Origin of the sequence: Piscinibacter gummiphilus, assembly GCF_032681285.1 — a bacterium.
Lineage (GTDB): Bacteria > Pseudomonadota > Gammaproteobacteria > Burkholderiales > Burkholderiaceae_C > Rhizobacter > Rhizobacter gummiphilus_A.
The window spans coordinates 4081456-4136654 of record NZ_CP136336.1; the positions used below are offsets into that span (position 1 = coordinate 4081456).

Consider the following 55199-nt stretch of genomic DNA (forward strand, 5'->3'; position numbering starts at 1 on the left):
ATCTCATCGCCAACATCATTGCGATCGTCGCTGCGCCAACGAACGGCATGGCGTGGTTCAACCTGGTTCTCACGCTGATTGGCTTCGTTCCCGAACTCGGATCGGTAGTCAAGGGTGTAGTCAAGATCGTGTTCGTCAAGCTGCGCCCATTACTCAAGAGCGCGGACGACCTGACCCATGCAAGCAAGATGGTCAAACACATGGATGAGGCAATCGACGCAGCGATGCCCTCCATCGTTCAATATCTAAACCACCCCAAGGTCCAGAAATTTCTGACTACCACTGGGGTTCCCGATGTCATCAAGTGGACAGCAAAGAGTATTCGGGAACTGGTGAGCAAGATCGATCCCGCGACGCTCAAAGCCGCCTTCAATGAAAAGGCGGAGAGTCTGAAGAGCATCCTTCAGTACCTGCGGCCTCTACTGCCAGCGTCTGCCGGTCCGAAGATCAAGAACGTATTCGACGGAATCGTCACCGTCCAAAAGAACTTTGAAGGCGCCGTGAACAAGTTCATGGGACCGCTTCACGCCATGATGCTGCACTTGGCAAAGCGTTTAGACGAAATGCATTGGGTCGCTCAATCCCAGCAATTGAACAAGGGGTGGATCGCCCCCCTGTCGGAACAAGGTGCTCGTCGCCTGATGGCCAAACATCGACCGGCATGGGTCAAAACGGCACCGCCCGCTGAATTCAAGCAGTTGGACCCAGAAAAGTTCAGAAGGAAGTTGGACTACGTTACGGGAGTGAAAGCCGGTGCACCTCAATTGGATGACACGGCAATCAGAAGCTTCACAGCAGGCGCAAAGGCTCGCCCGCTGAAGGACGGTGAGACGCTGTATCGGGTCCTCGATCCCACCAGCGGCTCGCTCAGCACGTGCTGGATACCCGAATCGGTGTGGAAACAGATCAATGCCGATCCAGCAAAGGCACGGGAGATGTGGCGGGGCCAACTCGCGGTAAAGCCCGAGTGGAATCAGAACGGCACTTTTGTCAAATACACCTACAACAAGGCGCGGGACGGCGACATCACTGTGTGGGAAGGCCGAACTTCCATGCAATGGCTTGGTCCGACAGGAGATCACTCGGCGGGATTCCTTGAAGGTGGACTGCCTCAGATCGTCTTCGATCCCAAAAAGCAGATCCGGAACGCACAACCAGACAACTTCGTGAGCGCTCAATTTCCAGACATGGTGGAAGGCACCGTCATTCGCAAAGCCGACGGGGCAGCACAACCCTCAGGTGTCCGCACGAAGATCAACGATCCTCGTGTTGAAGGTCCCTTCGAGACCGGTTGGGGCTTCAAGGACTTTGCAGACCAGCACGACCTCATTGGCCTACCAAACCCCTTGAAAGTCTAAGCGTCATGCCCGCACGCAATCTGAGTCAAGAAGCGCATCTCTGGTACACGATTACGTCGCCGGACTATCTGAGCCGAGCGAATGAGTGTCTGCATGAGGCATTCACGCTTTTTCAAGACCGAGTGCTTCAACATCCATTCATTGCCGACTACGCACCTGTACCGCAGTGGGGTGGTGCGATGGAGCATTTGCTCAGCAGCTTTGATAACGCACGTGCCGTCCTGATCCACGGCGAATTCGGACCTATGCAATCGTGGGCTAGCCGCGTGTCAGACATTCCCCGCGGGCTTCGCGAAAGCAACATGGAATGGCTGAGCCAGCCGGATCAAGATCAGATCATGATTGTGGTGAACGAAGCATCGCGAATCGGTAATCACTATCTGCGAGGCATGGCGATGAGCCAAGCTTTCAGCTCGCCTGCTTACCGTGATCGATCAACAGCTTGGCGGTATGAAGTGCCCGAAGACCTTGGCATCAGCGGCAGCGAGATTGCACGGTATTACGAGGACGCCGTCTTTCCAGTTCGTCCCGAACATATCCCGGAGTACGCAGCCGACATTTCAGTCACTTGCAAAACCGGGGATGTAGTGCCGTGGACAGGTGTTTGGGTCCCTGCAACCGGCATCGGAACTGCCGCCCTCGCGTTCGCTCGGCAAGGGGTCCAAGTCATGCAGCCTGCGTATGAAGCAGCAAGCATGGATGCCGACGGTGATATTGAGGAGTTCGCCCTCATCGAATGCACGTGGCACGCAGTCCGTCCAACAGGGCGCATGATCGTGCACCCGAATTCGACGACAGCTACCCAGGAATACGATGAAGGCCATCGCCTCAGTTGCGAAGCTGGGCTCACGTGCGTTCGCAGCGGATACTGGTTTACGCCGGCAAAGGCAGGAAGCAGGCGCTACTTCAAACATGGGGAGCTCCTGCCTGAAATCGGCGGCGACTATGGCGCCACCATCTGGCAGTGGGACCACAACCAGGATCCGCCGAAGCTCTAGATTCCCGTTAGCGACTCACCGCCGACGGACACGCCGCGTCCACCCCTTCGCGCCCGTTGCAGAACTTCACCCGGCAATCCACCGCCGCATCACCATCAAGGTGACCGCAGCGCTTCTCGTAGCCCGGGCTTGTGGGCGCAGTGCCCCTGCGCTTTAGGTGCGGCAGCATGGCGGCGATCAGCTCGGCATCGTCGTTGGCAGATTTGGTGGTCGGCTTCGGCAGCGGTGCGGCACCGCGCGTCGCCACGGTCGTGTCTTTGGCGGATGGGGCCGTGACGGCCGCCTCCTTGGGCGCCACTGGCTTGGCGGTCTTGCGGGGCTCGAGTGCATCTGCGCTGGCAAGCGCATGTTGGATGTTGTTCAGGCTGGCTGCGACATTCGAAGCCACACTTGCAGCGTCAGCAGACGCAGCCGCCACCGCCACGGGCGTCGCCACCGTTTCGATCGATGCAGCGCCGTCGGCCGCCGATGCGGCAGACGCCACTTGCGCCACCGGCACGGCGACGGCCAGCGGCTCGACCGCCTTGACCACTGGAGCCGGCGCTTGCGCCACCGGAGCAGCCTGCGTGGGCGAGTGCGACGAAGCACTCGGCAGCATCCCGAGCTTCACCGCGAAATACACCGCGACCACACCCAGCGCCAGCAACGACATCCATAGCACCCGCTTCAAGGGGGTCGCATCACGCGCACGCGAATCACGCCGCGGCGTACCGTCGATGGTGGCTAAGATGCTCGGCCCGAAGTCGGGCTGTCGTGACTTGCCGGGCGGGCTTGCGCTAGGTTCGCCAAACAACTGAGGGCGTGCACCTCGGGCTGGAACGGGCTTGTCTGGCTGGGTCATGGCAAAAGCCGAAGGCCTTGATGTCGACGGGCGCGCCTGCGCCCGCATGGGTGCGCGAATTCTAGAGAGGCCATTCCACGCAGCAACGCCCCGTTGGGGGGACCGCGAAGCGTGCTTGCAACAAGATGATGTGGATCGCGATCGTCGTCGTGTACTTCGTCGGTGCGTGCGCACTGGCAGCATTGCTCTTGCTGCCAGCGTTCCGCGAGGGCGTGATGCAGCACATCTCGACATGGCGGCAGCGGCTCGCTGGCGTGCAGCAGAGGGCGCAAGGTGCCGCCACGCGCAACGCACGCGAGGGTTATGCCCAGGCCGCGAGCAGCACCCGCTGGGTGCAGCGCCATGCGATTCCCTTGTCGATCGCGGTCGCACTGCTCAGCTTGCCGCCCGTGATCGTCTTCTCGCTGCGGGCGCTGCACACGCTTGATGCCTACGACGACACCACCACGGCACAAGCCGACAGCGTCATCGCCACCCTGCTGCAAGGTGAGCAGCTCGTGCCTCCGCCGCCCCTGCCGCCCGAGGTCTTCACCACCGCCGAAGTGGAGCTGGTGCGGCCGAAGCTGAGCACCGCCGACCGCCGCTGGGACTTGCTCGATGCCGACTTCCGCCAGCGCCTGCTGCTCGCCTATCGCCTCATGCGCGAAGAGCACGGCTACGAGATGGCGCTGATCGAGGGTTACCGCAGCCCTGAGCGCCAGACCTTGCTTGCCAGTATGGGCGCGCACGTCACCAACGCCGCTGCGTGGCAGAGCTACCACCAGCACGGCCTCGCTGCCGACTCCGCCTTCATGCGCAACGGCAAGCTCGTCATCAGCGAGCGCGACCCGTGGGCCGCAAAGGGTTACGAGTTGTATGGAGAGGTTGCGCAACGTGTCGGCCTGACCTGGGGTGGACGCTGGCAGAACGCCGACCTGGGCCATGTGGAGCTGCGCAAGCCCAATGTGCACCGCCCGAAAGTGGGGGCCTGAAAACACGCGCCCGCCGTTAGACTTCAGCGCTCGCATCGAGCCTGCATGCGAGTTGCAAATCACACACACAAGGGAGAGGTGGAATGGGGCGTCCCTTCATCGTGTTGGGCGACAAGACCGACCACGGCGGTGAGGTCATCGAGGCCTCAGGGGTCACCGACACGCACGGCAAGCGCATCGCACGCGTCGGCGACAAGGTCACTTGCCCCAAGAAGGGCCACGGCACCTGCGCCATCGTGACAGGCGACCCGACGATGGTCATCGACGGCAAGGCCGCCGCGCGGCACGACGATCAGACCGCCTGCGGCGCCAAGCTGATCTCGTCGCAGTCGGTCACCAGCGACGAATGCTGACGACCGCGCGCCCGCTCCAACCCCGCTTCGCCCCACGCTGACACCACCTCGCAAGCGCCTTTGCGGCGCCATGCGTTCGCTGTACTCCCCTCATGGCCAAAGTCTGGAAGGTTCTCGCACTGCTGCTGGTGATCACCGCACTGGTGTGGCTGAGCACGCTCTGGCGATGGCAGTCGGCGAACGTGAACCCCGATGCCACGCAGCTGCTGCTGCAACTGGTGGCGGTGCCATTGATCCTCACGGCTGCCCTGCTGGCAGTGGTGTGGGCAGTGAAGCGGCTGCGCAACTACGCTGCCGCCCCGGCCGTGGCCGCCTCGACGAAGGCGCCCGCGACGCCTGCCGCCGCCGCAGCGCCTGCCGCCGATGCACGCCAAGTGCCCCATCGTGTGCTCGCCGCTGCAGTGCAAGTGCGCGCGGGTGCAGCATGGCGAGACGCGCAATCGAGCATCGCCGAAGGCAGCTGCAAGGCCGAACTCGACGCCACGATGAAAGACGACAACGGCATCGCGATCTTCACCGCGCCGGTCGCCGACCTCAGCACTGACAACGTGGCAGGCGCACTCGACGACATCGGCAGCTCACGCAAGGGCCTGCCCGCCGACTGGCCCGGCCACCTGCCGCAACCCGAGATGCTGCGAGCACTGGCATCGCTCGAAGCCGTCGTCGAGCAGATGGGGGCACAGGTCGAATCGCAGTGGCCGGCACTGTCGGTCCCGCTGCCCTCGGCGCGTGCGTCGTCGAACGGCAACGTGCCACTGCTGCCGCCAGTGGTCAGCGTGCGGGTTGGCATTCCGGCGCGTTGGCCAGTGCCGGCGCAACAACTCGCAAGCGCGTGGCTGCATCAGGTCTTCGAGCCCCTCATCGAGGACGGCCTCAAGGCCGCGGGCCAGTCGCGCGCCATGGCCAGCACGGCGCGCCCTGCCGTGCAGCTGCATGTGCACCCGGTCGAGAACGCCGAGGCCCATTGGCTGCTGATGGAGCAGCAGCTCCAGCAATGGCATCGTGAACGCCAACCTGGCCTGCTGTGGGCAATGGCAGCCGACAGCCTCGTCGGTGAAGACACCGTCGAGCAGCTCTCGCGTCATAACGAGCTCTTCTCCGGCCAGCGCCAGCAAGGCCGCGTGCCGGGCGAAGGCGGTGCCGGCGTGCTGCTCGCGTCAGCCACATGGCCCGCCCCGACCGGCACCCCCGCGCCGCTCGCGCTCATGCACAAAGCGAGTGTGATCAAGCGCGACAAGTCGGCCGACGCGAGTGGCCGTGTCACCTCGCAAGCCTTGGTCCAAGCCGTCGACGACATGCTGCTCGGCACCGGCCAGGACGCCAAGCTGATCCAGCACCTCACCACCGATGCCGACCATCGTGTCTCGCGCACCGTCGAGGTCTATGAAACGCTGCAGGAGCGGCTGTCGCACCTCGACGCGTCCGAACACGCGCTGCGCCTGGGCCTCGGCTGTGGCGACATCGGCATCGCCCGCCTCGTCGCCTGCGCGGCCCTCACTGCCACGCAGGTGAAGGAATCAGAAGCCCCGGCGCTCTTGCTGGGCGCGCAATCCCCCTTCGACCGCCTGGCCGTGCTCATGGCACCCGCCACACCACCAGCCACCGCGCCCGCCACGCCGCCCGCACCGGCACCTGCCGCCGCGGCACAGGCCGCCTGAACACCCGAACGGATATTTCTCATGCAACGAATCTGGTCGTTCCTCCTGGACACACGCACGCTCGCCGTGATCGGCGTTCTGGCGCTGGCTGCCCTGCTCTTCCTCAGTGCCGATGCGCTGAAGGTCGGCGCGCTGTGGGCCGTCGTCATCCTGGTGACGCTGCTCCTCGTGTGGCTCATCGTGTGGGCCGTGCGCCGCTGGCGCGCTGCGCGTGCGTCGAAGAACCTCGAAGCCGCGATGGAGGCCGAAGCCGAGCGTGCCGTGAAGTCCGCGACCACGAAGGAAAGCCGAGCCGAGATGGAGGCCGTGCGCCAGCGCATGCAGGAGGCCGTCAAGACCATCAAGACCTCCAAGCTCGGCCTCACCTCGGGTTCGGCCGCGCTGTACGAGCTGCCCTGGTACGCGGTGATCGGCAACCCGGCCGCCGGCAAGAGCACGGCCATCGTGCGCTCGGGCCTGAACTTCCCGTTTTCGGACAAGACCTCGTCGGTGATCCAGGGCATCGGCGGCACGCGCAACTGCGACTGGTTCTTCACCACCGAAGGCATCCTGCTCGACACCGCCGGCCGCTACTCGGTGCACCAGGAAGACCGCGACGAGTGGCTCGGCTTCCTCTCGCTGCTCAAGCGCAACCGCCCCAAGGCGCCGCTCAACGGCGTGATCATCGCGGCGAGCCTCGCCGAGCTGTCGAACAACAAGCCCGAGTTCGCCATCACGCTCGCCAAGCAGCTGCGCCAGCGCGTGCAGGAGCTGACCGAGAAGCTCGAAGTCTTCGCACCGGTCTACGTGGTCTTCACCAAGGCCGACCTCATCTCCGGTTTTGCCGAGTTCTTTGAAGACCGTGATCGCGACGAGCGCGAACGCGTCTGGGGCGCCACACTGCCCTACGACACGGCCACCAAGGCCGATGTGGTGGCGAGCTTCGACAAGCATTTCGACGAGCTGAACGATGGCCTGAAGGAAGCCTCGACCGTGCGCATGTCGATGCACCGTGGCGAGAAGCTGCCGCCCGGCGTGCTGACCTTCCCGCTCGAGTTCTCATCGTTGAAGGCGCCGCTGCGCACCTTCATCACCACGCTCTTCGAAGACAACCCGTACCAGTTCCGCCCGATCTTCCGCGGCTTCTACTTCACGAGCGCGGTGCAAGAAGGCCAGTCCACCGGCCGCGCGAGCCAGCGGGTGGCCGAGCGCTTCGGCCTCCAGCCCGCCGTAGGCTCCGCCCCTACCGCCGCGGTGGTCGCGCAAAACGGCTTCTTCCTGCGCGACCTCTTCTCCAAGGTCGTCTTCGCCGACGCCAACCTCGTCAAGCAGTACACGAGCCGCAACAAGCTGCGCTGGCGCTATGCCGCCTTCTTCGGCGGCGCGCTGCTGCTGGGTGCGATGCTGGCCGGCTGGACCTGGTCTTACGTCGGCAACCGCCAGCTCGTCGCCAACGTGCAGGCCGACCTCAACAAGGCGATCAAGCTGCAGGAAGGCCGCATCGACCTGCAGTCGCGCCTGGAAGCGCTCGAGATCGTTCAGGACCGCGTCGACCAGCTGCAGCGATACCGCGAAGAGCGGCCGTGGACCCTCGCCCTCGGCCTCTACCAGGGCGAGGCGCTCGAAGCCAAGATGCGGGCCATCTACCTGGCCGGCCTGCAGGAAGTGCTGCTCAAGCCGACGGCCGGCGCCATCGCCGCCTACCTCGGCGAGGTGAACGCCAACGCGGCACAGCTGCAACCGCTCGGCCGTTCGGCCGACAGCAGCGCTGCCGCGCGCCCCGCCACAGCACCGGAGCCGATGGGGTTCTACTCCGCGGCCTCGAGCACCAACGTCTCCGACGCGTACAACGCGCTCAAGACCTACATCATGCTGGGCGACCGCTCCCGCATGGAGACCGGCCACCTCGGCGACCAGCTCACGCGTTTCTGGCGCGGCTGGCTCGAAGCGAATCGCGGCTCGATGCCACGCGAGCAGCTGATCCGCTCGGCCGAACGCATCCTCTCGTTCGCGCTCACGCAGGTGTCGTCACCCGACTTCCCCGCCACGCAGACCAACCTCGCACTGCTCGACACCACCCGCGAGAACCTGCGTCGCGTCGTCAAGGGCATGCCGGCGCGCGAACGTGTCTACGCCGAAGTGAAGGCGCGTGCCGCCACGCGCTTCCCGCCGATGACGGTCGCCCGCCTCATCGACGAGGCCGATCGCGAGATCGTGGCCGGCAGCTATGCCATCTCGGGTGCCTTCACCCGTGAAGCGTGGGACGGCTTCATCGAAGACGCATTCAAGGAAGCCTCGCTCAAGGAGACCCGCGCCGACGACTGGGTGCTCAAGACCGCGACGCAAGACGACCTCACGCTCGAAGGCAGCCCCGAGCAGATCCGCAAGGCGCTGGTGCAGCTCTACAAGACCGAATACGTGCAGGAGTGGCAGAAGTTCCTGCAGGGTGTGACGGTGAAAGAGTTCGGCAGCTTCGAGCAGGCCGTGATCCGCATGAACCGCCTGGGCGACCCGGCCGCGTCACCCGTGGGCAAGCTCATCACCGCACTCTACGAGCAGACGTCTTGGGACAACCCGGGCATCCTCAACGAGCGGCTCGCCAAGGGGCAGAAAGGCTTCGTCGACTGGTTCAAGCGCTCCATCCTGCGCATGTCGCCCAGCGCGGTGGAAGTGAAGCTCGACGTCACCACCGGCGAAGCCGCCATCCCGATGGGGCCGATCGGCAAGGAATTCGCCGGCCTCACCCGCCTGATGGTGGCGCGCGACAGCAACCCGGCGCTGATCCGCAACTACCTGGAGTCGCTGTCGAAGGTCCGCACACGCTTCAACCAGATCAAGAACCAGGGGGATGCCGGCCCGGCCAGCCGCCAGCTGATGCAGCAGACCTTGGAAGGCAGCTCCGAGTTGAGCGAGGCGCTCAAGCTCGTCGACGAACAGATGCTCGCTGGCCAGACCGATGCCGCCAAGGCCACGCTGCGCCCGCTGCTCGTGCGCCCGTTGATCCAGTCTTACGCAGTCATCGTGCCGGCGGCCGAGAACGAGATCAACCGCATCTGGGCCGCACAGGTGCACGAGCCCTTCATGCGCACGCTGGCGGGCAAGTACCCGTTCGACAAGGCCTCGCGCCTGGAAGCCACGGCCGGCGAGATGACCAAGCTCTTCGGTCCCGACGGCGGCGTGGCCAAGTTCAGTGAACAGGCGCTGGGTGCGCTCGTCGTTCGCCGTGGCGACATCATCACGCCGCGCACCTGGGCCGACATCGGCCTGCGCCTGCGGCCCGAGTTCGCCACCGGATTCCCGGCGTGGGTGGCGCCGGTCGCCGGTGGAGGCGCCGGCAGCGGCGGTGCGGCCGGCGGTGGCTCGGGCGGTGGCAACGAAGCCCAGACCAATTTCCAGATGCTGCCCACACCCGTGCCTGGCCTGGCCGAGTACACCGTCGAGGTGGACGGCCAGCAGCTCCGCTACCGCAACGCCATCGCCAGCTGGACCAACTTCGTCTGGCCCGGCCAGGGCACGCCTGGCGTGAAGATCACCGGCGTCACGACCGATGGCCGCACGGTCGAGTTCCTCAACGAACCCGGCGGCTATGGCCTCGAGAAGATGATCAACAAGGCGCGCCGTCGCAAGCTCGACAGCAACGTCTTCGAGCTCTCGTGGCCCAACGGCAACCTGGCCGTCACGGTGCAGCTGCGCCTGATTGCGAGCGCCGCCGTCGGCTCGCCCAATGCGGCCGGCGCGGCCGACACCCCGAGCGCCTCGGGCGGCCTGAAGGGCGTGCAACTGCCGCCGCTGGTGGCTGGCCTCGTGCCCGCCGCGACCACGTCTGCGCCCGCGGGAGGCCGGCCATGAGCGGAGCCGCCCAGGCGCTCTACTTCGGCAAGCTGCCCTCGCGCGGCGATTTCGTGCGCTCCAGCGCGGGCTCGGCCCTCATCCACAGCATCGACCACTGGATGTCGCAGACGCTCGAGCTGCTGGCCGAAGACACCCGCTGGAAGATCGTCTACGACGCCGCCTCGCCGGTGCACTTCGCCATCCTCGGCACGCAGAGCAATGCGGGCCTCGTGGGCCACATGGTGGCGAGCCAGGATGCCTCGGGGCGCCGCTTCCCGTTCGTGCTGGCCGCGTCGTTCGAAGTCGACGAACCGTTGCAGTTCCTGCCCTACAGCCCGCAGGCGCTGAGCCCGCTGTGGGGCCGGCTCGACACGCAGGTGCGCGTGGCCCAGCAGGCCACCGATTTCGCCGAGGTGCAGGAGCAGCTGCTCAGCCCGCTCGAGCTCGAACGCGAAACCAACGCGCTGCGCCAGTCGTACAAGGCCTTCGCGCAGCAGATGACGATCGACCGCCTCGAAGCCGCCCTCACGCCGGCCGGCGCCGCGCCGATCTCCTTCCGCCAGACGGCGCTGGCCCTTGGTCTGCTGCTGCAGCCGGTGCTGTCGCAAGGCCATACCGACCTCAACAAGGGCCTGCTGCTGCCGCTGCCGCGCGACCCGATGCAGCTGCCGCACGTGCTCACGATGTGGGTCGACCTCATCAGCCGCTTCTTCGCGCGCACCTCGGCCGAGACCGCCATCTTCGTCACCATGCACGGCGCGCAGCCGGTGCTGGTGATGGGCTTCCACGGCGCGTCGCCGCTCACGCTGCGTTCGGTGATCGACAGCGAAGCGAGCCGCAACGACAACGTCAGCGTGACCGAAGCCGAGTGGGTCGAAGACTGGATCGGCGCCGACTACGGCCTGCGCAAGCTCTCCAACCACCTGCGCGACCCGTCGCTGTCCCTCGCGGCCGCGGTGGACATGTTCCGCGAAACCTTCCTCGGGGAATGAGCATGAGCCTCCCATCCTTCATGAAACGTGTGCTGCCCTGCGTGGCCTTGATGGTTGCCGCCCTGCCGGCTGCGGCCGAGACCGCCGCGGCGCCGAACCAGGTCGTTGTGGCCGGCACGGTGCCCGACGAAGCCACCCGCAACGCCATCCTTGCGCGTGTCCGCGAGATCTATGGCGCCGAGCGTGTGGTCGACCAGCTCGGCGTGGGCCAGGTCGTCGCGCCGCCCAACTGGAGCGGCTATGTGCAGAAGATCGTCTCGCCCAACCTCAAGCAGGTGTCGCGCGGGCAGCTGGTGATCAACGGCAACAACATCGAACTCAAGGGCGAGGTGGGCAACGAAGCGCAGCGCCAGCAGCTCGCGGCCGACATGGCCACCGCGCTCAACCCGACTTACGCGGTGCGCAACGCACTGCGGGTGGCGGCGCAGGAGCAGTCGGTGCTCGACGCCACGCTCGCCAACCGCATCATCGAATTCGAGGCCGGCAGCAGCGTGCTGCGCCCGGCCGGCCGCACCATCCTCGACGAGATGGCCGCCGCGCTCCTGAAGATGGGTGGCAAGAAGGTCGAGGTCATCGGCCACACCGATTCGCAAGGTGCCCGCGACACCAACATCGTGCTGTCGCTCGCGCGGGCCGATGCAGTGCGCAGCTACCTCGCGGGCAAGGGTGTTCCGCCCTCGCTCATCACCACCTCGGGCTCGGGGCCCGACCGGCCGGTGGCTGCGAATGACACGCCGGACGGGCGTGCGCGCAACCGGCGCATCGAGTTCCGTGTGAGCCAGTAAGGCTTGAGGCGCGGCTCAGCCGTTCTCGTCGCGGGGCGGCTGCACGCCCAGCAGTTCTTCGACGTGGGCCAAGGCGCCCGCGTCCTTGAGCACGGCGCGCAACCACAGGTGCAGCGGCATGTCGCCCCACTGCACGGCCTTCTCGGCGAGGTAGGCCACGGGGCTGTGCGGTTCGGTGGCACGGAAGAAGCTCGCGACCTCGCGCAGTTGTGCCAGCGCCTGCTCGCGCGTGCGCAGCGGGCCGCCGGCTGAGGCACCCGCTCCAGCGGCGTCGCCCGTGGCCTTGGTGGCACCGGCGCCCGCGGCTGCATCGGACACCGCCGGACCCGAGATGGCCCCCGCTTCACGCGACAGGCGCTGCAACTCGTGCAGCGCCGACGCCAAGGCCTCGCGCGCCGACACGAAACTCGGGCCATCGGCCCCCAGCTTCGCGTCAACCAGGCCCTGCAAGCCGTTGAGCAGCTGCTGGCTGGCTTCGAGGGCCGCGAGCGACGCGCGCAGGTCGTCCTTCGGGGTTTCGCGCAAGGCGCGGTTGAACTTGTCGAGCGTCAGCGCTTCGGGGGGCAGCGGTTTCTCGGGCGTGGGCTGTAGCGAGCGCGCGGCGAACATCTGCTGCAGCGAATACGCGCCGGCGCGGCCGCGCGTGATCGGCGCCACCGTCGACAGCGCCCCGATCCGCCCGAGGAACCAGCCGAGGTTGCCGATGCGCTGGTCCTGGTCGCCGTCTTCGGGCTGGGGGTAGAACTCGTCCCAGTAGCGCTCGCACAGACCGCCGCAGAGTTCGAGCCCGTGCCGCAGCCCCACATAGCCCTGGGTCAAGGTGGCGGCCTCGGCCCACCACATCGCCAGCCGCAGATCCTTCGACTTGTTGCGCAGCAGATCGCTGCAGCGGTCGAGCACGCCCGGCCAGTCGGCCACTTTCAGCGTGGTGACCCATTCGCCCTGGTCGAGCGTCGGGTCGTCTTCGCGGCGCATCTCGGCGATCTGGTCGAACTCGGCCGAGAACGACAGGTCTTCGCCACACGGGGCCGAGTCGGAGATCGGCTGCAGGAGCTCGTCGGTGTTCATGGGCAGGCAGTGTAGCGGCGGGCTTTTGGGCGCTGCCTAGAATGAATCATGACCGCCACACCCTCGTTGGGGGGCTCGGTGCACCACGGCATCCACACCGTGGACACCGGCTTCCACCGCCCGAATTTCGACGCCGCCTACCTGATGGTCGAAGGCGGCCGCGCCGCCTTCATCGACACCGGCACCACGCACAGCGTGCCGCGCCTGCTGGCGGCGCTCGCGTCTGCCGGGCTCAAGCCGGAAGACGCCGACTGGGTGATCGTCACCCACGTGCACCTCGACCACGCTGGCGGCGCCGGGGCCCTGATGCAGGCGCTGCCCAACGCACGCCTGCTCGTGCACCCGCGGGGCGAGCGGCACATGGTCGACCCGAGCGCGCTGATCGCCGGGGCCAGCGAGGTCTACGGCGCCGACGAAGTCGCGCGAGCCTACGGCACGATCGCGCCGATCCCGAAGGAGCGCGTCGTCGTGAGCCATGACGGCATGGCGGTGCAGCTTGCGGGGCGCACGCTCACGCTGCTCGACACTCCCGGCCACGCGAAGCACCACCACTGCATCTGGGACGAGCGCAGCAAGAGCTTCTTCACCGGCGACACCTTTGGGCTCTCGTACCGCGAGTTCGACACCGCGCAAGGCCCCTGGCTGCTGCCGACCACGACGCCGGTGCATTTCGACCCGCCCGCGCTCAAGGCCTCGGTGCAGCGGCTGCTGTCGTACCGGCCGGAGTCCATGTACCTCACCCACTATGGCCGCGTGCAAGGCGTTGCCGCACTCGGCGCCACGCTGCTGGAACAGATCGACGAACTCGTGCAACTGGCCCTGCCGATGCGCGACGCAGCCGATCGTCATGCCGGCCTCAAGCAGGCCCTGAGCGGCACGTACCTCAAACGCGTGCGGGCCCACGGCTGCACGCTGCCCGACACCGAGGTGCTGCACCTGCTCGAAAACGACATCGAGCTCAACGCCCAAGGCATCGGCGTCTGGCTTGCGGGAGACAAACGATGAACCAACGCGTCCACTTCGCCTTGCAAGACCAGGTCATCATCGTCACCGGCGCCTCGCAAGGCATCGGCGCCGCGTGTGCCGAGCGCCTCTCGCACGACGGCGCTGCCATCGCGCTGTGGGACGTCGACGACGCACGCGGTCAGGCGCTCGCCGCCTCGCTCACCGCACAGGGCCGCCGTGCCCAATACCTGCACTGCAACGTCGCCCGCAAGGCCGAGGTCGACGCCGCGATCGCCGACACGCTCAATGCGTTCGGCCGCATCACCGGCCTCGTCAACAACGCCGGCATCTTCAAGGCCGCCGACTTCCTCGACATCACAGAAGCCGACTGGGACGCCGTGCTCGACGTCAACCTCAAGGGCGCCTTCCTCGTCGGCCAGGCTGCGGCCCGCGAGATGGTGAAAACGGGCGGCGGCGCCATCGTCAACATGAGTTCGGTCAACGGCGTGATGGCCATCCCGACCATCGCCAGCTACAACGTGAGCAAGGGCGGCATCAACCAGCTCACGCGCGTGATGGCGCTCTCGCTCGCCGACCGCGGCGTGCGCGTCAACGCCGTCGCCCCCGGCACGATCGCCACCGAACTCGCGCGCAACGCCGTGCTCGGCAGTGAGGAGGCCAAGCAGCGCATCATGAGTCGCACGCCGATGAAGCGCCTGGGCGATCCGGTCGAGATCGCCGACGTCACCGCCTTCCTGCTCAGCAGCGCGTCGAGCTACATGACCGGCGAGATCGTCTTCGTCGACGGTGGCCGCATGACGCTCAACTACACCGTTCCCGCAACCTGACTCTCCCAATGACCTTCGAAGCCTTCTGGGTGTCGACCGGCGTCGTCGCCCTCGGCGAGATCGGCGACAAGACCCAGCTCCTCGCCCTGCTGCTCGCGGCCCGCTACCGCAAACCCGTGCCCATCGTGCTGGGCATCCTCGTCGCGACGCTCGCCAACCATGCGGCCGCCGCGGCGCTCGGCGCGTGGCTGCAAACGCTCGTCAATCCGCAGTGGATGCGCTGGATCCTCGGCGCATCGTTCCTCGCCGTGGCGGTGTGGATGCTGATCCCCGACAAGGCCGACGAAGGCGAGACCGCCAGCGCGGGCCGCTGGGGCGTGTTCGGCGTCACGGTGGTGGCCTTCTTCCTCGCCGAGATGGGCGACAAGACGCAGATCGCCACCGTGATGCTCGCCGCGCGCTTCGACTCGCTGGTGTGGGTCACGGCGGGCACCACGCTCGGCATGATGCTGGCCAACGTGCCGGCCGTGCTCTTCGGCGAACGGGCGGTGAGGTTCGTGCCGATGGCGTGGGTGCACGCCATCGCCGCGCTGGTGTTCGCGGTGATCGGCGTGCTGGTCCTGCTCGGCGTGGGCAGTTGAGCGTCAGGCCTTCGCCGGCACCGCGGTGGCCGCCGGCGCTTCGCGGATCGGCAGGTGGATGAGCGCCGCGCCCACGGCGAGCACGATGTCGGCGTACCACATCCAGTTGTAGCTACCGGTCCACTCGAAGGACTTGCCGCCGAAGTAGGCCCCGAGGAAGCCGCCGATCTGGTGCGCGAGCATCACCAGGCCGAAGAGCGTGGCCATGTGCGCCGGGCCGAAGAACTTGGCGACGAGCCCGGCCGTGGGCGGCACGGTCGAGAGATAGGTGACACCGATCACCGCCGCGAACACCAGCAGCGTGAACTCCGTCTTCGGCGCCAGCAGGAACACGAGCACCGCCACTGCCCGTGTGGCGTACACGAGCGACAGCAGCGACTTCATGCGCCAGCGCCCGCCTTGGAACGACACCGCCCAGCCCATCGCCACGCTGCCCACGATGTTGAAGAGGCCGATGATGCCCAGCGCCCAGGCGCCGAGCGCAGCCGGCAGCTGGCATGACGCCACCACGCCCGGCAGGTGCGTCGCGATGAAAGCGACGTGAAAGCCGCAGACGAAGAAGCCGGCGCACAACATCCGATAGCTCGGGTCGCGCACCGCGCGGCCGATGGCTTCGCGCGTGGTCTCCTTCTTCACCGGCGCGGCACCCGCGGCGGCCACCGCCTGCTGGGCCGTACCACGCAGCACCCAGGCCGCCGGCAGCGCCAGCAGCGTCAGGAAGGCGAGGCTCTGCAAGGCCACCACCCAGCTCGCCGCAGCCGTGATGGCCTGCGCGAGCGGCGCAAAGAGAAACTGGCCGAACGAGCCCCCGGCGTTCACGATGCCCGAGGCCATGCCGCGCTTCTCGGGTGGCACCAGCCGCGTGGTCGCGGCCATCAGCACCGCCGGGCCGGCCATGCCGGCGCCGCCGGCCGAGAGCACGCCGATGGCCAGGATCAGCCGGGCCGTTGTGGTCATGAAGGGCACGAGCGACGTGCCGATGGCGATCAGCACCACGCCCACCACCAGCACACGCCCGGCGCCCACGCGGTCGGCCACCATGCCGGCGAATGGCTGCGTGAGCCCCCACCACAGCTGCCCGAAGGCGAATGCGAGGCTGATGCTCGCGAGGCCCAGGCCGGTGTGCGTGTTCAGCGTGTTGAGGAAGAGGCCCATCGACTGGCGCGCCCCCATCGTCAACGAGAACGTGCCGGCCGCGGCCAGCAACACGATCCACAACGCCAGGCGGCGCTGGTTCGATTCATTCGCCATCGGATTCCCCTTCTTCGTCTGCGCCGAGCACGGCGAGGCATTCATCGATCAACTGGTGCAGTTGCGCCACGCGCTCCACCCCGAGCGTGTCGTTGAGCTGGAGCTGGGCCTGCTTCCACAGACGTTGCACCTCGGCCCGCTTGGCACGGCCAGGCTCGGTGAGCGCCACGAGGCGGCTGCGCGCATCGGGGCCGGGGCCGAGGTCGACCCAGCCTTGCGCGATGAGCGGCTGCAGGTTGCGCGACAGCGTGGAGACTTCCAGGTTCATCTTGGCCGCGAGGTCCGACGGCCGCACCGGCTCCATCGCCGCAATGTGCGAGAGCAGCGAGTACTGCGTCATCTTGAGCCCGGTGCTCGCAATGGCCGCGTCATACCGCCGGCTCACGGTGCGGGTGATCTGGCGCAACTTGAAGTTGGTGCAGCCCCGGGGCGCGGCAGTTGGTGTCTTGGCTGTCATGCAAACAATTGTAGCTACAATCTTTGTATATGCAACTGTATGGAGATTGTCATGGCCGATGCCGCCACTTCTGCACCAAGCCCTGAACAGACCCTTGCCGCCTGGGAGGCCGACGAAGCTTCGGTGCGCGCACGCCGCAGCACGCTCGGCGTGATCCGCTCCGAGCAGGTGGCAGGCAAGGCCGGCATCGAGGTGTTCAACGCCATGTTCTCGGGTGAGCTGCCCCAGCCGCACATCGGCGAGACGCTCGATTTCCTGCCGGTCTTGGTGGAGCCGGGCCGCGCCATCTTCCAGGGCCGACCGCGCCGCGCGCACTACAACCCGCTGGGCACGGTGCACGGCGGCTGGTTCGCCACCCTGCTCGACTCGTGCGTGGCCTGCGCCATCCACGCCTCACTGCCCGTGGGCAAGAGCTACACGACGGTGGAGCTGAAGATCAACATCGTGCGGGCGCTGACCGAACATGTGCCGCTCGTGCGCGCCGAAGGCAAGGTGATTCACCTCGGCCGCAGCATGGGCACCGCCGAAGGCCGCCTCTACGGCCACGACGGCAAGCTGTACGCTCACGCCTCGACCACCTGCTTCATCATGGACGCCAAAGGCTGAAATGCGAATCCTCCACACCATGCTGCGCGTCGGCGACCTGCAGCGCTCGATCGACTTCTATACGAAGGTGATGGGCATGCAACTGCTGCGCACCACCGACCGGCCCGAGCAGAAATACTCGCTGGCCTTCCTCGGCTACGGCCACAACCCCGAGCACGCCGAGATCGAGCTCACCTACAACTACGGTGTCGAGAAATACGATCTCGGCACGGCCTATGGTCACATCGCCATCGAAGTGCCCGACGCGTATGCGGCCTGCGAGAAGATCCGCGCGAACGGCGGCGCCGTCACGCGAGAAGCCGGCCCGGTGAAAGGTGGCAACACCGTCATCGCCTTCATCACCGACCCCGATGGCTACAAGGTCGAGCTCATCGAGCGCAAGCCCGGTTAAGCGGCTACGCGCAAAGCCTGCGCCTCACGCGCGAGCTGGGTGATGCCCGCCCAGTCGCGCGCCGCCACGGCAGCGGCCGGCGTGAGCCACGAGCCGCCGCACACGGGCACGTTGGGCAACGCGAGGAACTGCGGCGCCGTCTCGGGCGTGATGCCGCCCGTCGGGCAGAACTTCACGTCGGCGAACGGCCCCGCGAGCGCCTTCAGCATCGGGATGCCGCCCGCCGCGGTGGCGGGGAAGAACTTCAGGAAGTCGTAGCCGTCGAGGTTGGCCTGCATCACCTCGCTGCCGGTGGCCACGCCGGGCAGGAGCGGCAGGCCGATCTCGCGGCAAGCCTGGCCGACGAGGCTCAGGTAACCCGGGCTCACGGCGAACTTGCATCCGGCGCTCAGCGCCGCCTTAGCATCGCCCACGTTGCGCACCGTGCCAGCGCCAACGATGGCCTCGGGCACCATCTTCGCAATCGCCTCCATCGCCGCCAGCGCGACCGGCGTGCGCAGCGTCACCTCCAGCACCTTCACGCCACCGGCCACCAGGGCTTCGGCGAGGGGCACGGCGTCTTCGAGACGGTCGATCACGATGACCGGGATCACCGGGCCGTGGGTGGCGAGTTCGAGTGTGTTCATGGTGAGGTGCTTGTGATCAAAGCCAGTTCAAAGCCACGTGATGGCGCCTTCTTCGGCGCTGCGCACGTTGCGGCGCATGCCGCCGAAGAGTTCACGGCCGAGGCCGTGGGCGTTGTCGGCGCGACGCTGCTCGCTCATCGTGGCCAGCTCGCGCTGGGCCCAGGTCTGCGCGTCGACCAATGCTTCGAGCGTGCCGGCCACCGCGTCGAGGCGGATCAGGTCGCCATCGCGCACTTTCGCGAGCGGCCCGCCCGCCATCGCTTCCGGGCTCACGTGGATGGCCGCGGGCACCTTGCCCGAAGCGCCGCTCATGCGGCCATCGGTCACGAGCGCCACCTTGAAGCCCTGCCCTTGCAGCACCCCCAGCGGCGGCGTGAGCTTGTGCAACTCGGGCATGCCGTTGGCCTGCGGACCCTGGAAGCGCACCACGGCCACGAAATCGCGCTGCAGCGTGCCGGCCTTGAAGGCGGCGAGCAGCGACTCCTGGTCGTCGAACACGATGGCTGGCGCTTCGATCACATGGTTGGCCTCGGGCACGGCCGAGACCTTGATCACCGCGCGGCCCAGGTTGCCATCGAGCAGCTTGAGGCCACCCGTGGCGCTGAACGGGTCACTGGCGCGGCGCACGATGAGGTCATCGCCGCTCGCCTCGGGCAGGTCGCGCCACACCAGCCGCTCGCCGTCCATGGCGGGCACTCGGGTGTAGTCGCGCAGCCCCCCGGCGGTGGTGGTCATCACGTCGCCGTGCAGCAGGCCGGCGTCGAGCAGTTCGCGCAGCACGAAGCCGGGGCCGCCGGCCGCCTGGAACTGGTTCACGTCGGCACTGCCGTTCGGGTACACGCGCGACAGCAGCGGCACCACGTGCGAAAGCTCCGAGAAGTCGGTCCAGTCGATGAGGATGCCCGCTGCGCGGGCCACGGCCACCCAATGGATCAGGTGGTTGGTGGAGCCGCCAGTGGCGAGCAAGGCGACGAGTGCGTTGACGATCACCCGCTCGTCGACCACGCGGCCGATGGGCGTGCGGCGTTCGCCTCGCGAGATGTCGAGCACCTGCCGCACTGCGTGGCGCGTGAGCTGCTCGCGCAGGCCTTCGTGCGGGTGGATGAAGGCCGTGCCGGGCACGTGCAGGCCCATCGCCTCCATCAGCATCTGGTTGCTGTTGGCCGTGCCGTAGAAGGTGCAGGTGCCGGGGCCGTGGTACGCGGCCGATTCGGCCTTGAGCAGCTCTTCGCGGCCCACCAGGCCTTGCGCGAACTGCTCGCGCACCTTGGCCTTGTCGCTGTTGGACAGGCCACTCGTCATCGGCCCCGCGGGCACGAAGACGCACGGCAGGTGACCGAAGTGCAAGGCGCCGATGAGCAGGCCGGGCACGATCTTGTCGCACACGCCGAGCAGCAGGGCCGCGTCGAACACATCATGCGTGAGGGCCACCGCCGTGCTCATCGCGATCGTGTCGCGCGAGAAGAGGCTCAGCTCCATGCCGGGCAGGCCTTGTGTCACGCCGTCGCACATGGCCGGCACGCCACCGGCCACCTGCGCCGTGGCGCCGAGGCGATGTGCTTCGTCGCGGATCAGGTCGGGATAAGTGGCCAGCGGCTGGTGGGCCGACAGCATGTCGTTGTAGGCGTTGACGATGCCGATGTTGGGCGCACGCTCGGCCACGATGCGCAGCTTGTCGGACGCGGGCATGGCGGCGAACGCGTGGGCGACGTTCGCGCAGCCCATGCGGTCGGCGCCGCGGGGGCGCGAACCCCAGGCTTCCACACGCTGCAGGTAGGCAGTGCGCAGCGGGGCGCTGCGCTCGCGGATTCGCTGGGTGACGGCAAGGACGACTGGTTTCATGGGAGCGGACGACTTGTAACCTGGTGCGCGATTATCAGGTAACCAAATTACAAGTCAACGCGGCCGATGCGCGCACCGTGGTTACTTGCCGCCCTTCTTGTCAGCCGGCGACCGGCCCTCGCGCGCCGCGTCACGCGCCCGGGCGACGAGTTCATTGCAGCTGTCGCCCTCGTCGCTCTCGCCCTTGTCGAAGAGCGGGAGCACCGCTGCGATCGGGTTCACCAGCGCCAGCAGCGCGGCGCCTGCCACACGCCGGGCGAGGGGCGCTTTCTCGACCGACACCTTGGGCGCATTGAAGGCGCCCTTCAGGTGCACCGGCGTGCGCAGTGCGAGCGGGCTGAAATCCTTGGGCGCGACCGTGGCCTTGAGGTCGAGCGCCTCGTCTTTCATGGACACGCTGCCTTCGGCCCACACCGTCGAGTCGGGCGTGTCGACCACGAGCGTGCGCGTGGTCAGCACACCCTTCTCGGCCTTCAGGTCGGCGAGCGCGCAGCTGACGGGCAGCGGCTCGTCGCCCTTCACGAACACGCCCAGCGCTTGGGCCAGATCGAGGCCCGCGGCTTCGACGATGAGGTGCGAGACCTGCCCCTGGCGCACGGTGGTGGCAACCGTCCCGTCGAGGCTGCCGAGGATCTGCGCCGTCGAGCGGCCCTGCCCTTCGAGCTTGGCGTGGCCGACGAGCTTGCCGCTCACAAAGGGCGGCTTGCCATCGGCTCGCTTCTGCTTGAGCCACTGTTCGAGCTTCACGCCCGACCATCGCAGGTCGGCGTTCCACAGCGCCACGTCGCGCGTGCCGTCGAGCGCCACGTTGCCACGCAGGCTGCCGTCGGCGGTGGTGGCCACGAGGTCGTCCAGGCGCAGCTTGCCGTCTTTCAAGGTGAGGCGCGTCTTCAGCGGCTGCAGCGGCAGGGCGAAGAGCGCACCCAGCTCGACACGGTCGAAGGCCATCTGCACATCGGCGTTCATCGCGCGCAGCGAGGGCAGGTCGAACTCCCTGTCGGGCAGCACACGCGCCGCGGGCGGCGCCTTGGTCTTCGGTGGCGGGGCCGGGTCGGCCCCGGGCTCGCCGCCGATCGTGGGCGCGAGATCGGCCAGCAGCAGGCGCGGGCTCGTCACCTTGCCGGCGAGAAGCGGCACCGGCTGGCCCATGTCGTAGGTGAAGTCGCCCTTGAGCTTGGTGGAGCCCACGGTCGCATCATCGGCGGCGACCTTCCAGACCTTGCCGTCCTTGTTGATGCGGCCGGCGAGCACGAAGGCGCCCGTGGTCGGCAGGGTGACGCCAAGCGGGTCGCCAGCCGCGGCGAGCGAGGGGCCGCTGACGCGGAACTGCCCGGCCAGGTCCGAGAGCTTGAAGATGTCGGTCACCGTGCCGTTGAAGCTGAGGCTCGCCTTGTTGGCCTTGAGTTCGAGCACCACCGGCACCGAGGGCGCGGCGGTGTCGCTGCGCAGCAGCGGCGTGACCCCCGCGGTGCGCAGGTTGGCCGAGAGCTTGGCCGGGCCATACGTGCCTTCGGCGCTGGCGATGAGGCCGCGCAGTGCCACGGGGAGCGGCTGCGAGCCCTGCGAAGGCGGCGCCTGCACGCCGGCCGCGCCTTCCGCCAGCGCGAGCCTGGCGACGATGTCGGCCTTCAGCGGCACATCGACATAGGTGAGCTGGCCTTCGTTGACGCGCAGCTCGCGCACGGTCGGGAAGACGTTCGGCTTGCCCTCCTTCGCTTCCTGGGGCTTCTGCAGCGTGCCGAACACCCACGAGGCACGCCCGTCGGCCATACGCTCGGCGTGCACCACCAGGTGGTCGGCGCGCAGCAGGTCGATGTCGAGCGGCGCGCCCTTCTTTGCGCGCCACAGATCGCCATACGAGAGGTGCATCTGCGCGTTGCGGGCCTGCAGGAAGAAGGGCCGCTTGCTCCACTCGGGCGCGCCGATCTGCAGGTGCGGCACGTCGACCTTGAGCCCGCCGAAGAATCGCACCGTGGCATGCGAGCTTTCGTTGCCGAGCTGCACATCGCGCTCGAGCGTGCGGCTGAGCACCCGCTCCACCGGCTTGGCGAGGAAGGGCCAGCCAGCCCATTCGCAGGCGAGGACCGTGACGACGAGCGCCCCCATCACGGCCGCTGCCACGGCCCAGCCTTTGCTGATGCGCCGTGGGGATGAGGTCATCGCGTCGCTCCGGGTGGTGGGGTGGACTGACCTTAGGCCCGCGGCCCGGCGGGTCGTATCGGCACCGGCCGGCAGTCGCTGTGAGGCATGTCCTACGGCACAGGGCGCGACGCGTGGAATTGCACACGCCTGGGCCGCAGCAGCGCTAGTAGACTGGCCCGGTCCCCGCTGCGAGCACTGTCGAGCCTCGATGCCCGAACGTTCCGATTCCCCTGCCGCCGGCCCTTCTGCCACGAGCAGCACCGCAGCCCCTGCGGTGCGATCGCTCGACATTGCCGCCATCGGCCTGGACGCACGCGACCGCGCCGTGCTGGTGTCGATGACCCGCATGCTAGATGGGCAGACCGGCTTGCGGCTGCGCTGGGTCGAAGACCCCAACGACTGCACCACGCTCTTCGTGCCGCACGACTGGTCGCAGTACGTCGCCCCGCCGCGCGTGCTGGTGCGCCTGACGCCACGCGGCGCCAGGCCGGCCGACTCGCCGCGCGGCCTGGCGGTGACCTCGCCGGTGCGTGTGGACGGCATGACCGAAGTGCTGGAAGCCGCCGCGGCGCTGTACGAGCTTGCGCGCGGCGCGGTGCAGCGCGAGCACGCCCGCATGGCCCTGCATGCGCTGCGCGATCTGATCGTGGGCGCCCTGCTTGCCGGGGAACGCCGGCGCACGCTGCTCGGTGTGGGCGGCGGGCACGGCATGGTGGTCGACTTCCGCACCGGGGAGATCGCGAGTTCGCTGCCGCTGGCCGAGCTGCTGGCACGACCGCTGCAGCTCGCGGAGCCGCAGCGCGCACCCGACACGCCCCCATGGCCCGGCGAGCGCCACACGTTGCGGGTGTCGACCCTGCTGTGGGGGCTGACGCACACGCTCGTCGACCAGGGCGTCTCGCCGCGCACGATCAATGGCCGGTACCGGCTGACTTCCACGCCGGAGCCCGCCGCCCTCTCCCGCCCGAGCGCGCCAAGGCTCGTGGCGGCGTGGACGCAGCGCGCGATGGGCGTGGGCGAAGCAGCGGCGGCGGCCGGCCTGTCGGCATTCGAGATCCTCTGGTTCCTGAGCACTGCGCTTGCGCTGGGGATTGCCGTGCCGGCAAGTGAACCCGAGGCAGGCGCCACCCGTTGAGTCCGGCATGAGCCTCGCTCCGCCCCTGCGCCCCCTCTCCCCCGAACGCGAACCGGCCCACCTGCTCGCCCAGGTGCATGCGGCCTGGGGCGGGCAGAGCGATCTCTGGGTGTTCGGCTACGCCTCGCTGATCTGGCGGCCCGAGTTCGAATCGATCGAGCAGCGCCAGGCGCGTGTGCACGGCTGGCACCGGGCGCTCGAGATGCAGTCGCGCATCAACCGCGGCACGCCCGAGCGGCCCGGCCTCGTGTTCGCCCTCGTGGGCGGCGGCTCATGCCGCGGCATGGTCTACCGCATCGCCCGCGAGCGGGTGGAAGACGAGCTGCCGCGTCTGTGGGCGCGCGAGATGCCCAACAGCGTCTACGACCCGCGCTGGCTGCCCTGCCAGACCGCCAGCGGCCCGGTCACGGCATTGGGCTTCACGCTCAGCCGCGAGAGCCCCAACTACACCGGCCCGATGGACGACGCGCACCTGGTGAAAGTGCTGCGGCATGCCAGCGGGCGCTACGGCACCACGCTCGCCTATGTGCTGGAGACGGCCCAGGCGCTGCGTGCACATGGCATCCGCGACCGGGCCATCGAGCGCATCGTGGCGCTGGCACACCAGCACTCGTTGGCTTGACTTCCCCGGCCGCGCTTCTCTTGCGCGCGCTGCGCCGTGCCCCTCAAGCTACGCCCAAGGGACGGGTTTCCCGACCCGACTGAGGGGCTTTCTTTATCGAGCTTCGCGGAACTGCATCTCGCGCTGCGCGACGCGCACGCGGTCGAGGTCGTCTTCGGTGTCGACGTCGAGCAGCACGCCGGGGTCGTCGACCTCCACACCCATCGCCGGGTAGCGGGCCAGCAGGCGGCGGGCGCCTTCATCGCCGGTGAGCATCACCAGCTCCGAATACAGCTCGGCGGAAAAGCCCACCGGGTGCCCGCGCAGGCCGCGGTGCTGCGCGTAGGCAATCGCGTTGCCGTCGAGTTCGTCGGCCACCTGGCGCAGCGTCGAGGTCTGGATCATCGGCATGTCGGCCGGCAGGATGAGCCAGCCCGACGCATCGGAGCGCGCTGCCACGCCGGCCGCGATGGAGTAGCCCATGCCCAGCGCCTGCGCCGCGGGCGAGCCAGCCGGCGGCAGCACCACCATGTCGCGCGTGGCCACGTGGCGGCTCACCATTTCGGCGAGCGGCTCGGTGGTCACCACCAGCACCGGCATCTGCGTGGCCAGCGCGTTGGAGATGGTCGTGGCCAGCACGGTGGACGCGCCCAGCGTCTGCACCAGCTTGTGGTGCAGGCCGCGAAAGCGCGAACCACGGCCCGCCGCCAACACCACCACTGCCGGCCGTGACTTCATTCGGCCTACTCCCCGATGTGGCGGCTCCACTGCGGGCCGCCTGTCATCAAGAATCGGATTTCGGGCCTCTAAACGATAGTGGGGGCTTCACTTAAGGCCTTCCCCGTAAGGCATTTTGAGTAAGACCACCACCCTTCAGCAGCCCCGTACAAGCCTCATACAAATTCAAACGGCAGTGCACGCATGGGTTTGCCGGTGAGGCGGGCCAGGGCGTTGGCGAACGCCGGTGCCAAGGGCGGCAAACCGGGCTCGCCCATGCCCGTCGGCGCCTCGGTGCTCGGCACGATGTGCACCGAGATGGCCGGCATCTGCGGCATGCGAGCCACCGTGTAGTCGCCAAAGTTGCTCTGCTGCACGACGCCGTCTTTCAGCGTGATGGCCGCCCCCGGCAAGGTGGTGCCGAGCCCCATCAGCGCAGCGCCCTGCACCTGCGCCTCGATGGCCATCGGGTTGACCGCCGTGCCGCAGGCCACGCCGGCGGTGACCCGGTGCAGGGTGGGCTGGCCCTCGCGCATCGACGCCTCCACCACGTAGGCGACCACCGAGCCGAACGACTCGTGCACCGCCACACCGAAGGCATGGCCTTTGGGCAGCGTCTTATGGCCGTAGCCCGACTTCTCGACCGCGAGCTCCAGCGCCGCGAGGTGGTGCTTGTGCTTCTCGCCCAACAGCTGGCGTCGGTAGGCCACCGGGTCTTGCGCGGTGATGCGGGCGATCTCGTCGATGAGCGTCTCCATCACGAAGGCGGTGTGCGTATGCCCCACCGAGCGCCACCACAGCACCGGCACGTTGACCTTGGGGTGATGGATCTGCAGCGCGAGCGGCACGTTGTAGGGCGTGTCGGCCACGCCTTCGACCATGACGCCGTCGACACCGTTCTTCACCAGGAAGGCCTCGAAGGGCGTGCCCATCAGGATCGACTGGCCGACGATGGTGTGGTTCCAGCCCAGCACCTGGCCTTTTTCGTCGAAGCCGATCTCGGCGCGGTGCACATGTGCGGGCCGGTAGTAGCCGCCCTTGATGTCGTCTTCGCGGCTCCACACGATCTTGAGCGGGCCCGAGTTGCCCGACAGGCGCCACGCATCGGCCACGCGTGCGGCCTCCACCAGGTAGTCGGAACTCGGCACCGCACGCCGGCCGAAGCCGCCACCGGCCATGGCGGTGGTGAGCTGAACGTCCTGCGGCTTGAGCTTGAGCACCGCGGCCACGGCCCCCTGGTCGATGGTCTGGAACTGCGAGCCCGCGGTGATCTTGCAGGTGCGCCCGTCGAAATCGATCAGGCAGTTGAGCGGCTCCATCGGCGCATGCGCGAGATACGGGAAGCTGAAGACCGCGTTGATCTTGCGCGGCGCCGAGGCGATCTTCGAGGTGTCGGCCTCGCGCACCTTCACACCGGGCTTGCCGGCCAGCTCGCGGTATGTCGCCAGCTGCGCCTGCGAGTCGACCTTCTCGACCGCCGCGCTGTTCCACACCACCTTCAGCGCATCGCGGCCCATCTTGGCGGGCCAGTAGCCGTCGGCGATCACCGCGAGGCCAGTCGCACCGCGGTCGAGCGGCACTTCCATCACCTCGACCACGCCTTTCACCGCACGCGCCTTGCTGGCATCGAAGCTCACGAGCTTCGCGCCGAAGACGGGCGGGTGCAGCAGCAGCACGGTCTTCATGCCGGCCAGTTGCGAGTCGATGCCGAACGCCTGCTGGCCGGTCGCCTTGGCCCGCGCATCGAGCCGCGGGGTGGGCTTGCCGATGAGCTTGAAGTCCTTCGCGTTCTTGAGCGTGACGGTCTCGGGCACCGGCTGCTTCATCGCGTCGGCGGCCAGCTCGCCGAAGGTGGCGCGCTTGCCACCGGCCGACACCACGCCGTTCGACACGCGGCAGGCCGACGGTGCCACGTTCAAGCGTTGCGCGGCGGCGCTCACCAGCATCGCGCGGGTTCGGGCGCCGAGCTGGCGGTACTGCTGCCACGAGCTGCGAACCGAATTGGAGCCACCTGTCATCTGGATGCCGAACCCTGGGTCCTTGTAGGCATCACCTGCGGGCGCGAGTTCACCGCGCACCTTGGACCAGTCGGCGTCCATCTCCTCGGCCACGAGCATGGGCAGGCTGGTGATGACCCCCTGGCCGAATTCGAGCCGGTTGACGAGCACGGTGACGGTGCCGTCGGTGTCAATGCGCACGAAGGCAGCGGGTTGTTCGCCCGGCTTGAGCGGCGCGGCCTTGGCGGGGGCCGACGCGGCCTGTGCGTCGGCCTCCTCGTGCGAGACGAAGAGCCCGAGCGCGAAGCCGGTGCCCGCGCCGAGCTTCAGAAAGTTGCGACGGCCGAGGTTGCTCGCCTGCTGCGCGCCCACGCGGGCCATGAGGTGGTCGTAGTTCATGCGTCGTGCCTCCTCACGCCAGCGCCTGCGCGGCGTCTTTGATGGCGGCGCGGATGCGCGCGTAGGTGCCGCAGCGGCAGATGTTGCCGGCCATGGCGGTGTCGATGTCGGCATCGCTCGGGCGGCGTTTGCTCTTGAGCAGGCCAATGGCGCTCATGATCTGGCCGCTCTGGCAGTAGCCGCATTGCGCCACGTCATGCTTGATCCATGCGGCCTGCACCGCACGGCCGACCTTGTCGTCGGCCATCGCCTCGATGGTGGTGATCTTCTGCGTGCCCACCGCGGAGATCGGCGTCACGCAGCTGCGCGTGGGCTGGCCGTCGACGTGCACCGTGCAGGCGCCGCACAGCGCCGCACCGCAGCCGAACTTGGTGCCGGTGAGCTGCAGGTTGTCGCGCAGCGCCCACAGCACGGGGGTGGAAGGGTCGGCATCGACGTTCACCGTCTTGCCATTGACGTTCATCGTGGTCATTGCAAGGCTTTCAAAAAAAGCGAAGGCGGAGGGTATACCGCTTCGCAGGACTTGTGTTTTTATACTCGGCCGCATGAGCACCCAGAACATCGCCGACCTGCGCAAGAGCTACGAGCGCGCCGAGCTGGACGAAGAGGCCTCGCGCGAGGACCCGCTCGAGCAATTCGGCCTGTGGCTGCAGCAGGCACTCGATGCGCAGGTGCCCGAGCCGAACGCGATGACGCTTGCCACCGTGGGCGAAGGCGGCCGGCCATCGACGCGCATCGTGCTCATCAAGGGCTTCGATGCGCGCGGCATCGTCTGGTACACCAACTACGAGAGCCGCAAGGGGCGTGAGCTGGCCTTGCACGCACAGGCGGCGCTGCAGTTCCACTGGGTCGAGTTGGAGCGCGTGGTGCGCATCGAAGGACGCGTGGAGAAGACGAGCGCCGACGAGTCGGATGCGTACTTCAACTCGCGCCCGCTCGACAACCGCCTCGGCGCCTGGGCCTCGCCGCAGAGCCAGGTGATCTCGTCGCGCGCCGTGCTGGTGGCCAATGCCGCGAAGGCGGCGGCGCGTTATGCGCTCTCGCCACCGCGCCCGCCACACTGGGGTGGCTACCGCCTGGTGCCCGACACCTGGGAGTTCTGGCAGGGCCGCAAGTCGCGGCTGCACGATCGGCTGCGCTATCGGCTCGAGGGCACGAGCTGGGTGCGCGAACGCCTCGCACCCTGAGCGCCACGGTCAGTGTGTGAGATGCGCCTGCGCCAAGCGCGTGAGGTTGCGCAGGAACGCATGGAAGTCGATCGGCTTCGTCCAGTAGTCGTCGAAGCCCGCCTGCTTCGCCCGGTTCACGTCTTCGGGCATCGCATTGGCCGACAGCGCCACGATGGTCATGTCCGACGGCATCGAGGCGGCCTTCAGGCGGCGCAGCACCTCGAAGCCATCGATGTCGGGCAGCTGCATGTCGACCAGCACCACATGCGGCGCATCGGCCACCGCACGGCTCACGCCTGAGACGCCGTCGACCGCCACGCTCAGGTTGACGTCGGGCCGCAGCGCCACCAGTTCCTGCACCAGCACCACGTTGACCGGGTTGTCTTCGATGTAGAGCACGTTCAGGCGAGTGCTGCCGGCCGCGTCGCCTTTGCCGAGGTCGGCATGGAAGCCGGTGTGCGGCTCGAGTTCGAGGGTCTCGGGCGCTCGTTCGGCGGGCAGCGTGACCTGGAACTCGCTGCCGTGGCCGGGCTCGCTCGTCACCGTCAGGTCGCCACCCATCAGGCGCACGAGGTGGTGGACGATCGCGAGGCCGATGCCGGTGCCGGGGATGGTGCCGCGCTCGGCGCCGAGGCGGTTGAAGGGCTGGAAGAGCTGCGTGCACTGCTCGGCCGAGAGGCCGCGGCCGGTATCACGCACCGAGAGCGTCCACGCCGGCTGGTCGCGATGGGTGGTGGAACTGGCGGCGATCCACACCTGGCCTTGCGGCTTGTTGTACTTGATCGCGTTGCTGATGAGGTTGGACAGGATCTGCCGCACACGCCGCGGGTCGGCGCGCACCCAGCCGCGCATCGGCTGCGGATGGATCTGCACCGCGGCCTGCGAAGCCTGCAGCTGCGTCCACTGCAGCACGTCGTCGAGCGAGGACTGCAGCGACACCGCCTCGTACGTGAGCGGCAAGGCGTCGGACTCGATGGTGGCGAGGTCGAGCACATCGTCGATCAGCGCCAGCAGGTGCAGGCCGGCGGAGTGGATGCGGTCGACACGCTGGCGCTGCTGCGTGCTCAGGCGCTCGGTCAGGTCGTTGCCGAGCAGCTGCGCGAAGCCGAGCACCGCATTGAGCGGCGTGCGCAGCTCATGGCTCATGCGCGCGAGGAACTGGCTCTTGGCCGCGCTCGCCTGCACCGCCGCGGCCTTCTCGCGCAAGGCCTGCTCGGCGCGGCGGCGCTCGGTGATGTCCCAGGTGACGCCGAGCATCTTCTCGGGGTCGCCATGCACGTCGCGTTTCACCAGCCCGCGCGTGGCCAGCCAGCGGATCGACCCATCGGGGAAGACCACGCGGAATTCGTTCTCGTAGCTGTCGCCTTCTTTGCCCGCACGCGCCTTGTTGCGGTTGATGTTTTCCAGGTCGTCGGGGTGGTAAGCGGCGTAGCGCATGTCGTCGGGTGGCGTCTCGGGCCCGACGGGCAGGCCGCGCAGGCGGTACATCTGCGCGTCCCACTTGGCGCGGCCGGTGCGCAGGTCGCGCTCCCAGGTGCCGATTCCGGCCGACTCGGTGGCCAGGCGGGCGCGCTCCTGCATCTGCCGCAGCTCGGCCTGGGTGCGCTGCAGGTTCGTGATGTCGAGGTTGACGCCGAAGGCCAGGTCGCGGTTGCCGAGCACCTCGCGGCGCGACCACGAGGCCACCCAGCGCACCGCACCGTTGGGCCGCACGATGCGGAACTCGGCGTGCAGGCCTTGCGGGCTGGTGCCGGTGACGGGGCGGTGATTGCGGGCAATCTCGCGGTCCTGCGGGTGCACGAGCTCGTTGAGCCAGACGTCGTTGTTCGGCGGCGGCTGGTCGCGCGGCACGCCGTAGAGCCGGTACATCTGCTCGTTCCATTCGATCTCGCGCGTCTCGATGTCGACGCTCCAGATGCCCACGCCGGCCGCGTTGGTGACGCGGTCGATGCGCTGGGCGTAGGCCTTGGCACGCTCGCGCTCGGCGATCTGCTCGGTCATGTCGATGGTCACGCCCGAGAGGCCGATCACGTTGCCCCTCGCATCAAACTCCGCGACACGACGGGTGTAGAGGTTGCGATAGTGGCCGCTGCGATGGCGGTAGCGCGCTTCGACATCGACCACGCCGCGCGTTCCGATGGCCTCCTCGGCCGCAGCGACCACCGCGGGCCGGTCGTCGGGGTGGATGAGTTCGCGCAGCTGCTCGACGGTGAGCTTGTCTGTCGCAGGGTCGAGGCCCAGCATGGCGTAGCCCCAGTCGCTGAAGTAGACGCGCTGGTTGATGAGGTCGAGCCGCCACAGCGCCACCGCGGCGAGGTCGACCGCGCGCACCCACAGCGCTGCCGTGGCCTCGCTCGTGCGCAGGCGGTCGGCGATCTCGGTTTCGTCGATCAGGAGGCCGGTCATGCGCGCGGGCACGCCGCGGGGGTCGTTTTCCACTTCGCACAGGGCACGGATGTCTTTCACCGCACCACCCGGCGAGACGATGCGGTAGTGCGTCTCGTAGCGGCCCGCTGCCTGCGCGAAACGGCGGTACTCGGCGTCCAGGCGTGCGCGGTCATCGGGGTGCACCAGCTCGAGATTGGCGTTGCGGGGCGGCATGCCGCGGGCGGGGTCGAGGCCGAGCAGGCCGAACATGTGGGCGTCCCAGCGGGTTTCGCCGGTGGCGAGGTCGTGTTCCCACGACGCCATGCGACCCAGGGTCTGCACCATGTCGAGCCGGTGGGTCAGGCGTTCGACGTCACCGGCAACTGGCTCCAGCCAGACGAGCCAGCCCGGCTCGAGCGCCACCGCCGTCCAGTTGAATTCGACGCCCGCGGGCTCCATCGCCACACGGCCCTGGTTCTGCCCCGCATCGAGGCGCGCACGCACGGCTGAGGCAAGCACCGGCCAGTGGTGCTCGGCCAGCCCGCGTTGGGACGCCCACGCGGTGGCCGCGGGGTTGGGCTGCCATCCGCCCGCATCGCCGCGCTCGTGCGGCGGCTGCACCGCCGCAAGCCTCAGGGCGAGGCCGGGCGCGCGCCACCACAGTTGTTCAATGCCATCCATGCAAGACACCGCGACCGCGCGGGCGAGCGGCCAGTTACAAACGGTGCTGGGCAGTCTATCGAGGCTGCGGCGCAATCTTCACAGGAGAAGCACCGGGGACAGCAGGGCCGCTGCCAAATCGCGCACGCTGCCGCACGCGGTGAAGGCTCAGGCCGCCTTGACCAGGCTGGCGAAGGTCTTGCGGAATTTCTCCACCTTGGGCGCGACGACGAACGCGCAGTAGCCCTGGTTGGGGTGCTGGGCGAAGTAGTGCTGGTGGTATTCCTCGGCGCGCGAGTAGTTCGCAAGCGGCAACACCTCGGTGACGATGGGCGAGCGGTAGGTGCCGCTCGCAGCCATCTCGGCGATCACCTCGCGCGCCACTTTCTCCTGCTCGGGAGAGCTGAAGTAGATGCCCGAGCGGTACTGCGTGCCCACGTCGTTGCCCTGCCGGTTGAGGGAGGTCGGGTCGTGCACGACGAAGAAGATCTCGAGCACCTCGCGCAGGCTGATCTGGTCGGTGTCGAAGCTCACGCGCACGACTTCGTTGTGCCCGGTGTTGCCGGTGCAGACCTGCTCGTAGCTTGGGTTGACCGCGTGGCCGTTGGAATAGCCGGATTCGACGGCAGTCACGCCGTTCACACGCTCATAGACCGCTTCGGTGCACCAGAAGCAGCCGCCGCCCAGGGTGATGGTGTCAATGCTCATACCGCCTCCGTCGCCAACAGACGCCGATTCTGACAAGGCGGCAATGACTTGTCAGAAGGCGTGGCTTGCGGTCAGGGCCAGCAGCCAGGTGCGAGGGAGTCCTGGCTCGAAGAAGCGGCCATTGCCCTCGTTGACGATCACCGAGCCGGCATAACGGCGGTCGGTCGCGTTGTCGAGGCGCACGAGCTGCGTGAAGCGCCAGCCGTCGAGCGATTGGGCAAAGCCCGCGCGCAGGTTGAGCAGCGTGACGGCAGGGGCAGCATCGGTGTTGCTGTCGTTGACCACGAGCGAGCCGGTGTGCACCACCTCGACGGCACTTTGAAAGCCACCCCAGGCCGCCTTGGGTGCCCAGGCAAGTTCCGCGAAAGCGCTGCGCTCGGGCGTGCCGGGCAGGCGGCGGCCATCGGCAAAGCGAGCGCGCAGCAGGTTGAGGCTCAGCGTGCTGCGCAGGCCGTCGGTGAGCTGCGCCACGTGCGCGACTTCCAGGCCGCGGCGCTCGGTGGGGCCGGCGTTGCGGAAGGTGGAGCGGCCGCCGCTGTTGGTGTCGACCACGATCTCGTCTTTCGTGTCGATGTCGTAGAGCGCCGCGTCGAGGCGCTGCACGCCGTCGACCTTCCACTTCGCACCCAGCTCGAGGTGGCGGCTGCTGGAGGCGCGCAGGTCGGTGTTGAGCCCGGAGCCGACGTTGCGGTAGGCCAGCTCGGTGAAGGTCGGCGTCTCGTAGCCGCGGCCGGCGTTGAGGTAGACGTTGACTGTCTTCGCGGCGTGCCAGGTGAGGCCCAGCACCGGGTTCACGCCGCTGAAGCCGACGCTGCCGCTGTCGTCGGGGTTGTCGGGTGCCGGCGGCACGCCGGGCTGGATGAAGTAGTCGCGGGTCCGAAAGCGCACATCGATGCTGCGGGCGCCGGCGGTGAGCGTCCAGTCGCGGTGGACGTCGAGGCTCGCCTGCAGGTACGCGTCACGGTTCTCCACGACGTTGCGCTCGTCACGCTTGAGTGCACCTTGCGCGCCAAGGTTGTTGATGTAGCCCTGACGGTTCTCGCGCATGCGGTCGTACTCGATACCGCCCGTCAGGCGCAGCGCACGGCCCTCGTCCAGCGAGATGCGGTGCGAGAGCTGCGCGCCCAGACCGCCGTACCCGCGATCGAACTGAACCACTCCACCACTGCCCGTGTTGCTGGCCTGGGGAGGCGCGGTCAGCGGGATGCCGAGTGCGTTGAACAGATTGCGTTCACCGAGGTAGAGCCGGCCGGTAAAGAGCGTGGCCTCGCTGAAGCGGTGCTCGACCACCGTGCCGATCTGGTTCTGCCGCACCGTCTTGCGGGTGTCGTAGTCCATGGCAGCGGTCGCGACGGAGCGGGGATCGCTTTCCCACTGCGCCCGCGTCAGGCCGAGCGGGTCTTGTGTGTCGGGCTGATCGAGCGCGTTGACGACCACGCTCACGTGGGTGTCGCGGCTCAGGTCGCGCTGCCAGCGCGCATTGAACTGGCCACGGCGGGCGGCGCTGTGCTCGCGGTAGCCGTCGGTGTCGAAGCGTGAGGCGTCGAGCGTGATGCCGTCGCCGCTGGCGGTGGTGGTGCTGTACTTGAGGCCGAACTTGCGTTGCTCGTAGGGGCCGGCCGCCCCGCTCACGCTGAGCGTGGGGGTGGTGGCGTCGTCTTCGGTGAAGACCTGCACCACGCCGCCGGCCGAGTTGCCGTAGAGCTGGGCCATCGGACCGCGCAGCACCTCGATGCGACCCGCCGAGGCCAGCGACACGTTGGACGCCTGGCCCTGGCCGTCGGGCATGGTGGCGGGAATGCCGTCGACGATGAGGCGCACGCCGCGCACGCCGAAGGTCGAGCGGGTGCCAAAGCCGCGGATGGAGATCTGCAGGTCCTGCGCGTAGTTCTGGCGGTTGAGCGCCACGATGCCCGGTACGCGGTTGAGCACCTCGGAGAGGTTGACCTGCGGGCCGCCGTTGTCGATCGCCTCGCGTGTCACGGCAGTGATGGCAGCAGGCGAGTCAAAGGCGCTTTCACGAATGCGTTGTGCCGTGATGACCACCGGATCGAGCACGTTGGGAGCGCTTTGCGCGCTGGCGGCGGTGATCGCCCCGAGCGCGGGCAGGGCGGCGCAGATCACGCTGAATCTCATGGAGGTGCTGTCCTGGTTGCAGAGCGGGCGACTGTTTCATGCCACCCCTCGACCGTGAACCCCGGGCAAGCGAGGAATTTGTCACCGATCGTGCGCCATGTCGGCGCAAACACGGGGTGGGCGCGTGGGCGCGACCGGCAAAATCCGCGCCGGGCCGAGGGAGCCCGCCCACTTCCATCAAGAAAGAGAACGGCATGAACGGCCTGCTGACGCTGCTCGGCATCGAATCCTGGAAACCCTTGTTGACGGCGCTGGTGCTGCCGCCGCTGCCCTTCTTCCTGCTGCTCCTGATCGGCGCACGGCTGATCCTGCCGCGCCGCGGGCTGGGTTGGTTGGTGATCCTGCTGAGCCTGGCGGGCCTCTGGCTGAGCGCCTGCGTCGGCATGGGCCAGGTGCTGGTGCAATTTGCACTCAAGCCGCCCGCGGCATTGAGCGCCGCAGCGGTGGCCGATCTGAAAGCGGCCGTGAAGGGCAAGGAGCCCGTGGCCATCGTCGTGCTGGGCGGTGGCGCCGAGCCGCTGGCGCCCGAGTACGGCATCTCGAATCTCGCGCCAGCGTCGCTCGCGCGCCTGCGCTACGGGCTCTGGCTCAGCCGCGAAACCGGTGCGCCAGTGGCCTTCAGCGGCGGGGTGGGCTGGGCGCAGTCGACGGACGGGAAGCCTGAGGCCGAGGTCGCCGCACGCATCGCGTCCCGCGAATTCGGCCAGCCACTCAAGTGGCAGGAAGACCGCTCGCGCGACACCCGCGAGAACGCCGGCCACACCGTGCAGCTGCTCAAGCGGGATGGCATTACCCGCATCGTGCTCGTCACCGACGGCTGGCACATGCCGCGGGCGCAAAAGATGTTCGAGCAGGCGGCGGGAGGCTCCGTCAAGGTCGACCCTGCGCCGATGGGCCTGGCGCAACACACCACGCGCCCGGCGCTCGACTGGATCCCCTCCCCCGCCGGCTACCAGAAGGTTCACAACGCCGTGCGCGAGTTGCTGGCCTTGCTGGTGCGCGCCTGAAGAAACGTCGCCCCAAAAAGCGAAGCCCCCTTCCAACCTCGCGGCGGAAGGGGGACGGACGGCTGACGCCATCGGTCGGGGCTCTGGAGGAAGTAGGTCCAGGGCTCCTATAGCGCAGTGACTGCGCCAGTGAGGATGCCTGCAGGCAGGCTCCCTAAAGCTAGATGACGGCCCCGATCAGTGCCAAGTGAGATCGTCTATGACGCGGCGCCGCATCATTGAGACGGCTTCATCAGGCGGTCGAAGAGACCGGCCACGCGCTGCTCCACCTCGGCATCCATCTTGATGTTGCGGCCCCACTCGCGGCTGGTCTCGCCCGGCCACTTGTTGGTGGCGTCGAGGCCCATCTTGCCGCCCAGGCCGCTCACGGGGGAGGCGAAATCGAGGTAGTCGATGGGCGTGTGCTCGACGAGCGTCGTGTCGCGCACCGGGTCGACGCGGGTGGTGATGGCCCAGATCACATCCTGCCAGCTGCGGATGTCGACGTCGTCGTCGGTCACCACGATGAACTTGGTGTACATGAACTGACGCAGGAAGCTCCAGATGCCGAACATCAGCCGCTTCGCATGGCCCGGGTAGCTCTTCTTGATGCTGACGATGGCCATCCGGTAGCTGCACCCTTCGGGCGGCAGGTAGAAGTCGACGATCTCCGGGAATTGCTTCTGGAGGATCGGCACGAAGACTTCATTCAGCGCCACGCCCAGGACGGCCGGCTCGTCGGGCGGTTTGCCGGTGTAGGTGGAGTGGTAGATCGCGTCGCGCCGGCGCAGCAGGCGGCTCAACTCGAACACGGGAAACCAGTCCTGCTCGTTGTAGTAGCCGGTGTGGTCGCCGAACGGGCCTTCGAGCGCGTGCAAGTAGCCGCCCACCTCCTTCAGCCGCACGCCGTGCGGGCTGGTGCCAACGTAGCCGGGTGCGGCGGGCGGGATGTGGCCTTCAAGCACGATCTCGGCACCGGCCGGTGCCTGCAGCATCACCCCCTGGTCGCCGACGGCAGTGTCGAACACCTCGGTGCGACTGCCGCGCAGCAGTCCGGCGAACTGGTACTCCGACAGGGTGTCGGGCACCGGCGTCACGGCGCCGAGGATGGTCGCCGGGTCGGCACCCAGCGCCACGGCGATGGGGAACCGTTGACCGGGCCGCGCCAGCGCGAAGTCGCGGAAATCGAGCGCGCCGCCGCGATGGGTCAGCCATCGCATGATGACCTGGCGCGGGCCGATGACCTGCTGGCGGTAGATGCCGAGGTTCTGGCGCTTGCGTGCACCGGGCGTCCCCTGCGGACCGCGGGTGATGACGAGGCCCCAGGTGATCAAGGGCGCGACGTCTCCGGGCCAACAGGTCTGGATTGGCAACTGGCCGAGATCGATCTCGGAGCCGGTCAAGGCTTCCTCCTGGCAGGCGGCTTTGCCGGTAACGGCGGGCTTCATGTCCCACAGGGCTTTCGCCATCTGTAACAAGCGGCCGGTGTCTTTCAGGCCTTTTGGCGGCTCCGGCTCCTTCAGGCTGGCCAGCACACGGCCCACGTCCCGCAGCTCATTCACCTCGGTGGCCCCCATTCCAAGGGCCACTCGTTTCGGGGTACCGAAGAGGTTCGTCAAGGCGGAAAATTTGTAACCAGCGGGGTTCTTGAACCACAGCGCCGGACCGCCAGAACGGAGGACCTTGTCACTGAGCGCTGTCATTTCAAGCCGCGCGGAGACTGGCTCAGCGACCTGCCGAAGCTCGCCGAGGCGCTCCAGGCCCGCCATGAAGTCCCGCAAATCGCGATATTTCATGCTTTCCAGTTATGAAAGGTCATTTTTATATCCTTGACCAGTTATGACTAGGCCCAACAGAATCCGGCCCGCACCTGACACAGATCAGGGATAACCCGCGCCGACGACCGGTTCAGCAATGCCGGAAGTCCGACAGGCGCACGCTGCCGAATCCCGCACGCCAATTGCCGAGGGATTATCACTGTCACCTTCCCAGCCACAGGCATCCGCCGGCCGGGAGCGAGACAGAGAAGAAAGGAGTGACATGACAGCGCTTCAGAATTTGCTCTCGCACCTGCAATCGGCCCGCACCCGGGCGGCAGGCTCCGCAACCGTTTTTCTCCGCGACGTGGGCCATGGTCTTCTCGAGGTCAGCCACAACACCCTGGCCCTGGTCGGCCTGGTGATCGTCGCGATGCTGGTCTTCCTGTTCAGCCACCGCGACATGAGCCAGGGCGTCGAACAGAAAGCCCTGAGCTGGCTGCAGGCCCGGCAAGAGGCCCGCACAGCCGGCACGCTGGAAGCCCTGGCGGGCTTGAACGAGCCCGACGCCATCACGCGGGCCACTGCCAGCGACCCGCGTGAACTGACGCGCCAGCAAGCGGCGGTCGCCAATTGGCTGTCTCGCCGCTACCGTGTGGCACCGGAGCCCGTGGCCCGTTTGGTGCAGGAAGCCTGGACGGTCGGCGCCAAGGCGAACCTGGAGCCGACGCTCATCCTGGCCATCATGGCCATCGAGTCGAGCTTCAACCCGTTCGCCCAGAGCCCGGTCGGCGCGCAAGGCCTGATGCAGGTGATGACCCGCGTGCACGACGACAAGTACGAGGCCTTCGGCGGCAACCACGCGGCCTTCGACCCGGTGACCAACCTGCGCGTCGGCGTGCAGGTGCTCAAGGAGTGCATCTCGCGCGCCGGCGGCCTGGAAGCGGGGCTGCGCTACTACGTGGGCGCAGCCAATCTGGCCGATGATGGCGGCTACGCGGGCAAGGTGCTGGCGGAGCAGGAGCATCTGCGCCAGGTGGCGGCCGGCAAGACCGTGTCGATCACGGCGCCGCTGATCCTGCCGGCGCCTGTGACGGTGCCGGCCACCCTGACCGGGCCCGACGCCAAGCCGGCATCTCCGGGTGAGAAGTCGACCACGGACCAGGTGGCCCTGGTCGGCTGAATCCCCCACACGTGAACGTGGCAGGCACGACCTGCCGCGCTACACTCCCACCCGCTGCGCAACTGGCGATGGGGCCCCGGTCTGATGACTGCGGAGCCTGAGGTGGTGAACCACTGGGAAGCGCGGCCCGCTCCAGATGTTTGGAGCCGGTTCCGCCGTTCGCCTGGGCAGCCCCGAGATCGCATCTCCCGATGCGGATGTTCGACGGGACACACCTGACCTAGAGAACCGCCACATGTTCGACCGCGCCAAATCCACCATTGCCTCCGTTGATCCCGAACTCTGGGCTGCCATCCAGAGTGAGAACCAACGCCAGGAAGACCACATCGAGCTGATCGCCTCCGAGAACTACACCTCGCCGGCCGTCATGGCCGCACAAGGCAGCCAGCTCACCAACAAGTACGCCGAGGGCTATCCCGGCAAGCGTTACTACGGCGGCTGCGAGTACGTCGACATCGTCGAGCAGCTCGCCATCGACCGCCTGAAGCAGCTCTTCGGCGCGCAGTTTGCCAACGTGCAGGCCAACTCCGGCTCGCAGGCCAACCAGTCGGTCTTCTTCGGCCTGCTGCAGCCGGGCGACACCATCATGGGCATGAGCCTCGCCGAAGGCGGCCACCTGACGCACGGCATGCCGCTCAACATGAGTGGCAAGTGGTTCAAGGTGGTGAGCTACGGCCTCGACAAGAACGAAGCCATCGACTACGACGCGATGGAGCGCCTGGCCCACGAGCACAAGCCCAAGCTGATCATCGCGGGCGCCTCGGCCTACTCGCTGCGCATCGACTTCGAGCGCTTCGCCAAGGTGGCCAAGGCCATCGGCGCCTATTTCATGGTCGACATGGCCCACTACGCCGGCCTGATCGCCGCGGGCGTGTACCCCAACCCCGTGCCGTTTGCCGACGTCGTCACCTCCACCACCCACAAGAGCCTGCGTGGCCCGCGCGGCGGCGTGGTGCTGATGAACAACGAAGACATCGCGAAGAAGATCAACAGCGCGATCTTCCCGGGCATCCAGGGCGGCCCGCTGATGCACGTGATTGCCGGCAAGGCGGTGGCCTTCAAGGAAGCGCTGTCGCCCGAGTTCAAGACCTACCAGCAGCAGGTGGTGAAAAACGCCGCCGTGCTCGCCGACACGCTCATCCAGCGTGGCCTGCGCATCGTGTCGGGCCGCACCGAAAGCCACGTGATGCTGGTCGACCTGCGCCCCAAGAACCTGACGGGCAAGGAAGCCGAGGCCATCCTGGGCGCGGCCCACATGACCTGCAACAAGAACGGCATCCCCAACGACCCGCAAAAGCCGATGGTCACGAGCGGCATCCGCCTGGGCTCGCCGGCCTTCACCACCCGCGGCTTCAAGGAAGAGCAGGCGCGCATGACCGCCAACCTGATCGCCGATGTGCTCGACAAGCCCCACGATGAAGCGAACCTTGCGACGGTACGCGCCAAGGTGTCCGCCTTGACCCGCGAATTCCCCGTCTATCGCTGATGACTCACAGGGCCGCTCACGCGGCCCTCGTCCTTTATGCGTTGCCCCTTTTGTTCCCACGAAGACACCCAGGTCGTCGAGACGCGCGAGTCCGACGAGGGTGACGTCGTGCGCCGCCGCCGCCGCTGCCAGAGCTGCGACAAGCGCTTCACCACCTACGAACGCGCTGAGATCGCGCTGCCCTCCGTCGTCAAGAAGGACGGCACGCGCGCCGAGTTCGACATCGGCAAGGTGCGCGCCTCAATGACGCTTGCGCTGCGCAAGCGCCCGGTCAGCGTCGAGCAGATCGACGCGGCGCTCGAGCGGATCCAGGACAAGCTGCTCAACAGCGGTGCCAAGGAAGTGGCCTCCACGAAGGTCGGCGAATTCGTCATGCGCGAACTCAAGCGCATCGACAAGGTGGCCTACGTGCGCTTCGCCTCGGTCTACCGCAGCTTCGAAGACGTGGACGAGTTCCGGCAGCTGATCCGGGACATCTGACGCGCCCTCCCCCGCCCGGGTGCCCTCACCAGTGGCCCGGGGATTACCCCCGCGCGGTGGAAGCCACACCGCGGTGCATTTTCTACAGTGCCCTCACACCAAAACAGAGGGAGGGCACCATGCACACCGGGAGCGCCGCAGCACGCGGCTTCACCTTGATCGAGATGACGGCCACGCTTGCCGTGGCCGGCATCGTCGCGACGGCCGCCGTGCCGTCGCTTCATGGCTGGGCCGACCAGCAGCGGCTCAAGGGCGTCGCTGGCGAACTGTCGAGCGACCTTCAACACGCCCGCACCGAAGCCCTGCTGCGCAACGAAGGCGTGCGCATCACATTCTTGGGCAACGCCTGCTACGTGGTCCACACCGGCGCGGCCGATCGGTGCCGGTGCGACGCCGAGGGCCTCGGCCGCTGCGAAAGCGGGGCTGAGCTCATCAAAGCGGTGGTGCTGCCCACCGCCACCGGCGTCGCCCTGCAGTCCAACGTGCGCTCGGTGCTCTTCGCACCCGAGCACGGCACGGCCAGCCCGACCGCCACACTGCGCCTCAGCGGGGCCCAGGGCCGCACGGTGCAGCACACCGTCAACCTGATGGGCCGCGTGCGCTCCTGCGCGCCGCAGGGTGCGGTTTCGGGCTACAGCGCCTGCTGACGAGGAGGCTTCGACCATGCAACGCCTCCACCGCGGCTTCACGCTCATCGAGATGATGATCGTCACGGCGATCGTCGGCATCCTCGCGAGCATCGCCGTCCCGAGCTTCCAGGGCCCGCTCTACAAGGCACGGCGCATCGACGGCGTCAGCGCCCTGCTGCAACTTCAATTGAGCCAGGAGCAATGGCGCTCCAGCAACTCGCAGTACGCAAGCCTCGCCGAGCTGCGCACGCCGGCCGCCTCGGGGCTGCGCTACTACACGCTCGCCGTGGCCGACGCGAGCGCATCGGGCTACTCGCTCATCGCCACGGCCACCGGCGCACAAGCCGGCGACCGCCCCTGCCGCGTGCTGCGGGTCACCGTCACCAACGGCCAGGCCACACGCGCTTCGGGCGACGACGAGCGCCATGCCAACAACGACGCCGACAACCGCCGCTGCTGGGGCATCTGACATGAGACGTACCCACAACCAACGCGGCCTCACGCTGGTGGAGCTGATGGTCGGCCTCGCCATCGCATTGCTGCTCACCGCCGTCGCGCTGCTCGCGATGAGCCAGCACCTGCGCGAGAACCACCGTCTCTTGATCGAAGCACGGCTCACGCAAGATGTGCAGGCCATCGTCGACCTCGTGTCGCGCGACCTGCGCCGTGCCGGCCCCCTGGCGGTGCAAGGCGACGGTGTGCGCTTCAGCCCGGCCGGCAGCACCGAGGAGCTTGCCTATCGGCTTCAGGACGGCGTCGTCAGCATGAAGATCGGCGACGGCCACTGGCAGGCGATGAACGACGCCCAGACTTTTCGTGTCTCGTCGCTGCGCTTCGTGCCCCGGACGCAGGAGATCGTGCTCGACGGCACCTGCCGCGAAACCTGCAGCGACAGCACGCCGAACTGCCCACCGCGCCAGCAACTGCGCAGCATCGACATCGAACTCACCGCGCAGGCCGTGCACGACACACGCTGGACACGCACCACCAGGCGCCACGTTCAGCTCCGCCACGACGCGCTCTCCGGCGCGTGCCCGGCATGAAGGCCCAGCGCGGCGCCGCCGCCTTGCCCGTCACGCTGATGCTCGCATTCGCGGTGCTGCTCGCGGTGGCGTTCGCCAACCGCAGCGTGCTGCTGCAGGTGCGCAGCTCGGTGCACCAGCTGCACACGGCGCAGGCGCAGGAAGCGGCGCAGGCGGGGCTCGCGTGGGCGCTCGCCCTGCTCAACCGCACCGCGCCCATCGGCGAAGACTGCCGCACCAGCGAGTCCGCCTCCGCGATGGCGTGGCACGATCAAGCGCGGCTCGGGCCGCTGCAGGCCAGCTGTATCGCCGAAGGCGCGGGGTGGGTCTGCCATTGCCCTCGCAGCGGCGAGCCCCGCTCCCTGCAACACGCCTCGGCACCGGCGTTTCGCGTTCAGTTGACGGCCGATCCGGCGCAACCGGAGCGCTGGCAGCTGGTGTCCGTCGGCCAAGGCACCGAGGCCGGCCGCAGCATCGAGCTGCGCCAGCGCATTGGCCGCGTGCCGGGGCTCGACACCCTTCCTGCGGCGGCCCTGTCCGTGCGAGGCCATGCCAGTTTCACCGGCGACTTCACGCTCACCCACACCGAGGCCGCATCCGGCGGCGTGACGCTGCATGCCGGCGGCAGCGTGCAGGGCGCGAGCCTGCGCGCCGTCAGCACACCCGGCACACCCTCGCGCGCCTCGATCCTCAGCCACGAGGCCGGCCTGGCCGGCTTGAGCGCACATGGCCTGCACGCGAGCGTCTTCCGGATGAGCCCCACCAACTGGCGCGAACAACCGGGCGCCACCACGCTCAATTGCCACAGCGCCTGCGACGCAGCGCTCGCAGCCTCCGCTCGCCACCACACCTTGATCGCGCTCGACGGTGGGCTGCGCATCACCACGCCGCTGACCCTGGGCTCGCCCCAGCAGCCCGTGCTGCTGGTGGTGAACGGGCCGGTCGAGTTGAACGCGGCCGTGACCCTCCACGGCCTCGTCTACCTGCGCCACACGCGGTGGGCCGACAGCCCGGGCGCCACCGTCCGCGGCGCGGTCATCGCCGAGAACGACCTGCAAGCCGACGGCCCGACCGTCATCCACCACGACGCCGCCCTGCTGCGGACCCTGCGCGAGCGCAGCGGCACCTTCGCCCCCGTCGCCGGCAGCTGGCGCGACCTGTGAGACCACGATGAACGCACGCCAAGATCAACAAGGGGCCAGTCTGGTCGAGGGCCTGGTGGCGCTGCTTGTGCTGTCGCTGAGCCTCGTCGCCACGGTGAGGCTGCAAACCTGGCTGCGGCAGCACAGCGACCTGGCACGCGAGCGCAGCGAGGCGGTGCAGCACGCGCAGCGGGCGCTGGAAACCCAGCGCGGCCTGCGCGACCTGGCCGCCTTCGACGGCGACACGCCCCGCGATGCCTGCGCCAGCACGAACGCCACCACCTTCCGCCTCGAACACGACACCGCCATTCAAGACGGCCTCAAGACCGGCCGCGTGACCGTGCACTGGCAACACCGCGGCGGCAACGAGCAGCAGCTCCAGCTGGCGTCGAGCACCGCGCGGCTCGCCCCAGTCTATTCCGCACTGCTCGACGTGCCGCCGCAAGACCGGGTGCTCGCGAACCAGCGCGTGTCGGGCACCGGCGCACGCACCTTTCCCGATGGCCGCAGCGTCGTCAAGCCCACCGCCGACAGTCGCATCGCCTGGGTGATGGACAACGCCACCGGCGAGATCCAGCTGCAATGCACCGTGGCCGCATCGGCGCAGGCGCGCGATCTGCGGCTTGAAGACCTGCCGAACTGCGAGCCGTTCTCGGCTCGGCTGGTGCGCGGCTTCATCCGCTTCGCGCTCTCGGCCACGCCCGACCCGCTGCGCGCCAACGATGCGCCCTTGCCACTGTCGGTCCAGGCCGCCACGCAGCGCTGCGAAAGCGAAGTCATCGCTGGCGACGGCGATCGCTTCATCGCCTATGCCTGCGCCATGACCTCGGTCGGCACCGAGCCGGCGCTGGTGCCGCAAGGGTGGGCCTTCGGCCTCACCGCGGCCACGTTCAAGGCCTGCCGTTACCCGGCCAGCGGCCGTGCGCCTCGCAACTACCTGGTGATCCGCGGCGACCTCGATTGCCCGAACGCCGCTCCGCCGCACGATCCGCAGCACAATGGCGCTCCCTTGGTCACCGTTCAGCATCAGCCCTGAACCTGGTGGCCCGCACCGGCCACCGATGAAGACACCCGACCACTCCCCTGCCGACGAAGCGTTCATGCGCGAGGCGCTCGCCCTCGCCGCGCAGTCCATCGGCCTGTCAGAGCCCAACCCGCGCGTCGGCTGCGTGATCGCCACCGCCGCCGGCCAGGTGCTCGGCCGGGGCTTCACACAGGAAGCCGGTGGGCCCCACGCCGAAGTGATGGCACTGCGCGACGCCGCGGCAAAGGGGCGTGACGTGCGAGGCGCCACCGCGTACGTCACGCTCGAGCCCTGCTCGCACCACGGCCGCACGCCGCCTTGCTGCGATGCGTTGATCGCCGCGGGCCTGGGTCGGGTCGTGGCCGCGTCGCAAGACCCGAACCCGCTCGTCGCGGGCAACGGCAGCGAGCGGCTGCGCGCCAACGGCATGGCCGTGACGACGGGCCTGCTCGCCGACGAGTCGCGCGAGCTCAACATCGGTTTCTTCTCGCGCATGTTGCGCAGGCGCCCGTGGGTGCGCCTCAAGTCGGCCATCTCGCTAGACGGCCGCACCGCGCTCGAGAACGGCCAGAGCCAATGGATCACCAGCGAAGCGGCCCGCACTGATGGCCACGCCTTTCGCAAGCGCGCCGGCGCCATCCTCACCGGCGTGGGCACGGTGCTCGAAGACGACCCGCGCCTCGACGTGCGCCTCGTCGAGACGCCGAAACAGCCGCTGCGCGTGATCGTCGATTCGCGCCTGGAGACGCCGCCCACGGCGAAGATCCTCCAGCCGCCGGGCCAGGTGCTGCTCTACGCCGCCGTGCACGACAAGGGCCGCGAAGCCGCCCTGAAGGCCCACGGCGCCGAGATCGCGTTCGCCCCCGGCCTGTCGGGCAAGGTCGACCTGCCGAGCATGCTCACCGACCTGGCCCAGCGCGGCGTCAACGAGCTGCACGTCGAAGCCGGCCACAAGCTCTCGGGCTCCTTCGTGCGCGAGGGCCTCGTCGACGAGCTGCTGGTCTACCAGGCACCCACGCTCGTCGGCCTCGGCCAGGGCCTCGCGAGCTTCGGCCCCCTGGAGACGCTGGCCGACGCGCTTGCGCTACGCTTCGTCAGCATCGAGCGCCTGGGCCCCGACCTGCGCCTCATCGCGCGGCCGCCCGGCCGCGAACACTTCTAAGCACCACCATGTTCACAGGCATCATCACCGGCGTCGGCCGCATCACCAACGTCAAGACACTCGGCGCCGACGCCTCGCACGGCAAGCAGCTCGCCATCGAAACGCCCGCCGGCTACCTCGACGACGTGCAACTCGGCGACAGCATCGCGCTGAACGGCGCCTGCATGACCGTTACCACCTTCGACGCCGCAGCACACCGCTTCACCATCGACATCTCGGCCGAGAGCCTCGACAAGACCGCCGGCCTCGACCAGCCCGGCCCGGTGAACCTGGAAAAAGCCCTGCGCGCCCACGACCGCCTGGGCGGCCACATCGTCAGCGGCCACGTCGATGGCATCGGCGAGGTGAGCCACTTCGCCCCGGTCGGCGAATCGTGGGAGCTGCGCATCCAGGCGCCCAAGGCGCTCGCCAAGTTCCTCGCCTACAAGGGCTCGATCACCGTCAACGGCGTGAGCCTCACCGTCAACCGCGTGGCCGACCTGCCGGGTGCGTGCGAGTTCAGCATCAACCTCATCCCGCACACCATCGACAACACGGCGCTGGGCGCGCTCAAGGCCGGCTCGAAGGTCAACCTCGAGATCGACCTCATCGCCCGCTATGTCGAGCGCATGCTGACTCCCGGCATTTCTGCCTAGGCGAGCGCCCTCCGGAAAAACCCGCCCCGCCTACAATGGCGGGATGCCCATTTCACCCGTCCCAGAGCTCATCGCCGAGCTCGCAGCAGGCCGCATGGTCATCCTCGTCGACGAGGAAGATCGCGAAAACGAGGGCGACCTCGTCCTCGCCGCCGACCACGTGACCCCCGAAGCGATCAATTTCATGGCCAAGTACGGCCGTGGCCTGATCTGCCTCACGCTCACCCGCGAACGCTGCGAGCGCCTGCGCCTGCCGCCCATGGCCCAGCGCAACGGCACGCAGCACGGCACCGCCTTCACCGTGTCGATCGAAGCGGCCACCGGCGTGACCACCGGCATCTCGGCGGCCGACCGTGCCCGCACCATCGAGGCCGCCGTCGCCAAAGACGCACAGGCCAGCGACCTGGTGCAGCCCGGCCACATCTTCCCGCTCCAGGCCAAGGACGGCGGCGTGCTCATGCGCGCCGGCCACACCGAAGCCGGCTGTGACCTCGCCGCGATGGCGGGCCTCTCCCCCGCCTCGGTGATCTGCGAGATCATGAAAGACGATGGCACGATGGCCCGTCTGCCTGATCTCGAAGTGTTCGCCAAGGAACACGGCCTCAAGATCGGCACCATCGCCGACCTCATCGGTTACCGCAGCCGCAACGAGAGCCTGATCGAGCGTCTGAGCCAGCGTGAACTCGCCACGCCCTACGGCACGTTCCAGGGCACCGTCTTCCGCGACCGCACCGGCGGCGTTCACCTCACCCTCTCTCACGGCCCCATCAACACCGGTGAAGAAGTGCTGGTGCGTGTGCACGAACCCTTGTCGGTGATGGACCTGCTCGACACCGGCAGCTGCGGCCATTCGTGGCCGCTGCCCAAGGCCCTGCAGGCCGTGCAGAAAGCCGGCCGCGGCGTGGCCGTGCTGATGAACTGCTCGGCCGACACCAGCTCGCTGCTGACCCGCCTGGGCGCGCCGGCCGACACCCTCGCCCCGCGCGGCCAGATGGACCTGCGCACCTACGGCATCGGCGCGCAGATCCTGCGCGAGCTGGGTGTGACCAAGATGAAGCTCCTCGGCAGCCCGCGCCGCATGCCCAGCATGACCGGCTACGGCCTGGAAGTGACCGGCTTCCTCGCCCCTGAACACTGAACGGAAGACACCCCCATGCAAGACGCTGACAAAGGCGAAGCCGCCGACCTCGACGGCACCAATCTGCGCATCGGCATCGTGCAGGCGCGTTTCAACGAGCCCCTCACGAGCGCGCTGGCCAAGGCCTGCATCGCCGAACTCGAAACCCTGGGCGTGGCGCTCAAGCACATCAAGCACGTGACGGTGCCCGGCGCCCTCGAAGTGCCGGTGGCGCTGAATGCGATGGCGCAAAGCGATCGCTTCGACGCACTGATCGCACTCGGCTGCATCATCCGCGGCGAGACCTACCACTTCGAACTCGTGGCCAACGAAAGCGGCCAGGGTGTCACCCGCATCGCGCTCGACCACGAGCTGCCGATCGCCAACGCCATCCTCACCGTCGAGAACGAAGCGCAGGCCTGGGCCCGCGCCGAAGAAAAAGGCCGCGACGCCGCCCGTGTGGCCGTCGAGATGGCCAACCTGCTGGAAGACCTCTCGTGACCACTGAGCCCAAGAAGGCCCACCCTGGCAAACCGGGCGGCAAGCCTGGTGGCAAGCCCAAGGCCGGCGGCAACAAGGCCGGTGCGCCCAAGTCGGCCCGCCGCCGCTCGCGCGAGATCGCCCTGCAAGGCCTCTACGAATGGCTGCTGTCCGGCAGCGATGCCGGTGTGGTCGACGCCCACGTGCGCGAGCAGGAAGGCTTCGACAAATGCGACAGCGCGCACTTCGACGCGCTGTTGCACGGCTGCATCGACGAAGCGGCTGACATCGATGCGGTGCTCGCCCGCCACGTCGACCGCAAGACCACCGAGCTCTCGCCCATCGAGCACGGCGTGCTGATGATCGGCACCTACGAGCTCAAGCACTGCATCGACATCCCCTACAAGGTGGCGATCAACGAAGCGGTGGAACTGGCCAAAAGCTTCGGCGGGACCGACGGCCACAAGTACGTGAACGGCGTGCTCGACAAGGCAGCGGTCGACCTGCGGCCGGTGGAGGTCGAGGCTTTCCGCGCCTCGCGCCGCTGAACGGCATGAAGCTCGCGGCCCGGCTCGATCACATCGAGCCCTTCTACGTGATGGAGTGCGCCAAGGCAGCCTCCGAGCTCGCCGCGAGCCCCGTCTGCGACCCGGCCCAGGGCGGCCGGCCGATGATTTTCCTGAACATCGGAGAGCCCGACTTCACTGCGCCGCCGCTGGTGCAAGCCGCCGCCCAACGCTGCCTCACGCAAGGCCGCACACAGTACACCCCGGCGACCGGCCTGCCGGCGTTGCGCGAGAAGCTGAGCCAGTGGTATCGCGACCGTTTCGGCCTCGACATCCCGGCCCGCCGCATCGTCATCACCGCCGGTGCCTCGGGCGCGCTGCAGCTGGCCTGCCTCGCGCTCGTCGACCGTGGCGACGAAGTGCTGATGCCCGACCCGAGCTATGCCTGCAACCGCCATTTCGTGGCGGCGGCGGATGGCGTGCCGGTGTTGCTGCCCTCGCCGCCCGAGCACCGCTTCCAGCTCGATGCGGCTGGAGTCGAATCCGCATGGACACCGCGCACCCGCGGTGTGCTGCTCGCCTCGCCCTCCAACCCCACCGGCACCTCCATCGCCCACGACGAGATGGGCCGTATTGCCGAAGTGGTGCGCAAGCGCGGCGGCGTGACGATCGTCGACGAGATCTACCTCGGTCTGAGCTTCGACGAGGCGTACGGCCACAGCGCGCTCGCCCACGGCGACGACATCGTCTCGATCAACAGCTTCAGCAAGTACTTCTCGATGACCGGCTGGCGCCTGGGCTGGATGGTGCTGCCGGAATCGCTCGTGGCCCCGGTCGAGAAGCTGGCCCAGAACCTCTACATCTGCGCCTCCACCGTCTCGCAACACGCCGCTCTCGCCTGCTTCGAGCCCGAGTGCCTGGCCGAGTACGAGCGCCGCCGTGGCGAGTTCAAGGCGCGGCGCGATTTCCTGGTGCCGGCGCTGAACCAGCTCGGCCTGACCGTCCCCGTCATGCCCGATGGCGCCTTCTACGCCTGGGCCGACTGCAGCCAGCATGCCGCCAGCAGCCGGGATTTCGCCTTCGACCTGATGCGCCGCGCCCAGGTGGCCGTGACACCGGGTCGGGATTTCGGCCCCCATGCCGGTGAACGTTATCTGCGCTTCTCCTACGCCAGCAGCATGGACAGCCTCACCGAGGCTGTGGCGCGCCTGCACCAGTTGCTGCACGTCACGTGAGAAAGCACACAGGCTTTTGGGTGACCGGGTGTTACTAGTGCGCGAAGCCGGTGCTTTTTGGTGCCAGCATGGGGCCGCCTTGCACTAAGCTCGCGTGATGGTGGTTGCTTACTGCCTCGCCGAATGATGCACCCAAGTCCGTCCATGACTGGCCCTGACTCCGAACCGCTGCCGTCCGTCCCGAGCAACCCTCAGTTGCCGCCGGACTCTGCGCCCTGGGTCGACACGGAAGAGATGTCGGTCGACTTTCCGGCCGCCACGCCGCAGGTCACGCGCACCGTGACCCCCGCTGCCAATGGCAAGGGGCAGGACATGGCGACCATCGGCCACATCGGCCGCTATGCCCTCAAGTACCAGATCGGCGAAGGCGGCCTCGGCCGTGTGTTCGCCGCGCACGACCCGCTGCTGTCGCGGCTGATCGCGATCAAGACCCTGAACCTCGAGATCGCGGCCGAGGAGCGCGAGGCGTTCAACGCGCTCTTCCTGAACGAAGCACGCGCCGCCGGTGGCCTGAGCCACCCGCACATCGTCACGGTGTTCGATGCCGGCGTGAGCGACCAGGGCGCCTACATCGCGATGGAACTGCTCAAGGGCCGCGACCTGCGCCAGCTGCGCCTCGAAGGCTGGAAGCCCACGCCCACGCAAGCCGCGCTCATCGTGCGCCGTGTCTCCGATGCACTCGCCTACGCCCACTCCAAGGGCGTGGTGCACCGGGACATCAAGCCGGCCAACATCTTCATGGTCGGCCGCACGCAGCCGCGCGTGCTCGACTTCGGCATCGCCCGCGTGGCGCACCAGCACGAGAACGAGGGCGACATCGCCGGCGGCTCGCCGTACTACATGTCGCCCGAGCAGGTGCAGCACGCTGCCGTCGACCGCCGCACCGACGTGTTCTCGCTCGGCGTCGTGCTCTATGAGTTGCTAACCGGCACGCGCCCGTTCCGCGGCAATTCGCTGCAAGAGATCACCGGCGCCGTCGTCTCGCTCGTGCCGCCCAAGGCGCACGAGGTGGATGCCAGCGTGCCCCGCGCCTTGTCCGAGATCACGGCCAAGGCGATGGAGAAGAACCCCGACGACCGCTACCGCTCGGCCCGCGCCCTGTCGCGCGAGCTGCGCCATTGGCTGGAAGAGCACGCCCAGCAGGAAAGCCAGGAAGCCGCCGAAGAAGGCCTCGCCGGCGGCAAGAAGCCCGTCGTCTGGGCGCTGGCCGCCGTGGGTGCTCTCGCCGTCGCCGCCACCGCCTGGTGGGCGCTTTCGTCGCGCGGGCCCGCGCCAGACACCGCACACGAGATGGCGCAGGCCGCTGCGCCCGTCGTCGCGCAGGTCGTGACGGCGCCGCCCGCCGCGGCCCCCGAGGTGGCCTCCGCGCCTGCCCCCGTGGTCGACAACGCCTCGCCCGCGGTCGACCCTGCGGCGTCGGCCGCCCCGACTGCCAGCCTGCCAGCGCCTGCGCCGGCCGCCGCCCCGGTCGCGCCCACACCCGCTCCGGCGCCGGTCCAGGTGGCCCAGGTCGACAAGACCGAGCCCGCCCCGGCCAAGGCGGCCGCAGCCAAAAAGGAAACACCCAAGGAGCGCCGCGTCCGCGAGGCCCGCGAGCGCGAGGCCCGGCGCGCCTCGGGCGCCGTGGCCGCCACCGGCACGCTGCGCATCGCCGTGAGCCCCTGGGGCAACGTGGAAGTCGACGGCAAGCCGGTGGGCACCACGCCCCCGCTCAACGAGCTGACGCTCAGCGAAGGCCGCCACACCATCACCATCCGCAACGACGAGTTCCCGCCGTTCAGCGCCAGCGTCACCATCGTGCCGGGCCAGCCGGTTTCACTCAAACACCGCTTCGGATCATGAGAACACTCTTCGGCACCGCCCTGGTTTCTGTGGCTCTGGCCGCCCTCACCGGCTGCGTCACCCAGCCCAAGCAGGCCCCGGTCGGTCTGCTCGACGTGATCTCCCGCCCGGCCGAAAAGGCGCTCCAGTCCGGCCTGCGCGCCTACGACGACGCCCAGTACGCCGACGCCGAGCGGCAGCTCAACAACGCGCTCAAGGCCGGCCTCGTGTCGCCGCGCGACCAGGCCGAGGCACACAAGGTGCTGGCCTTCATCTACTGCACCAGCAAGCGGCTGGTGGAGTGCGAAGCCGAATTTCGCGCCGCCAAGGCCTCCGATCCGGCCTTCGCGCTCAGCAAGTCGGAACAGGGTCACCCGCTGTGGGGCCCGGTTTACAAGAAGCTCCCGTAAGGTCTTTGCAAAAGCCGCAGTGATAATCCGCGAGGCGACGGCACACCCGCCGTCGAACTCGCGTTCATGACCGCTGAAGCCCGCACCTTCGCGCACACCCTGCGCATCTACTGGGAAGACACCGACGCCGGCGGCGTGGTGTTCTACGCCAACTACCTCAAGTTCTTCGAGCGCGCGCGCACCGAGTGGTTGCGCTCGCTCGGCTTTGCGCAGGAAGCCCTGCGCGCCGAGACCGGGGCGATCTTCATCGTCTCCGAGACCCGCGTGCGCTACCTGCGACCGGCCCGGCTCGACGACCAGCTCACCGTGACGGTCGACGTGCAGCACGCCGGCCAGGCCAGCATGACCGTGGCCCAGGTCGCCTGGCGCGGCGACGAGCGCCTGGCCGAGGGCGACATTCGCATCGGCTGCGTCGACGCGCAGAGCTTCCGGCCCCGGCGCATCCCCGAGCCTTTGCTCAAGGTGATGGACGGCTACATGGGCCGCGGAACCTGAGCACGCCGCTTGCCTCTATTCCCATCGACCCACACAACAACAAGGACTGAGCCTCCATGAACCAAGACTTCTCCATCGTCAGCCTGGTGCTGCACGCGAGCTTCGTGGTGCAGCTCGTGATGGCCGGGCTGCTTCTGGTGTCGCTGGCGAGCTGGACGGTCATCTTCGGCAAGCTCTTCGGGCTGAAGAAGGTGCGCGCGGTGAACGAAGAATTCGAGCGCGAGTTCTGGGCCGGTAAAAACCTCAACGACCTGTACAACGACGCGGGAAGACGTGCAGAGGGCGCCCCGATGGAGCGCATCTTCGCCTCGGGCATGCGCGAGTTCCTGAAGCTGCGCGAGCGCCGCGTGACCGACGGTGGCCAGCTGCTCGATGGCTCGCGCCGCGCCATGCGTGCGAGCTTCCAGCGCGAGCTCGACGTGGTCGAGGCCAACCTCTCCTTCCTCGCGACCGTGGGTTCGGTCTCGCCCTATGTCGGCCTCTTCGGCACGGTGTGGGGGATCATGCATGCCTTCGTGGGCCTGGCGAACCTGCAGCAGGTGTCGCTCGCGACCGTCGCCCCTGGCATCGCCGAAGCGCTGGTCGCCACCGCCATCGGCCTCTTCGCCGCGATCCCGGCCGTGATCGCGTACAACCGCTTCGCGCGCGACATCGACCGCATCGCGATCCAGATGGAGACCTTCATCGAGGAGTTCTCCAACATCCTGCAACGCAACGCGAGCCAGCCGGTTTCGCCGCAGGTCACGCAGCCCGCGCCGCTGCGCTGAACGCAAGGAGCACACGATGCCCGCCGTGATGTCTGGAGGCCGCGCCGGTGGGCGCCGCCGCACCATCAACGAAATCAACATGGTGCCCTTCATCGACGTGATGCTGGTGCTGCTCATCATCTTCATGGTGAGCGCCCCCCTCATCACGACCGGCGTGGTCGACCTGCCGAGCGTGGGCAAGAGCAAGCAGCAGCCCAAGAAGGTGATCGAGGTCGTGGTCGCGAAAGACGAGACGCTCCGCCTTCGCGTCGACAACAAGGACGTGAGCACGATGACGCTCAAGAACCTCGCCGACCGCGTGAGCGCCGCACAAGGCGGAGACGAGAGCGCCCCGGTGGTGATCTCGGCCGACAAGGCGGTGAAGTACGAATCGGTGGTGCGGGTGATGGACCTTCTGCAGAAGGCCGGCGTGCAGCGCGTGGGCCTGTCCGTGAAGAGCAACGGCTGACATGACGGTGTCGACCTTCGACCGCGAAGACCTGATGCCGAAGTCCGCCGACGGCACGAGCCGCGGCATGCTCTTCGCGGTGCTGGTGCACGTGGGCCTCGTGATCGCGCTGACGCTCGGCGTGAGCTGGAAGATGAGCGAGCCAGAAGGCGTGGAGGCCGAGTTGTGGGCCGCCGTGCCGCAGGTCGCCGCACAACGCGACATCGCCCCCGAGCCGCCGCCCAAGCCCACGCCAAAGGTCGAACCCAAGCCTGAGCCCAAGCCGGAACCGAAGCCCGAGCCCAAGTCGCGGCCCGATCCTCAGATTGCCATCGAGAAGGCCAAGCAGGAAAAGCTGAAGAAGAAGCAGGAAGAAGAAAAGCGCGAGCGCGAAGAGAAAGAGAAAGAGAAGCTCGAGAAGAAGCGCGCGCAGGAAGAGAAGGCCAAGCTCGCCAAGGCCGAGGCCGAACGCCAGAAGAAGCTCGACGATGCGCGCGACAAGAACCTCGCCCGCATGCGCGAGATGATGGGCGAGAAGGTCGGCTCCACGACGAGCACCTCATCGCAGACCAAGGGGCCGTCGCCCTCTTACGCCGGGAAGCTGCGCGCCGCCATCTACCCCAACATCACCTTCATCCGCGCCGTGGCCGGCAACCCGACGGCCGACGTGCAGGTGCAGGCCGCGCCCGACGGCACGGTGATCGCGCGCCGCCTGGTCAAGAGCAGCGGCATCCCCGAGTGGGACGAGGCGGTGCTCGACGCCATCACCAAGACCGGCAAGCTGCCGCGTGACGAAGACGGCTCGGTGCCGGCCAGCATCACCATCGGGTTCAGGCCGCAGCCCTGAGCCCGCGCCAGCGCGTCAGGCAGCCAGCCGCGGCGCGAGCAGGCTGTCGAGCGACCACTTCCCCGGCCCCCACAACACCAGCGCGAGCAAGAGGCTGCCCCAGAACACGTGCTGTTGCAACGCAGCCGGGGCGATCTCGCCGAGGCTCAGCACCGCCACCGCGTTGACCACCGAGAGCCCAAGCGCCGCGAAGCGCCCACCCAGGCCGAGCAACAGCAACACTGGCAGCACCAGCTCGCCGGCCGTGCCCATCACGGCCGCCACGGGCGGGGGCAACAGCGGCACCTGGTACTCGTCGGCAAAGAGCGCGAGCGTCGTGTCCCAGTCGTGGATCTTGGTCAGGCCCGACATGAAGAACACCTGCGCGACGTAGAGCCGCGCGCCAAGCTGCGCCGCGGGCTGCAGCGCTTCGAGTGCGGCGACGAAGCGGCTCCAGAGTCTCAACAACGGGGCCAGCGCGGCAAGTGTGGTCATGGTGTTCCTCCAAGTGGTGTTGCAGCTTGGTCGTGCGGCGCGGCGTGTTCTTGCAGCGGTGGCCTCGCAAGCGATCACGCCGTCTCGGCCATCGCCCGCCACAGCCATTGCTGTTGCAGCGCCTGCACCAGCCAGGGTTCAAACTCGAAGCTTGCGCCGGCATGTTCGAACGCCGCGGCGAGTGACTCACCCTTCAGCAGCGACTGCATCCAGCGCGCCGTCGCGGCGTCGACGATGTCGGCCTGTGCGCGCCAGCCCAAGCGCCACACGACGGCCTCTTCACCCTGCCCGTGGTCGAGCCGCTGGCGAGCAATCGTGCGGTGTTCGGCCGCGTCGCCGACCGGCCGGTGCGCCTTCCACAGGCTCACGATGGGGTAGTCGCTGAGCAGCACCGCCACGCCAGGCATCAAGAGGAGATGCAGCTGCGCCGGGTCGACCTCGGTGAGCTGGTGCAGCGTCTCGGCTTCGATCTGCGCATCGAGTGCGCGCTCGGATTCGGCCAGGTGCCAGTCGAGAAGCGCCACATCGGCGAGGTAAGGCACGTCGGCCAGTTGATCGCTCGCCGCGATGAATGCTGGCAGGCCAGCCCCGAACTGCGCGAGGTCACCGCGCGCGGGCGGCTCGGCATGCCAGAAGGCGCGCGACAGCGCTGCAAAGGAGTCTTCGCCGACCAGGGCCTGCACGGTCGGATACGCCGCCGCC

General features: G+C 68.1%; 53 protein-coding genes and 1 riboswitch (2 of these 54 only partly in view). Of the genes, 37 read left to right on the forward strand and 16 right to left on the reverse strand.

All coding sequences use genetic code 11. The features are described 5' to 3' along the window. Positions 1-1358: the 3' portion of a hypothetical protein gene (locus RXV79_RS19225; RefSeq protein WP_316699721.1), read on the forward strand. Its footprint begins 208 nt before the window's first position; only the last 1358 of its 1566 coding nucleotides appear in the window; its start codon lies off the left edge, out of view; the stop codon is at positions 1356-1358. A gap of 5 nt (positions 1359-1363) precedes the next feature. Beyond that, positions 1364-2356: a hypothetical protein gene (locus RXV79_RS19230; RefSeq protein WP_316699722.1), complete on the forward strand. Its 993-nt coding sequence runs from the start codon at positions 1364-1366 to the stop codon at positions 2354-2356. 7 nt (positions 2357-2363) lie between these two features. Here the strand turns inward: RXV79_RS19230 and RXV79_RS19235 are convergent, their stop codons facing one another. Continuing rightward, entirely contained in the window at positions 2364-3008 is a 645-nt protein-coding gene (locus RXV79_RS19235; protein ID WP_316699723.1) for a hypothetical protein, read from the reverse strand. A gap of 317 nt (positions 3009-3325) precedes the next feature. Here RXV79_RS19235 and RXV79_RS19240 point away from each other — a divergent pair, with 317 nt between their 5' ends. The 6 genes from RXV79_RS19240 to RXV79_RS19265 all read left to right on the forward strand — a co-directional run bounded on the left by RXV79_RS19240 (position 3326) and on the right by RXV79_RS19265 (position 11766). After that, positions 3326-4168 carry a M15 family metallopeptidase gene (locus RXV79_RS19240; RefSeq protein WP_316704153.1) on the forward strand — a complete coding sequence of 281 codons (843 nt, stop codon included), beginning with the start codon at positions 3326-3328 and terminating at the stop codon, positions 4166-4168. 83 nt (positions 4169-4251) lie between these two features. After that, on the forward strand, positions 4252-4521 hold the full coding sequence (locus tag RXV79_RS19245) for a PAAR domain-containing protein (RefSeq protein ID WP_296728939.1): 270 nt from the start codon (positions 4252-4254) through the stop codon (positions 4519-4521). 92 nt (positions 4522-4613) lie between these two features. Then, complete coding sequence (locus RXV79_RS19250; RefSeq protein WP_316699724.1) at positions 4614-6179, forward strand: hypothetical protein; 1566 nt, start codon at positions 4614-4616, stop codon at positions 6177-6179. Between the two features lie 21 nt (positions 6180-6200). Then, positions 6201-10007, forward strand: coding sequence for a type VI secretion system membrane subunit TssM (gene tssM / locus RXV79_RS19255; protein WP_316699725.1), 3807 nt, complete (start codon positions 6201-6203; stop codon positions 10005-10007). Continuing rightward, on the forward strand, positions 10004-10981 hold the full coding sequence (gene tagF, locus RXV79_RS19260) for a type VI secretion system-associated protein TagF (RefSeq protein ID WP_316699726.1): 978 nt from the start codon (positions 10004-10006) through the stop codon (positions 10979-10981). The genes tssM and tagF overlap by 4 nt, the downstream gene beginning before the upstream one ends. A 50-nt stretch (positions 10982-11031) precedes the next feature. Beyond that, positions 11032-11766: an OmpA family protein gene (locus tag RXV79_RS19265; RefSeq protein WP_316704155.1), complete on the forward strand. Its 735-nt coding sequence runs from the start codon at positions 11032-11034 to the stop codon at positions 11764-11766. A 15-nt stretch (positions 11767-11781) separates the two neighbouring features. On the opposite strand, the gene tssA is transcribed toward RXV79_RS19265, so the two are convergent. After that, complete coding sequence (tssA, locus tag RXV79_RS19270; RefSeq protein WP_316699727.1) at positions 11782-12834, reverse strand: type VI secretion system protein TssA; 1053 nt, start codon at positions 12832-12834, stop codon at positions 11782-11784. A gap of 48 nt (positions 12835-12882) precedes the next feature. On the opposite strand from tssA, the gene RXV79_RS19275 reads away from it, so the two are divergent. The 3 genes from RXV79_RS19275 to RXV79_RS19285 are packed head-to-tail and all read left to right on the forward strand — an operon-like array spanning position 12883 to position 15208. Further along, entirely contained in the window at positions 12883-13839 is a 957-nt protein-coding gene (locus tag RXV79_RS19275) for an MBL fold metallo-hydrolase (RefSeq protein WP_316699728.1), read from the forward strand. Continuing rightward, entirely contained in the window at positions 13836-14627 is a 792-nt protein-coding gene (locus RXV79_RS19280; protein WP_316699729.1) for an SDR family NAD(P)-dependent oxidoreductase, read from the forward strand. Before RXV79_RS19275 ends, RXV79_RS19280 begins: the two co-directional genes overlap by 4 nt. An 8-nt stretch (positions 14628-14635) precedes the next feature. After that, positions 14636-15208, forward strand: coding sequence for a TMEM165/GDT1 family protein (locus RXV79_RS19285; RefSeq protein WP_316699730.1), 573 nt, complete (start codon positions 14636-14638; stop codon positions 15206-15208). Between the two features lie 3 nt (positions 15209-15211). Here the strand turns inward: RXV79_RS19285 and RXV79_RS19290 are convergent, their stop codons facing one another. Next, positions 15212-16459: an MFS transporter gene (locus RXV79_RS19290; protein WP_316699731.1), complete on the reverse strand. Its 1248-nt coding sequence runs from the start codon at positions 16457-16459 to the stop codon at positions 15212-15214. Next, the gene (locus tag RXV79_RS19295) at positions 16449-16916 is read right to left on the reverse strand and encodes a MarR family winged helix-turn-helix transcriptional regulator (RefSeq protein WP_316699732.1); all 468 of its coding nucleotides are present in this window, start codon (positions 16914-16916) and stop codon (positions 16449-16451) included. The genes RXV79_RS19290 and RXV79_RS19295 overlap by 11 nt, the downstream gene beginning before the upstream one ends. A 51-nt stretch (positions 16917-16967) precedes the next feature. Here RXV79_RS19295 and RXV79_RS19300 point away from each other — a divergent pair, with 51 nt between their 5' ends. Both RXV79_RS19300 and gloA read left to right on the forward strand, forming a co-directional pair. Then, positions 16968-17522: a PaaI family thioesterase gene (locus tag RXV79_RS19300; protein ID WP_316699733.1), complete on the forward strand. Its 555-nt coding sequence runs from the start codon at positions 16968-16970 to the stop codon at positions 17520-17522. Between the two features lies 1 nt (position 17523). Further along, positions 17524-17913 carry a lactoylglutathione lyase gene (gloA, locus tag RXV79_RS19305; RefSeq protein WP_316699734.1) on the forward strand — a complete coding sequence of 130 codons (390 nt, stop codon included), beginning with the start codon at positions 17524-17526 and terminating at the stop codon, positions 17911-17913. On the opposite strand, the gene eda is transcribed toward gloA, so the two are convergent. The 3 genes from eda to RXV79_RS19320 form a co-directional block, all read right to left on the reverse strand. Then, on the reverse strand, positions 17910-18539 hold the full coding sequence (eda, locus tag RXV79_RS19310) for a bifunctional 4-hydroxy-2-oxoglutarate aldolase/2-dehydro-3-deoxy-phosphogluconate aldolase (RefSeq protein WP_316699735.1): 630 nt from the start codon (positions 18537-18539) through the stop codon (positions 17910-17912). The two genes, gloA and eda, sit on opposite strands and share 4 nt — an antisense overlap. Before the next feature lie 27 nt (positions 18540-18566). Further along, complete coding sequence (gene edd, locus RXV79_RS19315; protein ID WP_316699736.1) at positions 18567-20381, reverse strand: phosphogluconate dehydratase; 1815 nt, start codon at positions 20379-20381, stop codon at positions 18567-18569. An 81-nt stretch (positions 20382-20462) separates the two neighbouring features. Further along, on the reverse strand, positions 20463-22541 hold the full coding sequence (locus RXV79_RS19320; protein ID WP_316699737.1) for an AsmA family protein: 2079 nt from the start codon (positions 22539-22541) through the stop codon (positions 20463-20465). 190 nt (positions 22542-22731) lie between these two features. Here RXV79_RS19320 and RXV79_RS19325 point away from each other — a divergent pair, with 190 nt between their 5' ends. Together RXV79_RS19325 and RXV79_RS19330 are read left to right on the forward strand one after the other, a co-directional pair. Then, positions 22732-23658: a hypothetical protein gene (locus RXV79_RS19325; protein ID WP_316699738.1), complete on the forward strand. Its 927-nt coding sequence runs from the start codon at positions 22732-22734 to the stop codon at positions 23656-23658. A 7-nt stretch (positions 23659-23665) separates the two neighbouring features. After that, positions 23666-24280: a gamma-glutamylcyclotransferase gene (locus RXV79_RS19330; protein ID WP_316699739.1), complete on the forward strand. Its 615-nt coding sequence runs from the start codon at positions 23666-23668 to the stop codon at positions 24278-24280. Positions 24281-24373: 93 nt separating this feature from the next. Here the strand turns inward: RXV79_RS19330 and RXV79_RS19335 are convergent, their stop codons facing one another. The 3 genes from RXV79_RS19335 to RXV79_RS19345 form a co-directional block, all read right to left on the reverse strand. Continuing rightward, positions 24374-24997, reverse strand: a complete 624-nt coding sequence (locus RXV79_RS19335; RefSeq protein ID WP_296728882.1) for a nucleotidyltransferase family protein — start codon at positions 24995-24997, stop codon at positions 24374-24376. A gap of 155 nt (positions 24998-25152) precedes the next feature. Continuing rightward, positions 25153-27372 (reverse strand): xanthine dehydrogenase family protein molybdopterin-binding subunit, encoded by a 2220-nt coding sequence (locus RXV79_RS19340; protein ID WP_316699740.1) that lies wholly within the window; start codon positions 27370-27372, stop codon positions 25153-25155. A 13-nt stretch (positions 27373-27385) separates the two neighbouring features. Further along, positions 27386-27844, reverse strand: coding sequence for a (2Fe-2S)-binding protein (locus RXV79_RS19345; protein ID WP_316699741.1), 459 nt, complete (start codon positions 27842-27844; stop codon positions 27386-27388). Between the two features lie 73 nt (positions 27845-27917). Between RXV79_RS19345 and pdxH the strand changes: the two genes are divergently transcribed. Beyond that, on the forward strand, positions 27918-28559 hold the full coding sequence (gene pdxH, locus RXV79_RS19350) for a pyridoxamine 5'-phosphate oxidase (RefSeq protein WP_316699742.1): 642 nt from the start codon (positions 27918-27920) through the stop codon (positions 28557-28559). A gap of 9 nt (positions 28560-28568) precedes the next feature. On the opposite strand, the gene RXV79_RS19355 is transcribed toward pdxH, so the two are convergent. The 3 genes from RXV79_RS19355 to RXV79_RS19365 all read right to left on the reverse strand — a co-directional run bounded on the left by RXV79_RS19355 (position 28569) and on the right by RXV79_RS19365 (position 34412). Then, positions 28569-31589, reverse strand: a complete 3021-nt coding sequence (locus RXV79_RS19355; protein WP_316699743.1) for a PAS domain-containing protein — start codon at positions 31587-31589, stop codon at positions 28569-28571. Positions 31590-31736: 147 nt separating this feature from the next. After that, the gene (gene msrA, locus RXV79_RS19360; protein WP_316699744.1) at positions 31737-32276 is read right to left on the reverse strand and encodes a peptide-methionine (S)-S-oxide reductase MsrA; all 540 of its coding nucleotides are present in this window, start codon (positions 32274-32276) and stop codon (positions 31737-31739) included. Positions 32277-32327: 51 nt separating this feature from the next. Beyond that, positions 32328-34412: a TonB-dependent receptor family protein gene (locus RXV79_RS19365; protein WP_316699745.1), complete on the reverse strand. Its 2085-nt coding sequence runs from the start codon at positions 34410-34412 to the stop codon at positions 32328-32330. A 194-nt stretch (positions 34413-34606) separates the two neighbouring features. On the opposite strand from RXV79_RS19365, the gene RXV79_RS19370 reads away from it, so the two are divergent. After that, a complete protein-coding gene (locus tag RXV79_RS19370) occupies positions 34607-35419 on the forward strand; it encodes a YdcF family protein (RefSeq protein WP_316699746.1) in 813 nt (270 codons plus the stop codon). 215 nt (positions 35420-35634) lie between these two features. Here RXV79_RS19370 and RXV79_RS19375 read toward each other — a convergent pair whose 3' ends face one another. Continuing rightward, positions 35635-37194 (reverse strand): UbiD family decarboxylase domain-containing protein, encoded by a 1560-nt coding sequence (locus tag RXV79_RS19375; protein ID WP_316699747.1) that lies wholly within the window; start codon positions 37192-37194, stop codon positions 35635-35637. Between the two features lie 244 nt (positions 37195-37438). On the opposite strand from RXV79_RS19375, the gene RXV79_RS19380 reads away from it, so the two are divergent. The 20 genes from RXV79_RS19380 to tolA all read left to right on the forward strand — a co-directional run bounded on the left by RXV79_RS19380 (position 37439) and on the right by tolA (position 54023). Beyond that, positions 37439-38338, forward strand: coding sequence for a lytic transglycosylase domain-containing protein (locus RXV79_RS19380; RefSeq protein ID WP_316699748.1), 900 nt, complete (start codon positions 37439-37441; stop codon positions 38336-38338). A gap of 48 nt (positions 38339-38386) precedes the next feature. Then, positions 38387-38514: riboswitch (ZMP/ZTP riboswitch) on the forward strand. A gap of 59 nt (positions 38515-38573) precedes the next feature. Continuing rightward, positions 38574-39824, forward strand: a complete 1251-nt coding sequence (gene glyA / locus RXV79_RS19385; RefSeq protein ID WP_316699749.1) for a serine hydroxymethyltransferase — start codon at positions 38574-38576, stop codon at positions 39822-39824. 36 nt (positions 39825-39860) lie between these two features. Next, entirely contained in the window at positions 39861-40304 is a 444-nt protein-coding gene (nrdR, locus tag RXV79_RS19390) for a transcriptional regulator NrdR (protein WP_296728854.1), read from the forward strand. Between the two features lie 119 nt (positions 40305-40423). Further along, the gene (locus tag RXV79_RS19395) at positions 40424-40951 is read left to right on the forward strand and encodes a GspH/FimT family pseudopilin (protein WP_316699750.1); all 528 of its coding nucleotides are present in this window, start codon (positions 40424-40426) and stop codon (positions 40949-40951) included. A 16-nt stretch (positions 40952-40967) separates the two neighbouring features. Then, on the forward strand, positions 40968-41402 hold the full coding sequence (locus RXV79_RS19400; protein WP_316699751.1) for a type IV pilin protein: 435 nt from the start codon (positions 40968-40970) through the stop codon (positions 41400-41402). 1 nt (position 41403) lies between these two features. Beyond that, on the forward strand, positions 41404-41976 hold the full coding sequence (locus tag RXV79_RS19405; RefSeq protein ID WP_316699752.1) for a PulJ/GspJ family protein: 573 nt from the start codon (positions 41404-41406) through the stop codon (positions 41974-41976). Further along, positions 41973-43118: a hypothetical protein gene (locus RXV79_RS19410; protein WP_316699753.1), complete on the forward strand. Its 1146-nt coding sequence runs from the start codon at positions 41973-41975 to the stop codon at positions 43116-43118. Before RXV79_RS19405 ends, RXV79_RS19410 begins: the two co-directional genes overlap by 4 nt. A gap of 7 nt (positions 43119-43125) precedes the next feature. After that, a complete protein-coding gene (locus tag RXV79_RS19415; protein WP_316699754.1) occupies positions 43126-44133 on the forward strand; it encodes a hypothetical protein in 1008 nt (335 codons plus the stop codon). A gap of 25 nt (positions 44134-44158) precedes the next feature. Next, on the forward strand, positions 44159-45283 hold the full coding sequence (ribD, locus tag RXV79_RS19420) for a bifunctional diaminohydroxyphosphoribosylaminopyrimidine deaminase/5-amino-6-(5-phosphoribosylamino)uracil reductase RibD (protein ID WP_316699755.1): 1125 nt from the start codon (positions 44159-44161) through the stop codon (positions 45281-45283). An 8-nt stretch (positions 45284-45291) separates the two neighbouring features. After that, positions 45292-45918, forward strand: a complete 627-nt coding sequence (locus RXV79_RS19425; RefSeq protein WP_316699756.1) for a riboflavin synthase — start codon at positions 45292-45294, stop codon at positions 45916-45918. 43 nt (positions 45919-45961) lie between these two features. Further along, entirely contained in the window at positions 45962-47056 is a 1095-nt protein-coding gene (ribBA, locus tag RXV79_RS19430) for a bifunctional 3,4-dihydroxy-2-butanone-4-phosphate synthase/GTP cyclohydrolase II (protein ID WP_316699757.1), read from the forward strand. 15 nt (positions 47057-47071) lie between these two features. Continuing rightward, the gene (gene ribH, locus RXV79_RS19435) at positions 47072-47536 is read left to right on the forward strand and encodes a 6,7-dimethyl-8-ribityllumazine synthase (protein WP_316699758.1); all 465 of its coding nucleotides are present in this window, start codon (positions 47072-47074) and stop codon (positions 47534-47536) included. Then, the gene (gene nusB, locus RXV79_RS19440; RefSeq protein WP_316699759.1) at positions 47533-48063 is read left to right on the forward strand and encodes a transcription antitermination factor NusB; all 531 of its coding nucleotides are present in this window, start codon (positions 47533-47535) and stop codon (positions 48061-48063) included. Before ribH ends, nusB begins: the two co-directional genes overlap by 4 nt. A gap of 5 nt (positions 48064-48068) precedes the next feature. Then, positions 48069-49256 (forward strand): pyridoxal phosphate-dependent aminotransferase, encoded by a 1188-nt coding sequence (locus RXV79_RS19445; protein ID WP_316699760.1) that lies wholly within the window; start codon positions 48069-48071, stop codon positions 49254-49256. Positions 49257-49400: 144 nt separating this feature from the next. Continuing rightward, positions 49401-51098, forward strand: a complete 1698-nt coding sequence (locus RXV79_RS19450; protein WP_316699761.1) for a serine/threonine-protein kinase — start codon at positions 49401-49403, stop codon at positions 51096-51098. Next, a complete protein-coding gene (locus RXV79_RS19455) occupies positions 51095-51487 on the forward strand; it encodes a TssQ family T6SS-associated lipoprotein (protein ID WP_316699762.1) in 393 nt (130 codons plus the stop codon). The genes RXV79_RS19450 and RXV79_RS19455 overlap by 4 nt, the downstream gene beginning before the upstream one ends. Before the next feature lie 66 nt (positions 51488-51553). Next, complete coding sequence (gene ybgC, locus RXV79_RS19460) at positions 51554-51982, forward strand: tol-pal system-associated acyl-CoA thioesterase (RefSeq protein ID WP_316699763.1); 429 nt, start codon at positions 51554-51556, stop codon at positions 51980-51982. A 56-nt stretch (positions 51983-52038) separates the two neighbouring features. Beyond that, positions 52039-52749, forward strand: a complete 711-nt coding sequence (gene tolQ, locus RXV79_RS19465; protein ID WP_316699764.1) for a protein TolQ — start codon at positions 52039-52041, stop codon at positions 52747-52749. A 16-nt stretch (positions 52750-52765) separates the two neighbouring features. After that, positions 52766-53197 (forward strand): protein TolR, encoded by a 432-nt coding sequence (gene tolR, locus RXV79_RS19470; protein WP_296728802.1) that lies wholly within the window; start codon positions 52766-52768, stop codon positions 53195-53197. A gap of 1 nt (position 53198) precedes the next feature. Further along, entirely contained in the window at positions 53199-54023 is an 825-nt protein-coding gene (tolA, locus tag RXV79_RS19475; RefSeq protein ID WP_316699765.1) for a cell envelope integrity protein TolA, read from the forward strand. A 15-nt stretch (positions 54024-54038) separates the two neighbouring features. Here tolA and RXV79_RS19480 read toward each other — a convergent pair whose 3' ends face one another. Together RXV79_RS19480 and RXV79_RS19485 are read right to left on the reverse strand one after the other, a co-directional pair. Beyond that, the gene (locus RXV79_RS19480) at positions 54039-54497 is read right to left on the reverse strand and encodes a DoxX family protein (protein ID WP_316699766.1); all 459 of its coding nucleotides are present in this window, start codon (positions 54495-54497) and stop codon (positions 54039-54041) included. A gap of 74 nt (positions 54498-54571) precedes the next feature. Further along, positions 54572-55199: the 3' portion of a DNA-binding domain-containing protein gene (locus RXV79_RS19485; protein WP_316699767.1), read on the reverse strand. Its footprint extends 161 nt past the window's final position; 628 of the gene's 789 nt are visible here — the last part of the coding sequence; its start codon lies beyond the right edge, outside the window; its stop codon occupies positions 54572-54574.

What these genes read in the sequence shown, in the direction of transcription:
- RXV79_RS19425 (WP_316699756.1), top strand. Translation starts at nt 45,292, where the DNA reads ATGTTCACAGGCATCATCACCGGCGTCGGCCGCATCACCAACGTCAAG.
- eda (WP_316699735.1), bottom strand. Translation starts at nt 18,539, where the DNA reads ATGAACACACTCGAACTCGCCACCCACGGCCCGGTGATCCCGGTCATC.
- RXV79_RS19300 (WP_316699733.1), top strand. Translation starts at nt 16,968, where the DNA reads ATGGCCGATGCCGCCACTTCTGCACCAAGCCCTGAACAGACCCTTGCC.
- RXV79_RS19240 (WP_316704153.1), top strand. Translation starts at nt 3,326, where the DNA reads ATGTGGATCGCGATCGTCGTCGTGTACTTCGTCGGTGCGTGCGCACTG.
- RXV79_RS19280 (WP_316699729.1), top strand. Translation starts at nt 13,836, where the DNA reads ATGAACCAACGCGTCCACTTCGCCTTGCAAGACCAGGTCATCATCGTC.
- ribD (WP_316699755.1), top strand. Translation starts at nt 44,159, where the DNA reads ATGAAGACACCCGACCACTCCCCTGCCGACGAAGCGTTCATGCGCGAG.
- RXV79_RS19295 (WP_316699732.1), bottom strand. Translation starts at nt 16,916, where the DNA reads ATGACAGCCAAGACACCAACTGCCGCGCCCCGGGGCTGCACCAACTTC.
- tagF (WP_316699726.1), top strand. Translation starts at nt 10,004, where the DNA reads ATGAGCGGAGCCGCCCAGGCGCTCTACTTCGGCAAGCTGCCCTCGCGC.
- pdxH (WP_316699742.1), top strand. Translation starts at nt 27,918, where the DNA reads ATGAGCACCCAGAACATCGCCGACCTGCGCAAGAGCTACGAGCGCGCC.
- RXV79_RS19235 (WP_316699723.1), bottom strand. Translation starts at nt 3,008, where the DNA reads ATGTCGTTGCTGGCGCTGGGTGTGGTCGCGGTGTATTTCGCGGTGAAG.
- RXV79_RS19230 (WP_316699722.1), top strand. Translation starts at nt 1,364, where the DNA reads ATGCCCGCACGCAATCTGAGTCAAGAAGCGCATCTCTGGTACACGATT.
- ybgC (WP_316699763.1), top strand. Translation starts at nt 51,554, where the DNA reads ATGACCGCTGAAGCCCGCACCTTCGCGCACACCCTGCGCATCTACTGG.
- tssA (WP_316699727.1), bottom strand. Translation starts at nt 12,834, where the DNA reads ATGAACACCGACGAGCTCCTGCAGCCGATCTCCGACTCGGCCCCGTGT.
- RXV79_RS19320 (WP_316699737.1), bottom strand. Translation starts at nt 22,541, where the DNA reads ATGACCTCATCCCCACGGCGCATCAGCAAAGGCTGGGCCGTGGCAGCG.
- RXV79_RS19455 (WP_316699762.1), top strand. Translation starts at nt 51,095, where the DNA reads ATGAGAACACTCTTCGGCACCGCCCTGGTTTCTGTGGCTCTGGCCGCC.
- RXV79_RS19330 (WP_316699739.1), top strand. Translation starts at nt 23,666, where the DNA reads ATGAGCCTCGCTCCGCCCCTGCGCCCCCTCTCCCCCGAACGCGAACCG.
- RXV79_RS19415 (WP_316699754.1), top strand. Translation starts at nt 43,126, where the DNA reads ATGAACGCACGCCAAGATCAACAAGGGGCCAGTCTGGTCGAGGGCCTG.
- tolQ (WP_316699764.1), top strand. Translation starts at nt 52,039, where the DNA reads ATGAACCAAGACTTCTCCATCGTCAGCCTGGTGCTGCACGCGAGCTTC.
- RXV79_RS19340 (WP_316699740.1), bottom strand. Translation starts at nt 27,372, where the DNA reads ATGAACTACGACCACCTCATGGCCCGCGTGGGCGCGCAGCAGGCGAGC.
- RXV79_RS19365 (WP_316699745.1), bottom strand. Translation starts at nt 34,412, where the DNA reads ATGAGATTCAGCGTGATCTGCGCCGCCCTGCCCGCGCTCGGGGCGATC.
- RXV79_RS19290 (WP_316699731.1), bottom strand. Translation starts at nt 16,459, where the DNA reads ATGGCGAATGAATCGAACCAGCGCCGCCTGGCGTTGTGGATCGTGTTG.
- nrdR (WP_296728854.1), top strand. Translation starts at nt 39,861, where the DNA reads ATGCGTTGCCCCTTTTGTTCCCACGAAGACACCCAGGTCGTCGAGACG.
- RXV79_RS19445 (WP_316699760.1), top strand. Translation starts at nt 48,069, where the DNA reads ATGAAGCTCGCGGCCCGGCTCGATCACATCGAGCCCTTCTACGTGATG.
- msrA (WP_316699744.1), bottom strand. Translation starts at nt 32,276, where the DNA reads ATGAGCATTGACACCATCACCCTGGGCGGCGGCTGCTTCTGGTGCACC.
- RXV79_RS19335 (WP_296728882.1), bottom strand. Translation starts at nt 24,997, where the DNA reads ATGAAGTCACGGCCGGCAGTGGTGGTGTTGGCGGCGGGCCGTGGTTCG.
- ribBA (WP_316699757.1), top strand. Translation starts at nt 45,962, where the DNA reads ATGCCCATTTCACCCGTCCCAGAGCTCATCGCCGAGCTCGCAGCAGGC.
- RXV79_RS19325 (WP_316699738.1), top strand. Translation starts at nt 22,732, where the DNA reads ATGCCCGAACGTTCCGATTCCCCTGCCGCCGGCCCTTCTGCCACGAGC.
- RXV79_RS19370 (WP_316699746.1), top strand. Translation starts at nt 34,607, where the DNA reads ATGAACGGCCTGCTGACGCTGCTCGGCATCGAATCCTGGAAACCCTTG.
- tolA (WP_316699765.1), top strand. Translation starts at nt 53,199, where the DNA reads ATGACGGTGTCGACCTTCGACCGCGAAGACCTGATGCCGAAGTCCGCC.
- RXV79_RS19265 (WP_316704155.1), top strand. Translation starts at nt 11,032, where the DNA reads ATGGTTGCCGCCCTGCCGGCTGCGGCCGAGACCGCCGCGGCGCCGAAC.
- RXV79_RS19375 (WP_316699747.1), bottom strand. Translation starts at nt 37,194, where the DNA reads ATGAAATATCGCGATTTGCGGGACTTCATGGCGGGCCTGGAGCGCCTC.
- RXV79_RS19450 (WP_316699761.1), top strand. Translation starts at nt 49,401, where the DNA reads ATGACTGGCCCTGACTCCGAACCGCTGCCGTCCGTCCCGAGCAACCCT.
- gloA (WP_316699734.1), top strand. Translation starts at nt 17,524, where the DNA reads ATGCGAATCCTCCACACCATGCTGCGCGTCGGCGACCTGCAGCGCTCG.
- RXV79_RS19355 (WP_316699743.1), bottom strand. Translation starts at nt 31,589, where the DNA reads ATGGATGGCATTGAACAACTGTGGTGGCGCGCGCCCGGCCTCGCCCTG.
- RXV79_RS19250 (WP_316699724.1), top strand. Translation starts at nt 4,614, where the DNA reads ATGGCCAAAGTCTGGAAGGTTCTCGCACTGCTGCTGGTGATCACCGCA.
- ribH (WP_316699758.1), top strand. Translation starts at nt 47,072, where the DNA reads ATGCAAGACGCTGACAAAGGCGAAGCCGCCGACCTCGACGGCACCAAT.
- tolR (WP_296728802.1), top strand. Translation starts at nt 52,766, where the DNA reads ATGCCCGCCGTGATGTCTGGAGGCCGCGCCGGTGGGCGCCGCCGCACC.
- RXV79_RS19275 (WP_316699728.1), top strand. Translation starts at nt 12,883, where the DNA reads ATGACCGCCACACCCTCGTTGGGGGGCTCGGTGCACCACGGCATCCAC.
- RXV79_RS19410 (WP_316699753.1), top strand. Translation starts at nt 41,973, where the DNA reads ATGAAGGCCCAGCGCGGCGCCGCCGCCTTGCCCGTCACGCTGATGCTC.
- RXV79_RS19285 (WP_316699730.1), top strand. Translation starts at nt 14,636, where the DNA reads ATGACCTTCGAAGCCTTCTGGGTGTCGACCGGCGTCGTCGCCCTCGGC.
- RXV79_RS19395 (WP_316699750.1), top strand. Translation starts at nt 40,424, where the DNA reads ATGCACACCGGGAGCGCCGCAGCACGCGGCTTCACCTTGATCGAGATG.
- RXV79_RS19400 (WP_316699751.1), top strand. Translation starts at nt 40,968, where the DNA reads ATGCAACGCCTCCACCGCGGCTTCACGCTCATCGAGATGATGATCGTC.
- glyA (WP_316699749.1), top strand. Translation starts at nt 38,574, where the DNA reads ATGTTCGACCGCGCCAAATCCACCATTGCCTCCGTTGATCCCGAACTC.
- RXV79_RS19480 (WP_316699766.1), bottom strand. Translation starts at nt 54,497, where the DNA reads ATGACCACACTTGCCGCGCTGGCCCCGTTGTTGAGACTCTGGAGCCGC.
- RXV79_RS19245 (WP_296728939.1), top strand. Translation starts at nt 4,252, where the DNA reads ATGGGGCGTCCCTTCATCGTGTTGGGCGACAAGACCGACCACGGCGGT.
- RXV79_RS19345 (WP_316699741.1), bottom strand. Translation starts at nt 27,844, where the DNA reads ATGACCACGATGAACGTCAATGGCAAGACGGTGAACGTCGATGCCGAC.
- tssM (WP_316699725.1), top strand. Translation starts at nt 6,201, where the DNA reads ATGCAACGAATCTGGTCGTTCCTCCTGGACACACGCACGCTCGCCGTG.
- RXV79_RS19380 (WP_316699748.1), top strand. Translation starts at nt 37,439, where the DNA reads ATGACAGCGCTTCAGAATTTGCTCTCGCACCTGCAATCGGCCCGCACC.
- RXV79_RS19405 (WP_316699752.1), top strand. Translation starts at nt 41,404, where the DNA reads ATGAGACGTACCCACAACCAACGCGGCCTCACGCTGGTGGAGCTGATG.
- edd (WP_316699736.1), bottom strand. Translation starts at nt 20,381, where the DNA reads ATGAAACCAGTCGTCCTTGCCGTCACCCAGCGAATCCGCGAGCGCAGC.